Consider the following 56,560-nt stretch of genomic DNA (forward strand, 5'->3'; position numbering starts at 1 on the left):
GGCGGCGGCGGCATAGCCCGCGCCCAGGGCGGCCTTGAGGGCGGTGCGGCGGGTGGGGCCCGCTTGATCGGCACGGCCGCCCAGCAGGGCTTCGGCGTCGCGGGTCATGTCTTGTTCGAGCATGGGTCGTCTCCTGACGGGTGGTGGAAAGTCAAGCTGACTCGTTGGCGGGCCTGAAGTTCTGGTCAATCGGGCCCGACGCAGCGCAACCCAGAAACACCGCGGAACCGGCTGTGCCAGGCCACTGGTGTTGCCCCCTGGGGGGTCGCGCGAAGCGCGGCGAGGGATTCGTGGTCAATGCGCCTTGTCCCAGTTGGGGCCGACGCCGATCTCGGCCAGCAGCGGCACCCGCAGTTCGGCCACGCCGGCCATCAGGCGCGGCACTTCGCTGCGCACCCAATCGACCTCGTCCGCGGGCACCTCGAACACCAGTTCGTCGTGCACCTGCATGATCATCTTGGTGCGGCGCTCCTGGTCGTCCAGCGCGGCCTGCACGGCCACCATGCTCATCTTGATGAGGTCGGCCGCGGTGCCCTGCATGGGCGCGTTGATGGCCTGCCGCTCGGCCGCCTTCTTGCGCGGGCCGTTGCCGCCGTTGATTTCCGGCAGGTACAGGCGGCGGCCGAAGGCGGTTTCCACGTAGCCCTTCTTCTGTGCGGAGGCCACCGTCTGCTCCATGTAGCGCTTGACGCCCTCGAAGCGCTCGAAGTAGCGCTGGATGTAGTTCTTCGCCGCCGTGTTGTCGATGCCCAGGGCCTTGGCCAGGCCGAAGGCGCTCATGCCGTAGATGAGGCCGAAGTTGATCACCTTGGCGTAGCGGCGCTGCTCGCTGCTGACCTGCTCCAGTTCCACGCCGAACACCTCGGCCGCGGTGGCGCGGTGCACGTCCTGGCCTTCCTGGAAGGCGCGCAGCAGGGCCGCGTCCTCGCTGATGTGGGCCATGATGCGCAGCTCGATCTGCGAGTAGTCGGCGCTGGCGATCACGCTGCCCGGCGGCGCCACGAAGGCCTCGCGCACGCGCCGGCCCTCGGGCGTGCGAATGGGGATGTTCTGCAGGTTCGGGTCGTTGCTGGACAGGCGCCCCGTCACGGCCACGGCCTGCGCGTAGTGCGTGTGCACGCGGCCGGTGCGCGGGTTGGCCATCTGCGCCAGCTTGTCGGTGTAGGTGCCCTTGAGCTTGGACAGGCCGCGGTGCTCCAGGATCTTGGCCGGCAGCGGGTAGTCCTCGGCGAGCTTTTCCAGCACCTCCTCGTCGGTGCTGCGCGCGCCGGTGGCGGTCTTCTTGATGACGGGCAGGCCCAGCTTGTCGAAGAAGATCTCGCCGAGCTGCTTGGGGCTGCCCAGGTTGAAGGGCTGGCCGGCGATGGCATACGCCTCCTGCTCCAGCGCCACGATGCGCTGGCCCAGTTCGTGACTCTGCGCGGCCAGCGTGGGCGCGTCGATCAGCACGCCGTTGCGCTCCACCCGGTACAGCGTTTCGCTGCTGGCCATCTCCAGCTCGTAGATGAACCTCAGCTTCTCATCGGCCTGCAGGCGCGGCCACAGCACGCGGTGCACGTCCAGGGTCTGGTCGCTGTCCTCGCAGGAATACTCGGCGGCCTTAGCCACGTCCACCTGGGCGAAGGGAATCTGGTGCGCGCCCTTGCCGCAGATGTCCTCGTAGCTGATGCCCTTGCGGCCGGTGTGGCGCTCGGCCAGGCTTTCCAGGCCGTGCGGCTTGTGCACCTCCAGCACGTAGCTTTGCAGCATGGTGTCGTGCTCGTAGCCGCGCACCTCGATGCCGTGGTTGGCGAAGACGTGGCGGTCGTACTTGACGTGCTGGCCCAGCTTGGGCCGCATGGGGTCCTCCAGCCAGGGCTTGAGCCGGGCGAGCACCTCGTCGAAGGGCAGTTGCTCGGGCGCGTCAGGGCCGGCGTGGCGCAGCGGGATGTAGGCCGCCTCGCCCGGCGTCACGCTGAAGGAGATGCCGACGATCTCGGCCACCATTTCGTCCAGCGAAGTGGTTTCCGTGTCCAGGGCGGTCAGCTCGGCCGCCTGCAGGCGCGCCAGCCAAGTGTCGAACAGGTCCCAGCTCAGGATGGTGTCGTACCTCAGCGCGGGGCGCGCTGCACCGGACGTGGGCGCGGGCGGGTCATCGAACAGGCCTTCGGTGGCACCGGGCGCCACGGCGGTCGAGCCCGGCGCCACCGGCGCCTCCTGGCCCGCCGCCGCCTTGGCGGCGAGCGACTTGAAGCCGTACTTGTCGTAGAAGGCCTGCAGGGCCTGGTGGTCGGGCTCGCCCAGGCGAACCGCGTCCAGCGCGGGCAGGCCGGGCACGAAGCCGTTCAGGTCGCAGTCGGTCTTGATGGTCAGCAACTGGCGCCCCGTGGGCAGCCAGTCCAGGGCCTTGCGCAGGTTCTCGCCGGCCACGCCCTTGATCTCGCCAGCGCGCGCCACCAGCGCGTCCAGCGAGCCGTACTCCATCAGCCACTTGGCGGCGGTCTTGGGACCCACCTTGTCCACGCCCGGCACGTTGTCCACCGCGTCGCCCACCAGGGTCTGGTAGTCGACCATCAGGTGCGCCGGCACCCCGAACTCGGCCTGCACGCCCGCGAGGTCGCGGCGCTTGCCGCTCATGGTGTCGATGATGGCGATGCGCTCGTTGACGAGCTGGGCCAGGTCCTTGTCGCCGCTGCTGACGATGACGTCGAATCCCTGCGCCGCCGCCGTGTGGGCGAGGGTGCCGATCACGTCGTCGGCCTCCACGCCGGGCACGTCCAGCACGGGAAAGCCCAGCAGGCGCACCACCTCGTGGATGGGCGGGATCTGCGCGCGCAGGTCCTCGGGCATGGGGCTGCGGTGGGCCTTGTACTCGGCGTAGATCGCGTCGCGGAAGGTCGGGCCCGAGGCGTCGAAGACACAGGCGGCGAACAGCGCGGGCACTTCCTTGCGAAGGCTCTGCACCATGTTGATCATGCCCCGGATGGCCCCGGTGGCGGGGCTCGTCGGGTCGCCGGGCACGGCCCGCAGGTCGGGCATGGCGTGGTAGGCGCGGTAGAGGTAGCTCGATCCGTCGATCAGCAGCAGGGTTCGGGTGGCGTCCTGGGTCATCCCGACATTGTGGGGGAAGGCCGCGCCGGCGGCGGGCCCATGCCACGCGGGACCACCCCGGTGCCTACAATGCGCGGATGGCCTCCACCCCTTCCCTTCTGCGCGCGGTCCTGCTCGCCGCGCTGGCCGCGCCGGCCCTGGCGCAGCAGCCCGCACCGGCCGAGTCCGTGCCGCTGCAGCGCGCCCCGGGCGACCGCATCGAGCGCATTACCCACGAGGACGCGCTCACCCGCATCGACGAGCTGCGCGTGGACGGCCAGACCCAATCCATCCAGGTGCAGCCCAAGAACGGCGCGCCGGCCTATGAAATCCAGCCGCGCGGCGCCGCCAACACCCCCGGCGAAACCGCGGGCCGCCCCTCGGGCAACAGCGGCCGCAGCAGCTGGCGCCTCTTCAACTTCTGACATGGCCGTCTATACCGAGGTCCCGTTCGCCGAAGCCGCCGCCCTCATCGAACGACTGAACCTGGGCACCCTCACCGAGCTGCGCGGCATCCAGGGCGGCATCGAGAACACCAACTACTTCGTCACCAGCGAACGCGACGGCCAGACGATCGAGCACGTGCTCACCGTGTTCGAGCGCCTGAGCGCCGAGCAGTTGCCGTTCTACCTGCACCTGATGAAGCACTTGGCCACGCACGGTATCCCCGTGCCCGAGCCGGCGGCCGACGCCCAGGGCGAGATCCTGCATCGCGTGCAGGGCAAGCCCGCCGCCGTGGTCGACAAGCTGCGCGGCGCCAGCGAGCTGGCGCCCACGGCCGTGCACTGCGCCGCCGTGGGCGCGCTGCTGGCCCGCCTGCACCTGGTCGGCCGCGACTTCGAGCGCCGCCAGCCCAACCTGCGCGGCCTGCCCTGGTGGAACGAGACCGTGCCCGTGGTGCTGCCCTTCATCGACGGCGCCCAGGCCGCCCTGCTGCAGTCCGAGCTGGCCTACCAGAACCATGTGGCGCAGAGCAGCGCCTACCTGGCCCTGCCGCGCGGCCCCATCCACGCCGACCTGTTCCGCGACAACGCGATGTTCGAGGACGGCGCGGTCAGCGGCGTCTTCGACTTCTACTTCGCCGGCGTGGACACCTGGCTGTTCGACATCGCCGTGTGCCTGAACGACTGGTGCGTGCGCCACGGCGGCGACACCGACGGCCAGCCCGAGCCCGCGCTGGAGCAGGCTTTCCTCTCGGCCTACGAAAGCGTGCGTCCGCTGACGCCAGCCGAGCGCCGCCTGCTGCCCGCCATGCAGCGCGCGGGCGCGCTGCGCTTCTGGCTGTCGCGCCTGTGGGACCTGCACCTGCCGCGCGAGGCCGCCATGCTGCAGGCGCACGACCCGGGCCACTTCCAGCGCGTGCTGCGCGCCCGCCTGCCGAACGCGCCCGCGGCGAGCGCGGCGCCGGAGGCCTTGGCCGCATGAAGCTCCAGGTCAACAAGGCCAGCCTGGGCTGGTTGTGGGTCAAGCTCGGCATGCGCACCTTCCTGCGCCAGCCGCTGGCGATGTCGGGCCTGTTCTTCATGTTCATGGCCCTGGTCTCGGTGCTGTCCATCGTGCCCATCCTGGGCACGGCGGTGGCAGCGGCGCTGGTGCCTGCGGCCACGCTGGGCCTGATGGCCGCCACGCGCGAGGCCGAGCAAGGCCGCTTCCCCATGCCTTCGCTGCTGCTCACGGCCTTTCGGGGCGGCACCGAGCGCCGGCGCGGCATGCTGCTGCTGGGCGCCATGTATGCGGTGGCGCTGTTCCTGGTGATGGGCGTCGGCGCGCTGTTCACGGACGGTGCCCCCACCCCCTTGCCCGAGGGCACCGCCGAGGTCACGCCCGAAATGGTGGGCGCCGCCGTCGGCCGCCCCGGCCTGTGGGCGGCCCTGCTGGCCTACCTGCCCGTGCTGATGGCCTTCTGGCACGCGCCGGCGCTGGTGTTCTGGCACGGCGTGCCGCCGGCCAAGAGCCTGTTCTTCAGCCTGGTGGCCTGCTGGAGCAACAGGGGCGCGATGCTGCTCTTCGTCGCCGGCTGGACGGTGGTGTTCATGCTCACCGGCCTGCTCCTGGGCATGCTGGGCTCCATCGTCGGAGGGCCCGAGGTGATGCAGGTGGTGGTCTACCCCATCGTGCTGTTCATGGCCTCGATGTTCCACACCTCGCTGTGGTTCACGGTGCGCGACAGCTTCGCTTTCGACGCGCCCGAGCCGGACGCTTCCCGCTCGGCCTGAGCCCCGCCGCGGGCGCCCCCAAAAGAAAAGCCCGCACCGGCCAACGGTGCGGGCTGTGTTCTGGCGCGAGCGCCGGATCAGGTGCCGATCACGCCGCCATCGTCCTTGGTGATGACGACGGTGGCCGAGCGCGGCAGCGCCGCCCCGCCCTCGGGCCAGTGGCTGTTGCCGCCCTCGCCCGGGTGCTGGATGTTGATGAACAGCGTCTTGCTGTCGGGCGTGAAGCTCAGGCCCGTCACCTCGCACTCCACGGGGCCGACGAAGAAGCGGCGGATTTCCTTGGTGCGCGGATCGGCGCACAGCATCTGGTTGTTGCCCTGGTTGGCGTAGTTGCCGGTGTTGCTGTAGTTGCCGTCGGTCTGGATCCACAGGCGGCCATCGCGGTCGAAGCCCAGGCCGTCGGGGCTGTTGAAGGTGTTGTCGCTGGTCACGTTGGCCGAGCCCTTGTTCAAGGGATTGGCCTGGGCGATGGTGGGGTTGCCGGCCAGCACGAACAGGTCCCACTCGAACGTCAGGGCCGTCGGGTCGCCGCCGGTCTCGCGCCAGCGGATGATCTGGCCGTAGACGTTGGCCGTGCGCGGGTTGGCGTCGTCGGTCGTCGAACGGCCGGAGTTGTTCGTCAGCGTGACGTAGACCTCCTGGGTCTGCGGATGCACCGCCACCCACTCGGGGCGGTCCATGGGCGTGGCCCCCATGGCGTCGGCCGCCAGGCGCGTATTGACCAGGATCTCGGCTTGCGTGGCGTAGGCGGCCAGGGCCGGGTTGGCCGTGGTCATGGGCATCCACTCGCCGGTGCCCATCATGTCGTTCGCCACGGCGCCAGCGTTGAACTTGGCCACATACAGCGTGCCGGTGTCGAGCAGGTCGCGGTTGTTGGCGGTGTCGCCTTCGATGTAGTGGCCGGCGGTCACGAACTTGTAGATGTAGTCGTTGGCCTGGTCATCGCCCATGTAGACCACCACGCGGCCGTCGGCGGCAATGGCGTAGGCGGCGTTCTCGTGCTTGATGCGGCCCAGCGAGGTGCGCTTCTTGGGCATGGAGGCCGGGTCAAAGGGGTCGATCTCGACGATCCAGCCAAAGCGGTTGGCCTCGTTGGGCTCCTTCTGCCAGTCGAAGCGGTCGTGGTACTGCTCGTACTTGCGCGAGGTGCCGGCGCCGGCCAGGCCGTAGCGCAGCTGGTTGGCGTTGCGCGTCATGCCGGGGACCGCGGTGTTGGTGGTGCCGAAGTACTGGTTGAAGTTCTCTTCACAGGTCAGGTAGGTGCCCCAGGGGGTGAAGCCGTTGCCGCAGTTGTTCAGCGTGCCGAGCGCCACGGTGCCGGTGGCGTCGGCCGTGGTCTGCAGCAGCGCGTGGCCGGCGGCGGCACCGGTCAGCTGCATCGGCGTATCGCCCGTGATGCGGCGGTTGTAGGTGGAGTCCAGCACGATGTTCCACACGCCGGCGGTGCGGCGGATGTGCACCACGCTCACGCCGTGCGCGTTGAGGTCCTTGTTGGCGTCGTCCAGGCTGTTGACCACGCCGTCGGTGAACAGGTACTGCGGGTTGGTGTACTCGTGGTTCATCACCAGCAGGCCTTCGTCGCTGCGGCCGGCCAGGGCGAAGTAGTGGATGCCGTCGTGGTTGTCGCCCATCTGGCGCGCCTGCGCGGCGGCGTCTTCGCTGGCGTCGCCGGCCCAGGTCGAACCCGCGCCGCTGGAGAACAGCGGCGTGCCCCAGGGCGCCAGCACCGAGGCCGTGTAGCCCGGGGCGACGTGCACGCTGTCGTCGGTGCCGATGGCGATGCCGGTGAAGCCCAGCAGGTCGGGGTCGGCCGCGGGCGGCGCGGGCGTCGGGTCGGCGTCGCCGCCGCCGCCGCAGCCCGCGAGGCCAGCGGAAAGGAAGGCCACGGCAGCGGCCCCCACACCGGTCTTGAACAGGAAGCCGCGGCGGTTGACCGCGCGGTTCACCACGTTCTGGAAGTGCTCGTTCTGGCTGGTGTTGGTGGGCAGGTCTTCGCTATCGAAGTCGAGGGTCATGGAATGTCCTGTGGGGTTGGGAAATGCGACAGGCGGAAAGGCTACGCAGGCCTCGTGAAAACCTCGTGAATCTGATGGCATGGCACTCGAGCGGACCGCGGGCGGTGCTCAGAGTGCCAGCGACGGGCTCCAGCCCTCGGGCAGCGCGTGCGGCCAGCCCACGGTCTGCAGGAAGATCCCTTCCACCTGGCCGGCGATGTGCCGCCAGTCCAGCGCCGCCACCTGCGCGCGCGCCTGCGACGCGGCCGTGCGCACCAGCGCCGGGTCGCGCGCCAGCAGCGCGGCCTGGCGCGCGAAGGCGGCTTCGTCGTCCACCGGCAGCAGCCAGCCGTTGTGCCCGCCGCGCACCCAGTCGCCCGCCGCCGCGGTGTCGAAGGCCAGCACCGGCAGGCCACTGGCCAGGGCCTCGATGGTGACGTTGCCGAAGGTCTCGGTCAGGCTCGCGAAGGCGAACAGGTCGGCGCTGGCGTAGTGCGCGGCCAGGTCCTCGTCGCGCCGCATGCCAGCGAACAGGGCCTCGGGGCAGCGCTGGCGCAGGGCCGCGCGCTGCGGGCCGTCGCCCACGAAGACGAGCTTCACGTCGGGGTTCTGCGCGCGCATGGCCTCGTAGGCCTGCAGCACCACGCCCAGGTTCTTCTCGGCCGCCAGACGGCCGACGGCCACCATCACCAGGGTGCCGTCGCCGGCGCCCCAGCTGGCGCGCAGCGCGGCACTGCGCCGCGCGGGGTTGAACCGCTGCGTGTCGACGCCGCGCGCCACCACGCTGACGTTGCGAAAACCGATGGCCTGCAACTCCGCGCGCAGGCTCTGCGTGGGCACCATGGTGCAGCGCGTGAGGTTGTGGAACTTGCGCAGGTAGGCCACGATGGGCGTTTTGAGCCAGCCCACGCCGTAGTGCTGGCTGTAGGCGTGGAAGTTGGTGCGGAAGTCGGACGTGACCGGCAGGCGCAAGCGGCGCGCCGCCTGCAGGGCCGACCAGCCCAGCGGGCCTTCCGTGGCGATGTGCACCAGATCGGGCCGCCTCAAGGTCCAGGCGCGCACCAGCGCACCCTTGCCGGGCAGGCCGAGCTTGAGTTCGGGGTAGCGTGGGATCGGCATGCCACGCATGAGCACCTCATGAAACCCCGGGTCGCTGCGCGCGGCGTCCTCGCGCGTCTGGCGCGGGCGGATGAGCTGCACCTCGTGGTTGCGCGCGCGCAAGCCCTGCACCAGGCGCGACAGCGTGAGCGACACGCCGTTGATCTCGGGCGGCCAGGTCTCCGTCACCACGGCGAGCCGCAGGGACGGGCGGGCCGCCGGGAAGGCCTCCACCAGGATCGTTTCGGCGCTCGTGTCGGACATGGGGGGCATGGTGCGGCGGCTTCGCGGCAGATTGATGACACCGCGACAGCGGCGTGACGCGTGCGTGCCCGCGCGGTGACACACCGGCGATGTCACCGCGCCGTCACGCGCGGCAACCACCATGCGGCCGCTTTTCCCCTTCTTTCACCCGCTTCCTCATTGCCGACGGAGACCGCCTTGAACGACTTCTTCAAGACCCTGGAGATCCAGCGCTGGGACGACCACCGCTACTACCACCACAGCCGCATCAACCAGTCGCTGCATTTGGTGAGCGCGATCAGCTTCGTGGTCGCGTACGTGATGCTGTGGTTCGATCCCGTGATTTCCGCGCTGATCGCCTGGCTGGTCTCCATGACCTCGCGCCAGGCCGGCCATTTCTTTTTCGAGCCCAAGGGCTACGACCACGTGAACCAGGCCACGCACGAGCACAAGGAAGAGATCAAGGTGGGCTACAACCTGCAGCGCAAGGTGGTGCTCATGAGCCTGTGGGCGCTGGTGCCGGTGCTGGTCTGGATCGACCCGACGGTGATGGGCCTGTTCGAGGCGCACCAGGACCACTGGGGCTATACGCGCCACGTGGGCACGCTGTGGCTGGGGCTGGGCATCGGTGGCCTGCTGTTCCGCACCATCCACCTGTTCTTCCTGCAGGACATCCAGACGGGCCTGGTGTGGGCCACCAAGATCCTCACCGACCCGTTCCACGACATCAAGCTGTACCACAAGGCGCCGCTGTACCTGATGAAGGGCCAGCTCATCGACCCGGGCGTCGGGCGCCGCTGACTTCCTGTGAGGGGCGGGTGTTCGCTGCCTTGCGCCCGAACGCCTCGCACGGGCCCGGGGCCGCTGAGCGCTCAACCCTTCTGGCGCAACATCGCCGACAGGGTTTCCCTGCGCAGCTGCTTGCCGATCGCCTGGGCGTCCACGCCCGCGGGCAGCGTCCACCAGCCGGCGGCTTGCATGTCCCGGCCCGCCGCCACGCAACGCCGCACCACCTCATCGAAGGCCGCGTCGTCGAAGTTCAGCGCGAAGATGAACCGCCCCGTGCCCACCCAGCTCAAGGCCAGGCCATGCCAGCGCAGGTAGTACTGGAACATCCAGTGGTAGCGGCCCGGCTGCGTGTAGTCCAAGGTCCACACGCTGTGCAGATTCGCCGCGCGCACCGGCAGTCCGGCGTCGGCCATGGTGGCGTTGAAGCGCTCGCGGCGCGCGTTCCAGCGTTCGTCGCTGCCGGCGTACATCGCTCGCAGCTCGGGCGTTTCCAGGCGACGCAGGAAGGCGTGCATGCCGCCCATCACGTGCGGGTGCGCGTTGAACGTGCCGCGCGCGAAGCACAGGTCGGCGGGGCGCTCGGCGCGGAAGCGCTTCATCAGATCGGCGCGGCCGCAGACCACGCCCACCGGATAACCACCCGCGACCGACTTACCGTAGGTCACCAGGTCGGCCTTCACGCCGAAGTACGCCTGAGCGCCGCCGGGCGCCAGGCGAAAGCCCAGGAACACCTCGTCAAAGATCAGCACGATGCCGCGTTCGGTGCAGACCTCGCGCAGCCGCTGGAGCCAACGCGTGTAAGCCTCGCGGTCATAGCCCGCGTGGCGCAGGCCGGTCATCAGCGTGGAGTCGCCCGGCGCGTTGCGGTTCGGGTGCAGGGCCTGCAAGGGGTTGATGAGCACGCAGGCGATGTCGCGGCGCGTGCGCAGCACCCGCAGGCTCTTGTCGTCCATGTCCTTGAGCGTGTAGGTTTCGCGCGGCGGCATGGGGTTGCCGGGGCCGGGCTGCACGTCCTCCCACCAGCCGTGGTAAGCGCCGCAGAAGCGCACCAGGTGCGTCTTGCGCGTGTGGTAGCGCGCCAGGCGAACGGCCTGCATCACGGCCTCGGTGCCGCTCATGTGGAAGGACACCTGGTCCTGGCCCGAGATCGCCTTCAGGCGCGCGATGTTGTCCGCCACCACCGGGTGGTAGGCGCCCAGCACCGGGCCCAGTTCGAGGCCGATGGTCGCACCCTCTTCCATGCAGGCCTTGTAGAAGTCCACGCCGAAGACGTTGACGCCGTAGGAGCCCGTGAGGTCGAGGAAGCGGTTGCCATCGAGGTCCTCCACCTCCAGGCCATCGGCCGATCGCACGAAGGCGCCGACCTTCAGGCGCTCGCGCAGGTAGGGGCTGAAGGGAAAGGGCACGCGGTAGGCGCCGGTGAGCTGCAGGTCGGCCAGTCCCTCGCGCGCGTCGGCGGTCAGGGCGAGCGAGCGTTCGTAGCGCTGGGCGTAGCCCGCGCACAGGGCGTCGAAGGCCGCGCGGCGCCGCGCGGCCAGCGCGTCGTCGGCGCCGTCGGCCTGGAAGAAGCGGCGCTCGTCGAAGGCGTAGCCCGGCAACCAGCCCGCCAGGCGCTTGGCCCAGCGCGAGTGGCCCGCCAGCGAGCGGTGCTTGGCGCGCGAGAGCTCGAGGCGCTGTTTCAGGTACGGCAAGGCCAGCAGGAGCGAACCGGCTGGCAAGGCATAAGGCAGAAGGGACATGGCGTTCGGGGCGTCGTGGTGTTCCCGCTCTTGTATGGCCCCCGGATGACCCAACGATGAAAGCCCTGCGACAGAATCCCCACGGCCTTGTGCAACGCCAGCTGCGCCGCCTCGCGCTCAGCGAAGACCTGAACTTCCTGCTCACCAACCGCGTGCCGCGCCTGGCGCTCACGCGCTTCATGGGCTGGTTCAGCCGGATCCGACAGCCCCTGGTGCGCGACGCGTCCATGGCGGTGTGGAAGGCCTTCACCGACCTCGACCTGAGCGACGCGAAGAAGCCGCGCTTCGACAGCCTGCACGACTGCTTCACGCGCGAGCTGCGCGAGGGTGCGCGGCCCGTCGACACCACCCCGTCGGTGCTGGTCAGCCCCTGCGACGCCATCGTCGGCGCCAGCGGGCGCATTGGCGAAGACCCCTGCGCCCAGGTGTTCCAGGCCAAGGGCTTTCCGTACGCGCTCACCGACCTGCTCGGCGATTCGCCGCGCGCGCAGGCGGCCATCGCCACCCTGCGCGGCGGCCAGTTCGTGACGCTGCGCCTGACCTCGGCCATGTACCACCGCTTCCACGCCCCCGAGGCGCTCACGCTGGAGCACGTGACGCACTTCAGCGGCGACACCTGGAACGTGAACCCCATCGCCCTCAAGCGCGTGGAGCGCCTGTTCTGCCGCAACGAGCGCGCGGCGCTGTTCACCCGCCTGGCCGACGGCACGCCGCTGCTGCTGGTGCCCGTGGCCGCCATCCTGGTGGCCAGCCTGCGCCTGCGCGCCCTGCCGCTGCCGCTCAACACGCGCTACCGCGGCCCCGACGAGCTGCCCTGCGACACGGCCTATGCGCGCGGCGAGGAGATGGGCCACTTCGAACACGGCTCCACCATCGTCGTGCTGGCGCCGCCGGGCTTCACGCTCGCGCCCGGGGTCGCGCCGGGCGCGTCCATCTGCATGGGCCGGCCGCTGCTGGCGCGGCCAGCCTGAGCGCCCCCAGCCCCTGTCATGCGCCCGTCACGCCAGCCACGGACGATGGCGCGCAACCCAGCCAGCCAGCACGACGCGGTTGGCACGACGAAGAACGATGGCGGGGTGATCGGCGCCTGAAGCCGCTCGCCATCGCACCCTGCGGGCCCTCCGGTCATCTGACCGGAGGGCCTTTTTTTGGCCAGCCCCGGGCTCAGCGCAGCAGCGCCTCGGCCATCGCCCGGTAGGTGTCCAGCGGCGGCACCTCGCGCGCCGGCCGCTTGGCCGCGTCGTCCCAGCGGCGCAGGCGCAGCGCGTCCTGCGCGTGGGCCAGGCGGTCGAAGGCCTCGCAGCCCGCGGCGTCCAGCGGACCGCCCTGCAGCGCCAGGCTGCGGCGCGAATCGTCCGACAGGGCCCGAAGGTAGCGCGGATCGGCGCACAGGCGCCGCTTGGCCATCACGTGCAGCCCGACCGGCCCGCTCACGGCGGGGCCGAACAGGCGCCCCAGCGCGTCGGCGGCGATCGCTTCGTGGCGGTCGTCGACGCCGGCGGCGCTGGGCGTGCCCGCCACGCCATGGATCAGGTGGCCGACGTCGTGCAACAGCGCGGCGACCACCAGGGCCTCGCCCGCGCCGCCGCGGCGCGCCAGATCGGCGGTCTGAAGGGCGTGCTCCAGATGGGTCACGGGTTCGCCGGTGTAGCGCTCGTGGCCGCGCGCGGCCAACAGCGCCCAGAGTGAGTCGAAGGAGGGGTTCATGCGGGTGGAACTGTCAACGGGCTTTCATTGTGTGCAATCAACATGACGCCCCGACGTCCATTCGAAGCATCCCCTTCGCCTTTCCCGTGACCGACAAGCGTTTCGACCTGATCGTGGTGGGCAGCGGCATCGCCGGCCTCGCCCATGCCTGGATGGGGCTGCGCCGCGGCCTGCGCGTGGCGCTGATCGAGCGCGACCACCGCTGCGTGGGCGCCTCCATCCGCAACTTCGGCTTCGTCACCGTGACCGGCCAGCGCGCCGGCGACACCTGGCGGCGCGCGCGGCGCTCGCGCGACCTCTGGGCCGAGCTGGCGCCCCAGGCGGGCATCCCGGTGGTGCACCAGGGCCTGTGGGTGGTGGCCCAGCGCGCGCGGGCGCTGGACGTGCTGGCCGAGTTCGCCGGCACCGAGATGGGCGAGGCCTGTGAACTGCACCGCGGCGAGGCCTGGGGCGGGCGCATGCCTTCGCTCAAGTCCCGCGGTGCAGCGGGCGCGCTGTACAGCCCACACGAGCTGCGCGTCGAGTCGCGCGAGGCCATCCCCGCCCTCGCGCGCTGGCTGCAGGGGCAGGGCGTGTGCTTCTTCTGGGGGCAGGAGGTTCTGGGCATCGAGGGGTCCACGGTGCACGGCGCGCAAGGCCAGTGGACGGCCGAGCGCATCGTGGTCTGTCCCGGCACCGAACTCAATGGCGTAGCGCGGCGCCTGCTGCCCGACCACGCACTGGGGCTCACGCGTCTGCAGATGCTGCGCGTGCGCCCACCGGCCGGCTGGCGGCTGGGCGCGGCGGTGATGAGCGACCTCAGCCTGGTGCGCTACCACGGCTACGCCGACCTCGCCAGTTCGGCGCCACTGCGGGAGCAACTGCGCGCCGAATGCAGCCAAAGCCTGGACGACGGCATCCACCTGATCGCCGTGCAGAGCGCCGACGGAACACTGGTGGTGGGCGATTCCCACCACCCGCACGCCACGCCCGAGCCCTTCGCCAGCGAGGCGGTGGACGATCGCATCCTGGGCCACCTGCACGAGGTGGTCGGGCTGGGCCGCTGTGAGGTGGTGGAGCGCTGGACCGGTGTCTACCCGACGGGCCACGGCGCCGACGCGCTCATCCACGCGCCGGCCGACCACCTTCGCCTGGTGCTGGTGACCAGCGGCACCGGCGCCAGCACCTCGTTCGGCATCGCCGAGGACGTGTTCGCGGGCTGGTAGGGGAACCGGCCCAACGCCGGGCCGGGCCAGGCATCGGCCAGCCCAGCGCGAACGCCCGAGCAACCAGGCCGCCTCGACGGCCTGGTTGCTGGCCTATTCGATGGGCGTGAGCTTGGCCACGCTCAGCGCCAGCCACTTGGTGCCGTGGCGCGGGAAGTTCACCTGCGCGCGCGCGTCATCGCCCGCGCCCTCCACCGCGAGCACCTTGCCCTCGCCGAACTTGTTGTGGAACACCGCCATGCCGCTCTTGATCGGCGTGCCGCGATCGGGTTCGGGCGCGGGCGCGCTGGCGGCCTTCCAGGCCGGCGACCACGCCGGCTGCGGCACCGGGGTGCCCAGCGCGCGGTGGCCACCCCAGCCCGCGCTGCCCGTGCCGCCCCAGCCCGAAGGCTGCGGCGGCGTCAGCCACTTCAGGCAGTGCTCGGGCAATTCATCGAAGAAACGGCTCTTGAGGTTGTAGCGCGTCTGGCCGTGCAGCAGCCGCGTCTGCGAATGGCTCAGGTACAGGCGCTGGCGCGCGCGCGTGATCGCCACGTACATCAGGCGGCGCTCCTCTTCCAGGCCGTCGCGGTCGCTCATGGCGTTCTCGTGCGGGAACAGGCCTTCCTCCAGGCCGACGATGAAGACGCAGTCGAACTCCAGACCCTTGGCCGCGTGCACGGTCATGAGCTGCACCGCGTCCTGTCCGGCCTGGGCCTGGTTGTCGCCCGATTCGAGCGCGGCGTGCGACAGGAAGGCGGCGAGCGGGCTCAGGGTCTCGCCGGTGTCGGCGTCGGGGGCCAGGGGCTCGTCGAGCACGGGGGCGTTCAGGTCCAGGCCCTGGCTGGCCGGGCTTTGCGTCAGCGCCACGGCCTCGCGGCCGAAGCCTTCCTGCATCACGAAGCTCTCGGCCGCGTTGACCAGTTCCTCCAGGTTCTCCACGCGCTCCTGGCCTTCGCGCTCCTGGCGGTAGTGCTCCACCAGGCCGCTGTGCTCCAGCACCAGCTCGACGATGCCCTTGAGGTGGCTGCCCTCGCTGCGCTCGCGCATCACGTCGATCTTGGCGACGAAGCCCGCGATGGCCGTGCCCGCGCGCCCGGTGACCGCGCTCACCGCGTCGTGCAGCGAACAGCCGGCCGCGCGCGCCACGTCCTGCAGCTGCTCCACGCTGCGCGCGCCGATGCCGCGCGGCGGGAAGTTGAGCACGCGCAGGAAGCTGGTGTCGTCGCGCGGGTTCTCGATCAGGCGCAGGTAGGCCAGGGCGTGCTTGATCTCGGCACGCTCGAAGAAGCGCAGGCCGCCATACACGCGGTAGGGCAGGCCGGCGTTGAACAGCGCGGTCTCGATCACGCGGCTCTGCGCGTTGCTGCGGTAGAGGATGGCGATCTCGCTGCGCGGCGTTTCCTCGCGCACCAGGGACTTGATCTCGTCGACCACCCACTGCGCCTCGATGAAATCGCTGGGCGACTCGTTGATGCGCACCGGCTCGCCCGCGCCCGCGTCGGTGCGCAGGTTCTTGCCGAGGCGGCGCTGGTTGTGGCCGATGAGGTGGTTCGCGGCGTCCAGGATGTTGCTGACGCTGCGGTAGTTCTGCTCAAGCTTGATCTGGTGCTGCACGCGGTACTCGCGCACGAAGTCGGCCATGTTGCCCACGCGCGCGCCGCGGAAGGCGTAGATGCTCTGGTCGTCATCGCCCACAGCGAACACCGCGTTGCCCACGGCCACGTCCAGGCCTTCCATGGGGGGGGGCGAGAACAGCTTGATCCAGGCGTACTGCAGCCTGTTGGTGTCCTGGAACTCGTCGATCAGGATGTGGCGGAAGCGCCGCTGGTAGTGCGCGCGGATGGCGTCCTGGTCGCGCAGCAGCTCGTAGCTTCGCAGCATCAGCTCGCCGAAATCGACCACGCCTTCGCGCTGGCATTGCTCCTCGTACAGCGCGTAGAGCTCGACCTTCTTGCGCGTCTCTTCGTCGCGCGCGGGCACGTCGCGCGGGCGCTGGCCGTCTTCCTTGCAACCGGCGATGAAGTACTGCAGCTGCTTGGGCGGGAAGCGCTCGTCGTCGACATTGAACTGCTTGCACAGGCGCTTGATGGCCGAGAGCTGGTCCTGGGTGTCCAGGATCTGGAAGGTGGCCGGCAGGCCCGCGAGCTGGTGGTGCGCGCGCAGCAAGCGGTTGCACAGGCCGTGGAAGGTGCCGATCCACATGCCGCGCACGTTCACCGGCAGCAGGGCCGACAGGCGCGTGACCATTTCCTTCGCCGCCTTGTTGGTGAAGGTCACGGCCAGCACACCGCCCGGCCCCACCTGGCCCGTTTGCAGCAGCCAGGCGATGCGCGTGGTGAGCACGCGCGTTTTGCCCGAACCGGCGCCCGCGAGGATGAGCGCGTGTTCGGCGGGCAGGGTGACGGCGGCGGCCTGCTCGGCATTGAGGCCGGCGACCAGCGGCGAGGGATTCGGGGCGGTGTCCAGGAGCATCGAGGGATTGTAGAAAGCGCCCGCGCGGTGGCCGGTCCATACGTGGGGGCATATGGACCCCATACCGGGCGGGGGACGGGCCATCGGTCTAGAATCGCGCACCGGGCCCAAGATTCTTGCGCCCGGTTTCTTTTTGCCCGCCGCGGCAAGAGAACCGGCCAGGCCAAGCGCTCATCTGTTCGACAACAGCTTTCTGGAGCTTGGTTTCAATGGAAATTTTCGACTACGACAACATCCTGCTGCTGCCGCGCAAGTGCCGCGTGGAAAGCCGCTCGGAGTGCGACGCCGGCGTGGAGCTCGGCGGGCGGCGTTTCCGCCTGCCGGTGGTGCCCGCCAACATGAAGACGGTGGTCAACGAGTCCATCTGCACCTGGCTGGCGCAGAACGGCTACTTCTACGTCATGCACCGCTTCGACCTGGACAACGTGGCCTTCGTGCGCGAGATGCAGGCCAAGGGCAGCTTCGCCTCCATCTCGCTGGGCGTGAAGGCGCCAGACTACGCCACGGTGGACACCCTGGTGGCCCAGGGCCTGTGCCCCGAGTACATCACCATCGACATCGCGCACGGCCACGCCGACAGCGTGAAGAAGATGATCGGCTACCTGAAGGAAAAGCTGCCCAAGGCCTTCGTGATCGCGGGCAACGTGGGCACGCCGGAGGCGGTGATCGACCTGGAGAACTGGGGCGCCGACGCGACCAAGGTGGGCATCGGCCCCGGCAAGGTCTGCATCACCAAGCTCAAGACCGGCTTCGGCACCGGCGGCTGGCAGCTCAGCGCGCTCAAGTGGTGCGCGCGCGTGGCCACCAAGCCCATCATCGCGGACGGCGGCATCCGCTGCCACGGCGACATCGCCAAGAGCGTGCGCTTCGGCGCCAGCATGGTGATGATCGGCTCGCTGTTCGCCGGACACGAGGAATCACCGGGCCAGACGGTGGAAGTCGACGGCGTGCTCTACAAGGAGTACTACGGCTCGGCCAGCGACTTCAACAAGGGCGAGTACAAGCACGTGGAAGGCAAGCGCATCCTGGAGCCGATCAAGGGCCCGCTCGCGCACACGCTGATCGAGATGGAGCAGGACGTGCAAAGCTCCATCAGCTACGCCGGCGGCACCAAGCTGCTGGACATCCGCAAGGTGAACTACGTCATCCTGGGCGGGGACAACGCGGGCGAGCACCTCTTGATGTAGTTCGTGCCCCACCCCCGCCGCGCTTCGCGCGTCCCCCTCGACGGAGTGGCGCCCGCGGCCCGGCAAAGCCGGTTCCGCGGCAGCTCGGGGGCGATGCGCCTCACACGCCCAGCAAGTGGCGCGCGAGCGTGTGCAGGCGGTGGTCTGGCGCGACCAGCGCGTCCAGCGCGCTGAAGTGGTTCAGGCCGGGCAGTGCCTCGCACACCGGCACCACCTCGGCGCCCCAGGCCTCGCGGATGAGGTGGTTCTGGCGGTGGTACTCGCCGCTTTCCTGGCCACCGACCACGGCCACCAGCTCGCCGCGCCCCTGCCGCAGCCCGGGCGAGGGCAGGCGCGCCGGGCTGGCCTTGCGCACCTGGTCCGGCGTGAGCTTCAGCGAGGACTGCAAGGACGGCGCCAGGCGCAGCGGCTCCAGATCGAACAGGCCGGACACCGACAGCGCATTGCGCACCAGTGCGGCGGGCAGGTCGGCGCCCACCTGGGGCCAGCGGCAGGCCAGCATCATGGCCGCCAGCTGACCGCCCGCCGAATGCCCCGCCACCGTGATACGGCTCGGGTCACCCCCGTGCACCGCGATGTGGCGGTGCGTCCAGGCGAGGGCCTGCGCCATCTGCAGCGTGATGCCCGGGACGGTGGTGGCCGGGCACAGCGCGTAGTTCGGCATCACCACGCACACGCCCAGGCGCTGGAACAGTGGCGCCAGGAAGGAGTGGTCGGACTTGTCCAGGGCGCGCCAGTAGCCGCCGTGGATGAAGAACAGCACCGGCGCGGCGCCGCCGGCGCCCCCCTGGGCCGGAAAGACGTCCAGCTGTTCGGCGGGCCCGTGCCCATAGCGCAGATCGATCAGCGCCCCACCCCGCTCGCGCACCTGCTTCGAGTCCCGGGCCCAGCGCTCGAAGTACGCCGGGTGCTCGGGCACCCGGGCGCGGTTGTTGTATTCGCGGTCCAGCCAGGCCGGGTCTCGGGGGAAGGGCGATTGCATGGCGGGCGATTGTGTCATGGGGGCTTGGGGTATTCCCTCTGGGGACGCTGGCGCCGGCACCGCCTGGGGTATGCTGCGCGAATTCCGTATACAGAATTCGCACCACACGCCCGCCCCCATGACCGCGCAGTTGTTCAGGATCGAATCGACGCCCGATCTGGCCGACCAGGTCTACCGGGCCTTGCTCGACGCGATCAGCTCGGGCGCGCTGCGGCCGGGCCAGCGCATCCGCCAGGAAGAGCTGGCCGAGCGCTTCGCGGTGTCGCGCCAGCCGGTGATGCAGGCCCTGCGCCTGCTGCGCAAGGACGGTTTCGTGCAGGACGCGCCCCAGACCAGCGGCGACCCCGGCCGCGTGCGCGGCCTGCAGGTGACGCCGTTGGACGGGCGCTGGATCGCCCAGGTCTACCAGGTGCGCGTGGCGCTGGACCGCCTGGCCGTGCGACTGGCCGCCCAGCAGCGCACCGTCATCGACCCGGCCGTGCTCAAGGCCGGGCGCGCCGCCGAGCGCCGTGACGACGTGAAGGCCCTGATCGACACCGACCTGGCCTTCCACACCGCCATCTACCGCGCCGCCGGCAACCCGCTGATTGAGCAGAGCGCGCTGCTGCACTGGCAGCACATCCGCCGCGCCATGGGCCTGGCGCTGCAGCTGGAGCACCTGCGCGAGCCCGTGTGGGACGAACACGAGGCCATTGCCCGCGCCATCGCCCAGGGCGACGCGGACGGGGCCGAATCGCTCATCGCCGAACACGCCGAAAATGCCTGCGGCACCCTGGCCGAGCAGATCGCCCACGCCTCGGCCGAACCCGCCGAGGACGACACCGTTCAACTCCGTGGTCCCCAGCTATCTCGATAGCCGGTCCACTTGCGCGGTCCTCGGCGCGAGCCGGGGACCGCGATTTTTTTTGCCCGAACACCGCCTCCGCGCCCTGCCCTGAAGGGACACGCACCGTGACCGACTCCCCCGCCGCCCCGGCAACCACTCCCTCCCACGCCGTCGCCATGCTCGGCATCGGCCTGATGGGCTTCCCCATGGGCCGGCGCCTGTGCGAAGCCGGCTGCGCCGTGGGCGCCTGGAACCGCTCGCGCACCAAGGCCGAGCGTCTCGCGCCCTTGGGTGCGCGCGTGGCCGACACGGCCGCCGACGCCGTGCGAGGCGCCGACATCGTCATCACCATGCTCGAAAACGGCGAGGTGGTGGAGGACGTGCTGTTCCGCCAGGGCGTGGCCGAGGCCCTGCCCCGTGGCAGCCTGGTGATCGACATGTCGTCGATCCAGCCGCGCCAGGCGCGCGACCACGCGGCCCGCCTGGCCGCGCTGGGCGTGCACCACCTGGACGCGCCGGTCTCGGGCGGCACCGTGGGCGCCGAGGCCGGCACCCTGGCCATCATGGCCGGCGGCAAACCGGCCGACGTGGAGCGCGCGCGCGCCGTGCTGGAGGTGCTGGGCCGCGTCACGCACGTGGGCCCGCACGGCTCGGGCCAGCTCGCCAAGCTGGCCAACCAGATGATCGTGGGCATCACCATCGGCGCCGTGGCCGAGGCGCTGCTGCTGTGCGAGAAGGGCGGCGCCGACATGGCCAAGGTGCGCCAGGCCATCACCGGCGGTTTCGCCGACAGCCGCATCCTGCAGGTGCACGGCCAGCGCATGGTGGAGCGCGACTTCGGCAAGCGCGCCGCGATGGCGGTGCAGCTGAAGGACATGCGCAACGCGCTCGGCACGGCGAAAGAGATCGGCTTCGAGGCGCCCATCACCGCGCTGTTCGAGCGCCTGTTCGCCGAGGCGGCGGACCACGGCCTGTCCGACCTCGACCACTCCGCGCTGTTCGTGGAACTCGCCAGCCGCAACGGAATGGCCTGACAAAAGATTCGCTAGAATGCGCGATTCGTGGGGACGTAGCTCAGCTGGGAGAGCGTCGCGTTCGCAATGCGAAGGTCGGGAGTTCGATCCTCCTCGTCTCCACCACAAAACTGAAAAAGGCCTTGCTCCGCAAGGCCTTTTTTCTTGTCAGGGTGGCAGCCCGCGCTGCGCCGCGTTTTCCGCCTCGATCGCGCGCTGGAAGTGGGCCAGGCCCAATTCGTTGAGCACCTTCTTGAAGCGCCCGGCCACCTCGGGCGCCAGTTGCGCGAGACGCGCGCACACCCGCCGCGCCGAGGCGTCGAGCGCGTCGTCGGCCACCACCTGCCACACCAGGCCCCAGGCCTGGGCCTGCGCGGCGCCGATCGGCTCGCCAAGCAGCATCAACCCCTTGGCGCGCGCCAGCCCCACGGCCGCGGGCAGCGTGGCCGTGAGACCGCCGGTGACGAACACGCCCAGCGAGGCCTCGGGCAGCTTGAACCGCGCGCCCTCGGCGGCGATCACCACGTCGGCGTCGAGCGCCCACTCCAGGCCCGCACCAACAGCCCAGCCCTGCACGGCGGCCACCACCGGCTTGGGCAGGGACACCAGGGCCTGCGCCACGGCCTGCACCAGCCTCAGGTCGTCCTCCGTCGGCGGCGCGCCCATGTCGCGCCCCGCGCAGAACGCCGGTCCGGCGCCCCGCAGCAGCAGCACGCGCACCGTGTCGTCGCGCTCGGCCAGCGCGATCGCCGCCAGCAGCGCGCGCGCGAGGTCGTTGTCGATGGCGTTGCGTTTCTCGGGGCGGTTGAGCGTGAGCGCCATGACGCCGTCGTGGACCTCGACCAGGAGCGTGGCTGGGTTCATGCGGGCTCGACTCCAAAGTGGTGAAGCACATTGCGCAGCAAGGCACCGAACGCCTCATCGGCCCCCAGCACCCAGCTGGCCCCCACGGCCCCGGCATTGAACACGCGGCCGCCCTGGGGGCGCTCCCAGTAGACCATCTCGGCGGACAGGCCGTCGAGCGACTGCGTGGCGCCCTCGAAGAAGTCGAGGTAGGCGTCCAGCCGGCCCGGCACGCGGCGCACGCCTTCGGCGAGCACCTGCAGGCCGGGATGATCGCGCGGCAGCTCGGCGCCCCGCGGGATGTGGTGGGTCATGCGGCGCAGCGTGGCGATGCTCAGGTCCCACTCGTGGCCGATGGCGCGTGGCAGGGCGCCGCCGGGCCCGTGGCCGAAGCTGTCGCCGGCGCGCAGGCCGGTCTCGTGCGGCCGGTGGAACAGGAAGTGGCCGGCGTCGCGCACGCGGTAGACACCAAAATCCGCGGCGTCGGCGAAGGCCCAGCCCGCGGTTTCCAGGCCGATCAGATCGCTGCACGAGCGGTCGTTGAAGCGCCAGAGCCCGCCGCGCTCGCCGTCCTGGCTGTGGTATTGCTCGCCGTGCACGCCGCCGGGCGCCGCGTGTTTGTCCAGCGCCGCCTCGTGGTCGTCGGCGGGCGTCAGCGTTTTGCGCTGCTCCATCACCGTGGCGTCTTCGTCGAAGCTCACGCGCCAGTACAGGGAGTTGCCCGACAGCACCACCGCGCTGCCGCCCCCGCGCAGGTAGGCGTCCAGCCCCTCGAAGGCCGGCGCCGACCAGTACTCGCTGTGGCCGTTGATGACCACGCTGCGGTAGCGGCGCAGCAGGCCGGGGTCGCGGTGCAGGTCGAGGTCGCTCACCACGTCGTACGCGTAGCCCTGCGCGTCGAGCCAGCGGTGCAGGCAGCGCTCCAGGCGCGGGCCCTGGCTGAAGCCGCTGCCTTCGGGCGCGTAGAAGGCGTCGGGCGCGGCGTTGGGCCAGGGCAGGCGCAGGCCGGCGTAGTAGGTGGGCTGGCCCTTGCGGTGGGGCGTGTAGTGGTTGTACTCGGGGGCGTCGGGGTGGCTGTTGGGCAGCGGCGCGGCGCGGCGTGGCCAGTGCGCCGGGCCCGACACGTTGCGCGCGAACGGCGAGGCGGCGTAGGCGCGCCAGCTGTTGGTCGCGCACAGCACCAGCAGCGGCGCGGGCGCGGCATCGGCGGCTGGCCGCACGACGACGCTCACGTCGTAGCGCACGGGCCGGCCGTCCACTTCGCATTCGAAGCGGCCCACGTGGATGCCGGGCTTCGCCCCGCGCGGCACCGTCACGCGGTGCGATTCGGCCCAGCGGCAATCCACGAGGTCGTCGCTCGCCAAGCGAAGGCCGTGGCCACGCAGGCGGTCGCTGGCGGCGGCGTACTCGCCTTCGCGGCGCGAAAAGCGCGGCACCCGCGCGGGGTCGAAGGCCGGGCCGACGATCATCCAGGTGCCGTGGTTGATGAGGCGGCCGTGGCGGCCCTGCCCGCTGGCGTCGGCGATGCGCTCGCCGCGCTGCTCGCTCAAGGGCCAGCAGGCCAGCAGGCCGGGGCCTTGCGCGGCCTGCTGGCCGCGCTGCGCGCAGCGCTGGGCGATCTCGGCGGCGCCGAGCGCGCGGCCGTAGAGCGCCGGCATCACGAGGTCCGCGTCCAGAAAGTGCGTGGCCACGCCCCCCGCCGACGCTGCGCCCAGGCGCAGCGCAGCGCGGCCCGGCCGACCTGGGCCCGCCGCGCCCTGCGCCACCCGGCGGCCGTCGATCCACAGCGACAGGTGGCCCTGGTGCAGCACGGCCACCAGGTGCGCCCAACGGCGCGGCGCCAGGACCGGCCCGCTGAGCCGCGAACGCCCCAGCCGCAGCACGAGCGTGCCGTCGGCCTCGATGAACAGGCCGACGCCTTCGTCGGCGACCTCGTCGTCGCATTGCGCGATCACGGCCTGGCGCTCGCCGAAGCCCCAGGGCATGAGCCAGCACTCCAGGGTGAGCGCCTCGAGCGCGCCCTCGGGCAGACCGCGCTCGATGTGCACGTAGGAGCCGGGGTGGATGGCCTGGACCCGCGCCGGGTGCTCACCCCCGGCGTGCAGCACCGGGTCGCGCGAGGCGTCGTCGGCGTCGGGCCCCAGCGCACAGAAGGAAAAGCGGTAGGGCACCGAACTGCTCACGTGAAAGCCGATGGCCTCGCCGGCCGCCACGCTGACGGCGCTGGCATAGGCGTGCAGGCCGGGCAACGCGATGGCCCGGTGCGGCGGGATGCCCGCGCTCAAGCGAGGCCCCGCCCGCGCACCTCGTCGTGCAGGTCGGCCAACGCGCGCTCCAGCAACTCCACCAGCAGGTCGAGTTCGGCGTCGCTGGCGGTCAGCGGCGGCGTGATCATCTGGAAGTCGCCGAACTCGCCGCGGTTGGCGCGCCGGTTGTAGAGCGCAATGCCATGGCGCAGACCGTGCTCCGTGAGGCGCGCGGGGGCGTTGAAGTCCACCGGCAGCGCCCGGCGGCTGGCCTTGTCCGCCACCAGCTCGATCGCGCCCAGCAGCCCGAGGCCGCGCACGTCGCCCACCAGCGGGGAGCGCGCCGCCAGCGCATGCAGCCGGTCCTTCAGGTAGGCGCCCGCGGCCTGCGCGCGCGCCACCAGGTCCTGGCGCACCACCTCGTCAAGCACCGCGTTGGCCACGGCGCAGGACAGTGGGTTGGTGAAATAGGTGTGGCCGTGCACGAAGCCGCCACTCGCGGCGACCGCGTCGACGATGCGCTCGGGCGCGAGCACCGCGCCAAGCGGTGTGTAGCCCGCGGCCAGGCCCTTGGCCAGCGTGACCAGGTCGGGCCGCGCGTCGGGCCAGTGGTGCGCGGCCAGGAAGCGGCCGGTGCGGCCGGCGCCCGACATGATCTCGTCGAACACCAGCAGCACGCCGTGGCGGTCGCAGATCTCGCGCACGGCGCGGAAGTAGGCCGGCGAGGAGACCACCGCGCCGGTGGACAGGCCGCCGATGGGCTCCAGGATGAAGGCGAGCACGCTGTCGGCGCCTTCGCGCACGATGGTGTCTTCCAACGCTTGCGCGCAGGCCGCCTCGAAAGACTCGACGCTGTGGCCGTCCGGCACGCGGTAGGACAGCGGCGCCGCCACCTTGGGTTGGGCGCGCAGCATCGGGCCGTAGAGCGCGTGCGCGCTGGCGTCGCCGGTGACGGTGAGCGCGCCCAGCGTGGCGCCGTGGTAGCTGGGGTTGCGCGAGATCACTTTCCAGCGCCCGGGCTGGCCGCTGACCACCGCGTACTGGCGCGCGAGCTTGAGCGCCGACTCGTTGGCCTCCGAGCCCCCCGAGACGAAAAACGCGCGGTCCAGGCCCGGGCCCGCGAGCGCGCACACGCGGTCGGCCAGCGCAATGCTGTCTTCGCTCTCGAAGAAGCGCGGGTAGGCGAAGGTGACCTTGCGCGCCTGCGCCTGCATGGCCTGCAGCACCGCAGGGTTGCCATGGCCGATGTTGGTGACCACGGCGCCCGAGGTGGCGTCGAGGTAGCGGCGGCCATCCTCGTCCCACAGGAACACCCCTTCGGCGCGCGCCACGCGCGGCGGGCGCGGTGTGCCCTTGGGCGCGTAGAAGCCGAGAACCGATCCGCCCGCCGGCGTGTCGCCCACCCTGCGGCGGGCCGTCGCTGTCTGCATGTTCACCTCGGCGTCAGTCCGCGGTGAAGCCCGAGGCCTTGACCACCGGCGCCCATTGCGCGAGGTCGCTGGCCAGCAGCTGGCCGAGTTCGGCGGGGCTGCTGGGGTTGGCCTCCATGCCCAGCTTGAGCAGGCGTTCCTGGATGTCGGGCGTGGCGAGCACCTTGCGCGTCGCGGCATTGAGCCGCTCCACCAGCGCCGCTGGCGTGCCGGCCGGCGCCAGCAGCGCGGTCCACTCCAGCGTGTCGAAGCCGGCGATGCCGAGCTCCTTCAGCGTGGGCACGGTGGGCAACAGCTGCGCGCGCTTGGCGCCGTTCACCGCCAGCACGCGCAGCTTGCCGGCCTGGTGGTGCGGCGCGACGTCGAGGATGGGCAGGATGCCGGCCTGGATCTGGCCGCCCAGCAGGTCCTGCACCAGCGGCGCGGCGCCCTTGTAGGGAATGGCCTGCAGGTCGACCTTGTTGTCCTGGCCGAGCCGGTAGCCGAGGAAGTGCGACACGCTGCCGGCCGCGGGCACGCCGAAGTTGCCGGCCTGCGGGTTCTTGCGCGCCAGGTCCAGCCACTGGGCGATCGAGGTCGCGGGCACGCCGCTGGGCACCGACAGGGCCTCGAAGAAGCTGGTGAGCCGCACCACGGGCGCGAAGTCCTCGGCGGGCTTGTACTTCGCCCCCTTGGTGGTGAGCGGGAGCATCACCATCATGTGGCTGTTGGCGACCAGGATGGTGTTGCCATCGGGCGCCGACGCGCGCACGTATTCGGCCGCGATCTGCCCGCCCGCGCCGGGGCGGTTGTCCACGATGATGGCCGTGCCGAGCTCGTCCTTGAGCTTCTCCGCGACCATGCGCGCGAGCGCATCGGAGGAGCCACCGGCCGTGTAGCCGACGACCAGGCGCAGTGGCGCCTTGGCGGCCTGCGCGTGGCCGATCGCGGGCAGCGCGGCCAGCGCCGTCAGGGCGGAGCAAAGAAGGAACCGGGACAGTTTCATGGGCGGACCTGTGGGGTGGGAAATGGGTCCGCGCAGTATTTGGCAAAGGCCCGCGGCCGAGTAGTATGCCGACCCCGATAAGCTTGATACGCCACACGTATGACGGCCAAACTCGATCGCCTGCAGCTCATCACCACCTTCCTGGCCGTGGCCGAGCGGCGCAGCCTGTCGGCCGCCGCGCGCGCGCTGGGCACCACGCAGCCCACCGTGAGCCGGCGTCTGCGCGACCTGGAACAGCTGCTCAACGCGCGCCTGGCCACGCGCTCCACGCACCGCTTCGACCTCACGGCCGAAGGCGAGGAACTGCAGCGCCGCGCCGTGGCCTGGGCCGACGCCTGGAACGAGTGGGAAGACGCGCTGAAGGTCAGCGCCGGCCTGCCCAAGGGCAAGCTGTCGCTGATCGGACCACACGCCTACGGGCACGCCTTCCTGATGGACGCCGTCCGCCTGTTCCGCGAACGCTACCCGCAGGTGGAGGTGGAGCTGCGGCTCACCGACCGACCGGTGGACATCGTGGGCCAGGCCTGCGACTGCTGGATCCGCGTCGGCAGCAGCGCCGACCAGTCGCTGCACGTGCGACCCATCGGTCGCATGCGGCGCGTGCTCGTGGCCTCGACGGCCTTCGCGGCGCGGCACCGCGTCCGCACGCCGGAAGACCTGTCGTCCCTGCCCTTCGTGGGACTGATTCCCTACGTGATGGACCGCCTGCCCATGCACACGCAGGACCAGACCGAGCGCCGCACCGTGCCGATCCGCACCCCCTTCACCACCGACGGCCTGCTGGCCAGCTACCGCGCCATGCTCGAGGGCCTGGGCATCGCGGCGAGCGCGCGCTGGCTGTGCGGCCCGGACATCGCCAGCGGCCGGGTCAAGCGCATCTTGCCCAAGTGGGAGCTCGAGCCCATCGCCATCGAGGCGGTGTCCGTCGCCGGCCGCTTCCGGCCCGCCCGCATCAACGCCTTCATCGACGTGTTGTGCGAGGTGATGGCGGGCGTGGAAGGCTTCGATCCGGCCTGAGGCCGGGCGGGCCGCCGGCCTCTCAGCTGCCCATGTCGAGCAGCGCGTCCACGTTCAGCAGCGTGATGCCGCCGTAGCCGGTGCGGATCCAGCCCTGCGCGCGCATCCGGCTCAGCGCCTGGTTGCAGCGCGGCCGCGACAACGAGGCCATGCTGGCCAGCTCTTCCTGCGACAGGCGCAGCTGCGGCGATTCGCTGGGGTTGTGCAGCGGGTGCAGCAGGCCGCACAGGGCGCGCGCCACCTGGGCGTCGGCGTCGAGCAGGCTGTGGTCCGCGTGCTTGCCCATGAACCAGTGCAGGCGCTCGTTGATCTGGCGCAGCAGGAACTCGTTGAACGCGGGCTGCGTGTCGCGCAGCGCCAGGAAGGTGTCCAGCGGCATCAGCGCAACGCGGCTGTCGCGCAGGGCCACCACGTCCGCGTTGCGGGGCTTCTGGCGGATCAGCGTGCCTTCGCCGAACCAGCTGCCGCCGAGCTGCCCGCCCAGCGAGACGCTGCGGCCATCGGCGCTCGACACCGACCATTTGAAGAGCCCGTCGATCACGCCGTACCAGTGGCCGGGCAGATCGCCGCGGCGCCCGAGCGACTCGCCCAGGGGCACCACCACCTCGATCAGGTCGCCGCGCACCCCGGCCTGCACGGCCGGCGGCAGCGCGCGGAACCACGGCGACTGGGCCAGCAGGCCGTCGAGCGTGGGCGAAGGGGCTTTGGAGCGGCGCGAATTCAAGGGAAAACCCTTGGCTGAACTGTCATCGGGTGAACTGTGAGGATACCCGCGGCTGCCCAGAATGGCCCCATGCAAGCAGACCCCCACCCCGACGGCTACGGCCAACTCCTGTGGACCCCTTCGGCCGAACAGGTCGCCGCCAGCCGGCTGGCGCACTACCAGGCCTGGCTGGCCGAGCATCAGGGCGTGCGCACCACCGATTACCACGGGCTCTGGCGCTGGTCGGTGAATCACATCGAGGACTTCTGGGCCTCCATCTGGCGCTACTTCGACGTGGTGGGCGAAGGCCCGCTCACGCCGGTGCTCGGCCAGCGCGAGATGCCGGGCGCGACCTGGTTCCCGAACACCCGCCTGAACTACGCCGAGAACATCTTCCGCCAGGCCAGCACCGAACGCCCCGCCCTGCTCGCGCGCAGCGAGGACGCGCCCTGGCGCGAGGTGTCCTGGGCCGAACTGGAGCGCGACACCGCGGCGCTGGCCGCGCGCCTGCGCGCACTGGGCGTCGGCCCCGGCGACCGCGTGGCCAGCTACATGCCCAACCGCACCGAGACCGTGGTGGCCTTCCTGGCCTGCGCAAGCATCGGCGCCATCTGGTCCAGCTGCGCCCCGGACATGGGTCCCACCGTGGTGCTGGACCGCCTGCGCCAGATCGAACCGACGCTGCTCTTCGCCACCGACAGCTACAGCTACAACGGCAAACGGCACGACCGCGTGCCGCAGGTGGACGAACTGCTCGCCGCCCTGCCCAGCGTGCGCCACGTGGTGCAGGTGCCCGGCCCGCTGCAGGCGCAGCGCGGCGCGCCGGCCTGGCGCGACCGCCTGGCCTGGGCCGACTGCATCGCCACGCCGGCGCCGCCGCGCTACGAACGCCTGCCCTTCGACCACCCGCTGTGGATCGTCTACTCCTCGGGCACCACCGGCCTGCCCAAGGCCATGGTGCACAGCCACGGTGGCATCGTGCTCACCCACCTGAAGACCTGCGCGCTGCAGCACGACCTGCGGCCCGGCGACCGCCTGCTGTTCCTGGGCAGCACCGGCTGGATCGTCTGGAACTTCCAGGTCGGTGCCCTGTTCACCGGCGCGAGCATCGTGCTCTACGACGGCAACCCCAACTGGCCGGACCCGGGCGCGCTGTGGCGCTTCATCGACGAGCGCCAGGTGTCCCTGCTCGGCTGCGGCGCGGCCTACCTCATCGCCGCCAAGAAGGACGGCCTGCGCCCGCGCGACATCGGCCCGCTCAAGCACCTGCGCGCCATCAACGTCACCGGCTCGCCGCTGCCGGTGGACGCGTACCACTGGGCCTACGAGGCAATCAAGCCCGACCTGTGGCTGGCCTCGATCAGCGGCGGCACCGACATCGCCTCGGGCTTCGTGGCCTGCGCGCCCTCGCTGCCGGTGCACGCGGGCGAGATCCAATGCGCCGAACTGGGCGTGGCGGCCCATGCCTTCAACGACGCGGGCCAGCCCGTGGTGGACGAGGTGGGCGAACTGGTGATCACCCAGCCCATGCCCTCGATGCCGGTGCGCTTCTGGAACGACGCGGACGACCGCCGCTACCGCGAGAGCTACTTCGAGACCTTCCCCGGGGTCTGGCGGCACGGCGACTGGATCCGCTTCACGCCGCGCCACACCTCGGTCATCTACGGCCGATCGGACAGCACCATCAACCGCTTCGGCATCCGCATGGGCACGGCCGAGATCTACCGCGTGGTGGAGGAACTGCCCGAGGTGCGCGACAGCCTGGTGGTGGACCTGGAGTACCTGGGTCGCCCGTCCTTCATGCCGCTGTTCGTGGTGCTGCAGCCCGGCCTCACGCTGGACGACGCCCTGCGCCAGCGCATCACGGAACAGATCCGCCGCAAGGCCTCGTCGCGTCACGTGCCCAACGAGGTGGTGCAGGTCGACGACATCCCGCGCACGCTGAGCGGCAAGAAGATGGAGGTGCCGGTGCGCAAGCTGCTGCTGGGCGCCGCGCCCGACAAGGTGGCCAGCCCCGACGCGATGCAGAACCCGGCCAGCCTCGACTTCTTCGTGGCCTACGCCAACCGACTGGAGCACACCCCATGAACCTGGACACCGAACTGGACCGGCTGCGCGAGGCCTACGCGGCGCGCCACCCCGAAAGCCTGGCCCGCTACCAGGCCGCCACCGAGGTCATGCCCGGCGGCAACACCCGCTCGGTGCTGTTCTACGACCCCTTCCCCCTGGCCATCGCACGCGGCGAGGGCGCGCGCCTGTGGGACGCGGACGGCCACGAATACACCGATTTCCTCGGCGAGTTCACCGCCGGCCTGTACGGCCACAGCCACCCCGTGATCCGCGCCGCCATCGATGCCGCGCTGGACGGCGGCATCAACCTCACCGGCCACAACCTGCTCGAAGCCGAACTCGCGCGCCTGGTGACGCAGCGCTTCCCCTCGCTGGAGCGCCTGCGCTTCACCAACTCGGGCACCGAGGCCAACCTGCTGGCCATCACCGCCGCCCGGCACTTCACCGGCCGGCGCCAGGTGATGGTGTTCAAGGGCGCGTACCACGGCGGCGTGCTCACCTTCGCGGCCGGGCCTTCGCCGGTGAACGTGCCCTTCCCCTTCGTGATCGGCACCTACAACGACAGCGCCGGCGCCGCGGCCCTGGTGAAGGAGCACGCGGCCGATCTCGCCGCCATCGTGGTCGAGCCCCTGCAGGGCGCGGGCGGCTGCATCGTCGGCGAGCCCGGCTTCCTGCACGAACTGCGCCGACTGGCCAGCGAGGCCGGCGCCCTGCTCGTCTTCGACGAGGTCATGACCTCGCGCCTGGCGCCCGGCGGCCGGCAGGCCCAGCTGGGCATCCGGCCCGACCTGACCACCCTGGGCAAGTACATCGGCGGCGGCATGTCCTTCGGCGCCTTCGGCGGCCGCGCGGACGTGATGGCGATGTTCGACCCGCGCGCGCCGGGCCACCTGGGCCACGCGGGCACCTTCAACAACAACGTGCTGAGCATGTCGGCCGGCATCGCGGGCCTGAGCCGCGTCTACACGCCCGAGGCGGCCCTGGCCCTCAACGCGCGCGGCGACGCGCTGCGCGAGCGCCTCAACGCCAGCTGCCGGGCGCACGGCCTGGCGCTGCAGTTCACCGGCCTGGGCTCGCTCATGAACCTGCACGGCACAGGCGCCGCGATCCGCTGCGTGGACGACGTCCCCGCCGGCGAGCGTTTCGTCAAGGACCTGTTCTTCTTCCACATGCTCGAACAGGGCTTCTACCTGGCGCGGCGCGGCTTCACCGTGCTGTCGCTGCCGCTCACCGACGCGGACCTGGAGCGCTTCCACGCGGCGGTCGAGGCCTTCCTTCAGCGCTATGGGCCGGTGCTGCCGCGCTGAGCGCGCGCCGGTGCAGGGCCCGGTCCCTGTCGCGCGCGGGGCGGCCGTCGCGCGTGATGCATAGCTTTCTTCAATACCTGGCTGGAGAAATTTGAATGGCGTGGATGGCCCCCTGAGACCATCCGCGTCACGGAACGGTCACGCGGGCTCGAAAGACTCGCGCCATGACCCATCCCGTCCTTCGGGCGCAAGACCTGCGCCGCACCTACGGCACCCGCGCGGCCCTGCGCGGCGTGTCCTTCGACGTCCGCCGCGGTGAGCGCGTGGCCCTGCTCGGCGCCTCGGGCTCCGGCAAGTCCACGCTGATCCGCTGCCTGAGCGGGCTGGAGACCACCGACCCCGGCACCGGCCGCATCGAGGTCTTCGGCCAGGCGCTGCAGGAGGGCGGCCGCAACAGCCCGCGGATCCGCGCCCTGCGCCGGCGCATCGGCGTCATCTTCCAGCAGTTCAACCTGGTGGGCCGCCTGGGCGTGATGAACAACGTGCTCACCGGCCTGGCCGCCGACGCGCCGCTGTGGCGCGGCCTGCTCGGCCGCTACACGCTGGCGCAGCGGGCCCGCGCGCTCGACGCGCTGGACACCATCGGCCTGGCGCCCCAGGCCTTCCAGCGCGCGTCCACGCTGTCCGGCGGCCAGCAGCAGCGCGCCGCCATCGCCCGCGTGCTGGTGCAGGGCGCCGAACTGGTGCTGGCCGACGAACCGGTGGCCTCGCTGGACCCGCAATCCACCCTGCGCGTGATGGAGCAGCTCGCCACCCTCAACCGCGACGCCGGGCTCACGCTGATCGTCAGCCTGCACCAGGTCAGCCTGGCGCGCCGCTACTGCCACCGCGTGCTGGCGCTGCGCGACGGCGAACTGGTCTACGACGGCCCCAGCGCAGCCCTCACCCCCAGCTTCCTGCAGCAGCTGTACGGCACCGCGGCCGACGAGCTGCTGCACGACGGCCCCGGCTTCTCGGCCGCGGCCGCCGAAGCGCCGCCGCTCGCGCTGGCCGCCTGAACCGGTCCCCGCGCGGCCCTTCCGTTTCCCTTCGCCAAAGCCACCACCATGTTCAAACACAAAGCCCTCTTCGCCTTCGCCGCCACCCTGATCGCCAGCAGCGCCACGCTGCACGCGCAGGAGATCAACTTCGGCATCATCGCCACCGACACCGCCTCGACCCAGCGCGAGCGCTGGGAGCCTTTCTTCCGCGACATGGAGAAGAAGACCGGCCTGACGGTCAAATCCTTCTACGCGCCCGACTACGCCGGCGTCATCGAGGCCATGCGCTTCAACAAGGTGCAGGTGGCCTGGTTCGGCAACAAGTCGGCCATGGAGGCGGTGGACCGCGCCAACGGCGAGGTGTTCGCGCAGGTCATGTTCGCCGACGGCAGCTTCGGCTACAAGGCGCTGCTCATCACGCACAAGGACAGCCCGTACCGGTCACTCGACGACGTCTTCAAGCACTCGAAGTCCATCAACTTCGGCATCGGCGACCCGAACTCCACCTCCGGCTTCCTGGTGCCCACCTTCTATGTGTTCGCCCAGAACAAGGTGGACTACCGCACCCGCTTCAAGACCATCCGCAACGCCAGCCACGGCGCCAACATCCAGGCCGTGCTGGCCAAACAGGTGGACGTGGCCACCAACAACACCGAAGAGATCGAAAAGCTGCGCGCCAACAAGCCCGAGCTGCTCGCGCAGCTGCGCGTGATCTGGGAAAGCCCGCTGATCGCCAGCGACCCCTTCGTCTGGCGCAAGGACCTCGACCCGGCCGTCAAGGCCAAGCTGGCGAACTTCGTCGTCAACTACGCCAAGTCCGACGAGCAGGAGAAGGCGATCCTCAAGAACATCTACAACTACGGCGGCTTCCGCGCCTCGACCAACGCGCAGCTGATCCCCACCCGCCAGCTGGAGCTGTACAAGGACCGCAACAAGGTCGAGAACGACGCCGCGCTGGACGCCGGCGCCAAGGCCAAGGCCCTGGCCGAGATCGACGCCAAGCTCGCTCAGCTGCAGCCGTGAGCGCCGCGCACCCCATCAACGCCAGCGCCGCCTCGCTCGCGCAGTTGCGCCAGCGCGCCGCCGCCGAGCGGCCCGGCCCGGGCACCTGGGCCGCCTGGGCGGCGGTGGCGGTGCTGCTCGGCTGGTCGTGGCGGGGCGCCGAGATCCAGCCCTTCGCCCTGGTCGACAACGCCGGCAACATCGCCACCTACGCGCGCGACTTCTTCCCGCCGGACTTCCACGATTGGCGCATCTATGCCCGCGAGATGCTGGTCACCCTGCACATCGCCGTCTGGGGCACGGTGCTGGCGGTGCTGGCCGCCGTGCCGGCCGGCCTGCTCTGCGCTTCGAACATCGCGCCGGCCTGGGTGCACCAGCCCATGCGCCGCCTCATGGACGCCTGCCGCGCGATCAACGAGATGGTGTTCGCCATGCTGTTCATCGTCGCCGTGGGCCTGGGTCCCTTCGCCGGCGTGCTGGCGCTGGCGGTGCACACCACGGGCACGCTGGCCAAGCTGTTCTCGGAGGCGGTGGAGGCCATCGACCCGCGCCCGGTGGAGGGCATCCGCGCCACCGGCGCGCACAAGCTGGTGGAGGTCGTTCACGGCGTGATCCCCCAGGTGCTGCCGCTGTGGATGGGCTTCACGCTCTACCGTTTCGAATCGAACGTGCGCTCGGCCTCGGTGGTCGGCATGGTCGGCGCCGGCGGCATCGGCGTGGTGCTGTACGAGGTGATCCGCAGCTTCCAGTACGCGCAGACCGGCGCGGTGCTGCTGATCCTGGTGGTGACGGTGTCCCTCATCGACCTGGCCTCGGCGCGGCTGCGCCAGCGCTTCATCTGACGCGCTAGAGGAAACGGGCGATCTGCTGCACGTCTTCCTCGAACAGCTGCCCGACCTCCGACATCACGACCCGCCCGTCCCGACCGCGCACGCAGGTGACGGGTATGGCCTTGCCCGGGCGGGGCATCACGCGCTCGATGGCGGGCGTGTAGTGCGCGGTGGGGAAGGTATAGCCCCGCCGCGCCATGTACTGGCGCGCGTCCTCGATGCGCTTGTCGACCGCCAGGCCAAGCATCAAGAGGCCGCGTGGGCGCTGCGCGTCCCACAGCTTCTGGATGAAGGGGTTGGTGGCGCCGCAGAAGGGGCACCAGCTGGCCCACCAGTAGACGAGCACCACCTGCCCTTGCGCCGCCGAGGCCTTGAAGGCGCTGCCATCGAACAGCGGGGCGTCGGGCAGCGCCAGGGCGGTGCCGACGGCCGGTGGCGGCACCTCGTCCGCTGCCTGCGCCAGGGGCGCGCGGGCCAGGGAGGCGGCGCCCAGCGCCTGGAGAAGGGTTCGTCTGTCCATGGCTTCAGTCCTTGCCGCGCGGCGCGCGCTGTGGCCTGGCGGGCGCCTGCGCGCGCAGCGCCTCCCGCAGGCGTTCGATGGAGGCCGCCTTGGCCGCGTCCGGCGGTCCCTGGCGGGTCACGAAGTAGGTGCTCCAGCCCGCGCTGGTCTTGAGCAGCGGCGCCACGCAGAAGTCCCGCTCGGCCAGGTGGCGCGTGGCGTACAGCGGCAGCACGGCCACGCCGAGCCGGGCGCGCACCAGCTCCAGCGCGGTGGAGAGCAGTTGCACCTCGTAGCCGATGGCCAGGCCTTCGTGCGCGGCGAGCTGGTCCTGCAGCAGCAGGTTCCATTGGCCGCCGGTGCGGCCCACCAGCACCAGGTCGGTGTGGTGCAGGTCGCTCCAGCCCAGTCCGCCGGCCCGCTCGGCCTGTTCGTCCAGTGCGCCGCCGCGCGCGCACACCACGGCGATGCGGTCCTCGAACAGCAGCGTGGAGCGCAGCTCGCCCGACAGGCGCAGCGGCGAATCGATGGAGCCGACGGCGACGTCGGCCTCGCCCTGCAGGAGCATGTCGCCCAGCATGCCCACGGGGCGGTCGAAGAGCGCGATCTTCAGCTGCGGGTCACTGGCCTGCAGGCAGGCAATGGCCGGCGGCAGCAGCGCCGCCGACGAGAGCGAACCGGCCGCCACGCGCAGCACGACGCGCTGCGCCGCCCCGCCCAGCCGCAGGTCCTTCAGGGCGCGGTCGATCTCCAGGTCCGCGCGCTGGCCGGCGCGCTGCAGGTGCTCGCCGGCCTCGGTCAGGCTGATGACCCGCCCGCGCTGCACCAGGGGCATGCCGATCTCTTCCTCCAGTTCGCGGATGAGCGAACTCACGGCCGACTGCGTGATGAAGAGCTTCTCGGCCGCGCGCGTGAAGCTGCCGGTCTGGCCGATGAGGGCCAGGGCCTTGAGCTGGCGAAGGGTGGGCATGGCCGATTATGGTGGCCGCGTCCGCCCGCGGCGGGCGCGCCGCCTCAGGCCAGGGCGCGCTCGGCCACGCGGCTGGTCGCCAGCTCGATCAGGCAGGGGCCATCGAGCACCTTCGCGGTATCGGGGTCCGACGCGGGCCAGGGCCGCTCCTCGCCGCTCGCCAGGTCCAGCCAGCGCCGCACCCGAAGGTCCTGCGTGTCCAGCCAGTCGGGCAGCTGCATGAGCGCGGCGCCCCCCAGGGGCAGCACCAGCAGCAGTTGGGACCGGTCCATCCGCGCGGCGCCGACCAGGAACTGCGGGTCGCGCACCCAGCGCGGTGTGTCCATCGCGGGCAGCTCGCTCAGCGCGCCGTGCAGGTTGCGCAGCGCCTGGCCTTCGCGCTTGGGGTTGAAGCGGCGGTCCACCAGGCCGGCGCGCGGGAAGTAGCCGCGGTCGACGTCGCTGAGCGTGTCGAGGAACACGTCGGCCTGCGGGCAGCCGCGGCTGGTGAAGGCCGCGCCGAGCGCGCGCACGCCGTTGGCCTGCGCATCGGTCCGCGCCTGGGCCGGGCTGTCGGACGCCAGCCGCACGTGCACCTGCGCGCGCAGGCCGTGGCGCGCCGCGAAGGCGGCGGCGCCGGTGATGCCTTCGTCGACGTCGGTGTCGGCCGCGACGCGGAACACCAGGCCGTCGAAGCCCTGGCCCCGCGTGGCCTCGAGCAGCGCCTCCGCGGCCGGATCGGCCGGGCCCGCAAAGCCGTGGTCCACCAGCAGCTTGATCTGTTTGCCGTCGCGCGACTGGCCCGAGGCGCTCCAGAAGCGCGAGAGGTGCAGCGGCACACCGACCCGCGCGCGCAGCGCGCCGAGCCGCCCGCCGAGGTCCGGCGCCAGCGGCCATTTCACGATGAGCTCCAGCGCCCGCAGCAGGCCCTGGTGTTGGCGCAGCAGCTCGATCTGCTCGTCCGTGGGCCAGCCAAACAGGAAGACCGTGAAGCGGCTGCCCAGCGCGGCCAGGGCCCGCATGCGCGCGCGCGAGGCCGGGTCGGCCAGGTCGTCCAGCGGCACGCGCAGCGCGCGAATGCCCATCTCCCAGAGCGCGAGGATGGGGTAGTCGTTGCGCGCCTGCTTGCGGCGGAACTCGTCGAGCATGCTGCTGTAGGGGATCTGGTGCAGCTCGCCCCAGTGGTAGCGCAGGTCCAGGCCCAGGCCGGGTTCGCGCCCGGCGGCGGCGGGCGGCAGCTGGGGCCAGTCGCGCTGCACCTGGGGCGCGGCGCCCTCGGGCCGGTCCTGAGTACGGATGAACTGCGGCACCAGCCGGTCCGGGTACACGTCGACCACCAGCACGCCGAGCTTGGACACGTCGTTGCGGCCGTTCTCGTGCTCGCTCGGCTGGCCCACGGCGAACAGCTCCGAGTAGTCGCCGCGCACGAAGGCGGTGGACGGCAGCGAGAAGATCGGCGTGCCCGCGTGCTCGTTGAAGAAGAAGTTGTGCACGTGGCCGGTGAACACGGCCGCCAGCCGGTGCCGCGCCACCAGCGACAGCAGCCAGGAGCGGCCGGGCTCGTCGATGTTGTCGTAGTGGCCGTGCTCGTCGGCACGGGCGATGAAGGGCGGGTAGTGCACGAAGAGCAGCGTGCGCCGACCGGCGTGGGCCTGCAGGTCTTGCTCCAGCCAGCGGGCCTGCCGCGCCTCGGCGTCCAGGCCCGAGTTGATGAGCGAGGTGTTGATCACCACGAAGTGGCAGTCGCCCCGGTCGAAGGCGTAGAAGTGCTCGCCGAAGTGGCGCTGGTAGAGCTCGACGTAGGGCTCGCAGATCTCGCCGGCGGGCACGTAGTCCGCGCGCTTGTCGCCCACGTCGTGGTTGCCGGGCACCAGGTGCAGGGGCGCCTTGAGCCGGCCCACCGCCGCCTTGAAGCGCGCCACCGCGTCGGGGTAGGACACGGCCTCGGGCACGGGGTGGATCATGTCGCCCACGTGCACCGTGAAGTCCGGCGCCAGGGCATTGAGCACCTCGACGGTGTGCGCGAGGCGCGCGTTGGTGAGCCGGTGCGACTCGTAGGGCGAGATCAGGTCTTCGTCGGAGGGGTTGACGTGGCTGTCGGCGATGACCGCGAAACGGAAGAGGCGTTCGGACATGCGGACCTTCTCAGCTGGCGGCCGCGCCCGAGTACTTGACGGCGGCCTGCCACAGCTTCTGCTCGCTGGCCATGGTGGCGGCGTAGTCGCGCGCGTCGCGGTAGGCCACGTCCACGCCCACCGCGCCGAGCTGCTCGGCCACGGCCGGCGTGGCCAGCACGCGCTTCATCGCGCCGCTCCACTGGGACAGCACCGCCGCCGGCGTGCCGCTGGGCATCATGAAGCCCAGGTTGGTGCCGCTGGGGATACCGCGCACGCCGAGCTCGTCCAGCGTCGGCACATCGGGCAGGGAGGCCGAGCGCTTCGAGCCGGTCTGCGCCAGCGGCACGATCTTGCCGGCCTTGATGTGGCTCAGCGTGGGACCGATGGCGTCGATGCCGATGTCCAGCTCGCCGCTGAGCACCGAGGTAATGGCCGCCGGGCTGCCCCGGAAAGGCACGTGCACGATAAAGAGCTTGCGCTGGGCCTTGAGGCTCTCGAAAGCCAGGTGCGCGGTGGTGCCGCTGCCGGGCGAGGCGTAGTTCAGGCGGCCCGGTGTGGCCGCGATGCGGCGCAGCAGCGCGTTCAGGTCGCGCGTGCCCAGGGCGGGCGAGCCGTAGATGACGCTTTGCGCCACGCCGAACTGCGCCACGGGCACCAGTTCCTTGTCGGCGTCGTAGGGCAGCCGGGCGTACAGGTAGGGCGCGATGCCGAGGTTGGCCGAGGTGGACAGCAGCACTGTGTAGCCGTCGGCGGACGCGCGCGCCACCTGGCCGGTGGCGATGGTGGCGGAGGCGCCGGGCTTGTTGATGATGGCCAGTGGCTTGAGGCCCTCGTCGGCCAGGGCGTTGGTGACGACGCGCGTGGCGACGTCCATGGCACCCCCGCCGGGAAAGCCCACCAGCACCTGGATGGCGCGCGCGGGATAGGCCTCCTGGGCCCAGGAGGGCCGCCCGCCCATGAGGGCGGCGGCGCCGATGGCGTGGATCAGTTGTCGTCTTTGCATGGGGCGGTCTCGTTGAAGTCCGGCCCATTGTGGGCAACGAGGCCGCGCGACTGAAGCGCAAATTTCTAATGCGCGGATAAGCAGAACTTCTGCCGCCCGCCGCTCAGGCCCGCCGGCGCAGCACGGCCGCCAGGTCGGGCGTGCGCGGGTCGAGCTGCAGGTTGCGCTCCACGCTGGTGATGTGCTGCTCCATCAGGCGCGAGGCCGCGCGCCCGTCGCGCCGGGCGAGGGCCTCGACGATGTCCACGTGCTCGGCCTGCGAGTGCTCGGCCGAATGCCCGGACTGGTACATCAGCGCGATCAGCTGCGAACGCGACAGCAGGTCCGCGATCATCTCCGCCAGCACCTCGTTGCCCAGCAGGCGCGCCAGCACCACGTGAAAGTCCGCCAGCAGGCGTGTGCGCCCCGGCACGTCCGATCGCACCACGGCCTGGCGCTCTTCTTTCAGGTGCATGCGCAACTCGGCGATCTGCGCGTCGCTGACCTGGGCGGCCAGCTGGCGGACCATGCCGCCTTCGACCAGGCGGCGCACCTGGAACACCTGGCGGGCCTCGTCGATGCTGGGCATGGCCACGAAGGCCCCGCGCGCCGGCTCCAGCGTCACCAGCCGGTCGCGGCTGAGCTGGTTGAGCGCCTGCCGAACGATGGTTCGCGACACCGAGAACACGTCGGCGATCTGCTGCTCGACCAGGCGCGTGCCGGGCATCAGCCGGCGTTCGACGATGGCGCCGGTGATGGACTCCGTGATCTGGTCGGTGGCGCTGGCCTCGGTGCGCGGGGCGCGTTTCGCCTCGGCGGGCCTGGGGTTCGCGGCGGGCTTCTTGGCCATGGGTTCGGTCCCTTGAACTGGGCGGTGGGGCGGTGGGGCGGTGGGGCGGACGGGCGACGGGTCAAGCGGGCCTCAGGGCGCGCGTTGCCACCAGCCGTCCTGGAGCTGCGCCTGAAGCCAGGCGATGAAGGACTTGACCTTCTGCGGCACGAGCTTGGGCGAAGGAAACACGGCGTGCATCTCCTGCGACGGCAGGGCGTGGCCCTCCAGCAGCGGAACCACACGGCCCGCCGCCACCGAATCGCGCGCCACGTACCACGGCAGGACCGCGAGCCCGAAGCCCGCCTCGCACGCGGCCAGTACCGCGCTCAGGTTGTTCGAGCGCAGCGGCCCCTTGACGGGCACGGACTCGTCCTCTCCCGAGGCGCCGTGGAACAGCCAGCGCGCATCGCCCTGCACGCTGCTGTAGATGAGGCAGTCGTGCGCGGCAAGCTCGCCCGGCGAGCGCGGCCGGCCGCGCCGCGACAGGTAGGCCGGGGCGGCGCCCAGCATCCAGGGATTGGTGCCCAGGTAGCTCGCTCCGAGCGTGGAATCCGCGAGGCGGCCCATGCGGACCGCCAGGTCCACCCCCTGCTCCACGAGGTTGACGTAGCGGTCATCGAAGCTGAGGTCGATCTGCAGCATCGGCTGCTCGCGCATGTAGCGCAGCACCAGCGGCGCCATCACGCGCCGCCCGAAGGCCACCGAGGCGCTGATGCGCAGCGTGCCCGTCGCCGCCTTCTGCAGCAGCGCGGCAATGTTCTCTGCCTCTTCCACGTCGCGCGTGATCAGCTTGCAGCGCTCGTAGTAGAGGCTGCCCGCCTCGGTCGGCGTGACGCCGCGCGTGCTTCGGTGCAGCAGCCGAACACCCAGGCGCCCCTCGGCCTCGGCCACGGCCTTGGTGGCGGTGGGCTGGGTGGTGCCCAGCGCCGCCGCCGCCTTGCTGAAGCTGCCGGTCTCGACGACGCGCACGAAGATCTGCATGCCTGCAACTTTGTCCATACCGAAATGTATACACGCCAAGGGCCGCATTCCCACCCGGAATAAGACATATCCCCTGGCTGGAATTCCCAGCCGGCCCGCGCCGCACCACCATCGCGTCCGTCCCAACCAAGGAGCCGGATATGGCGAAGATGAAGGCCGCGATGGCCGCGGTGCTGGTGCTGGAGAAGGAAGGCGTGACCCAGGCCTTCGGCGTGCCGGGGGCCGCCATCAACCCGCTGTACGCGCAGCTGCACGAGCGACAGACCATCGCCCACGTGCTGGCCCGCCACGTCGAGGGCGCCTCGCACATGGCCGAGGGCTACACCCGCGCCAGGGCCGGCAACATCGGCGTGTGCATCGGCACCTCGGGGCCGGCCGGCACCGACATGCTCACCGGCCTGTACTCGGCCCAGGCCGACTCCATCCCCATCCTCTGCATCACCGGGCAGGCGCCGCGCGCCCGGCTGCACAAGGAAGACTTCCAGGCGGTGGACATCGCCGCCATCGCCAAGCCGCTCACCAAATGGGCCACCACCGTGATGGAGCCGGCCCAGGTGCCGCGCGCCTTCCAGCAGGCCTTCCACCTGATGCGCTCGGGCCGCCCCGGCCCGGTGCTGATCGACCTGCCCCTGGACGTGCAGATGGCGGAGATCGAGTTCGACATCGACACCTACGAGCCCCTGCCCGTGTACAAGCCCACCGCCACGCGCCGCCAGATCGAGAAGGCGCTCGACATGCTGGACGCTGCACAGCGGCCGCTGATCGTGGCCGGCGGCGGCGTCATCAACGCCGAAGCCTCGGACCTGCTGGTGCGCTTCGCCGAACTCTCGGGCATTCCGGTGATCCCCACGCTGATGGCCTGGGGCGCGATACCCGACGACCACCCGCTGATGGCCGGCATGTGCGGCCTGCAGACCAGCCACCGCTACGGCAACGCCAACCTGCTGGCCAGCGACTTCGTGATCGGCATCGGCAACCGCTGGGCCAACCGCCACACCGGCAGCCCCGAGGTGTATTGCAAGGGCCGCCAGTTCATCCACATCGACATCGAGCCCACGCAGATCGGGCGCGTGTTCGCGCCCGACTACGGCATCGTCTCCGACGCCCGCGCCGCGCTGGAACTGCTCATCCAGGTGGCCGAGGAGCGGCGCGCCGGCGGCCGGCTGCGCGAGCGCGGCGCCTGGGCGGCGCAATGCCACAGCCGCAAGGCCGATCCCCAGTACCTGCGCAAGACCCACTTCGACGACGTGCCCCTGAAGCCGCAACGCGTCTACCAGTGCATGAACCGGGCGTTTGGCCAGGACGTGACCTACGTCTCCACCATCGGCCTGTCGCAGATCGCCGCCGCGCAGTTCCTGCACGTCTACGGGCCGCGCCGCTGGATCAACTGCGGCCAGGCCGGACCGCTGGGCTGGACCGTGCCGGCCGCGCTCGGCGTGCGCGCGGCCGACCCCCAGCGCAAGCTCGTCGCGCTCTCGGGCGACTACGACTTCCAGTTCATGATCGAAGAGCTGGCCGTGGGCGCGCAGTTCAAGCTGCCCTACCTGCACATCGTCGTCAACAACAGCTACCTCGGCCTGATCCGCCAGGCGCAGCGCGGCTTCGGCATGGACTACTGCGTGCAGCTGGCCTTCGACAACGTCAACATGCCCGCCGGCGAAGTGGCCCGCGGCTACGGTGTCGACCACGTGAAGGTGGTGGAAGGCCTGGGCTGCAAGGCAATCCGCGTGCACCGGCCCGACGAGATCGCGCCCGCCATCGCGCAGGCCGAGGCCTGGATGGCGGAGTTCGAGGTGCCCGTCGTGGTCGAGGTGATCCTCGAGCGCGTGACCAACATCGCGATGGGCACCGAGATCGACAACGTGAGCGAGTTCGAAGCGCTCGCGCAGGACCGCGCCGACTCGCCGACGGCGATCGCCGCCACCTGGTCCGACTGAGCCGCCCTCCCCACCACCCCAAGGAAAGACCCGACATGCCCCGGTTCGCGGCCAACCTGACCATGCTCTTCGACGAGGTGCCCTTCCTCGACCGCTTCGCGCTGGCGCGCGACGCGGGCTTCGAGGCCGTGGAGTTCCTCTTTCCCTACGACCACGCGCCGCAGGAGATCCGCCGCCGCCTGGACGACAACGGGCTGCGGCTCGTGCTGCACAACCTGCCCGCCGGCGACTGGGCGGCCGGCGAACGCGGCATCGCCTGCCTGCCCGGGCGCGGCGACGAGTTCCGCGCCGGCGTGGACCTGGCGATCGACTACGCCCAGGCCCTGGGCGTGCGGCAGCTGAACTGCCTGGTGGGCCAGGTCGCGGCGGGCGCGGACCCGGCGAGGTTGCGCGGCAACCTGCTCACGAACCTGGGCTTCGCCGCCGAGCGGCTGCGCCGGGCGGGCCTCAAGCTGCTGCTCGAACCGATCAACAGCCACGACATACCGGGCTTCTACCTGAGCCGCAGCGACCAGACGCTGGACCTGCTCGACGAGCTGGGCGCCGACAACGCCTTTCTGCAGTACGACATCTACCACATGCAGCGCATGGAAGGCGAGCTCGCGGCCACGCTGGAGAAGCGGCTGCCGCGCATCGCCCACATCCAGCTCGCCGACAACCCGGGCCGCCACGAACCGGGCACCGGCGAAATCAACTACCCCTTCCTGTTCGCCCTCCTCGACCGCCTCGGCTACGCCGGATGGATCGGCTGCGAATACAAGCCCGCCGGCCGCACCGAAGCGGGCCTGGGCTGGCTCGACCGCCTGACGGCATCCGCACCCACCACCTGAAAGACCACGAATGAGCACACCCCCCTTGAAAATCGGCTTCATCGGCCTCGGCGTCATGGGCCGCCCCATGGCCGGCCACCTGCTGAGCGCCGGCCACGCCCTCTATGTGTTCGCGCGCGGCAAGGTGCCGGCCGAGATCGCGGACAGCCGGGCCACGCAATGCACCCACGCGCGCGGCGTGGCCGAGCGGGCCGACATCGTCATCACCATGCTGCCTGACACGCCGGACGTGGCCTCGGTGCTGTTCGGCCCGGACGGCCTCGCCGAAGGCCTGACGCCGGGCAAGGTGGTGGTCGACATGTCCTCCATCTCGCCCGTGGACACCCAGGCCTTCGCCCGGCGCATCGAGGCGCTGGGCTGCGACTACCTGGACGCGCCCGTGTCCGGCGGCGAGGTGGGCGCCCGCCGCGCCACCCTGTCCATCATGTGCGGCGGCAAGCCCGAGGTCTTCGAGCGCCTGAAGCCGGTGCTCCAGGCCATGGGCCAGAACATCACGCGCGTGGGCGGCAGCGGCGATGGGCAAACCTGCAAGGTGGCCAACCAGATCGTCGTGGCGCTCACCATCCAGGCCGTGGCCGAGGGCCTGCTGTTCGCGGCGCGCGCCGGCGCGGACCCGGCAAAGGTGAGGGAGGCGCTGCTGGGCGGCCTGGCCACCTCGCGCGTCCTGGAGGTCCTGGGCGATCGCATGGTCCAGCGCAACGTCGAGCCCGGTTTTCGCATCGCCCTGCACCAGAAGGACCTGAACCTGGCGCTGGGCGCCGCCCGCTCGCTCGGGCTGGCGCTGCCGGGCACGGCCACCGCCCAGCAGCTCTTCAGCGCCTGCGTGGCGCAGGGCGGCGCGGCCTGGGACCATTCCGGCCTGGTCCGCGCACTCGAACGGCTGTCGGGGGTCGAGATCGGTCGGACGGCCGGCGACCCCGTCCCATCGGCCTGACACGGGTTTATCCGAAGGTGAATGGCACACAGAACTGTATACACTTTTTGCCATTCGGTCGCCGCGGGTTCCCTTGACGGGGATCGCGACCCTTGCTCCTCACAGAGCCCGCTGTGGTGGGGGGAAGAACCGGTCAGCCCTGGCCGCCTTCCCCCTTGGATCCGTTCCGCCAGGACGCTCGCCACCGCTGAGGCTTGAGGAGACGACCCCATGTCCACCCCCGCTGTCCACCCCGTGGACGAAAAACTCCCCGTCGGCCAGACGGCCGCGCTCGGCCTGCAGCACGTGCTGGTGATGTACGCCGGCGCGGTGGCGGTCCCGCTGATCGTGGGCCGGGCGCTCAAGCTCTCGCCCGAGCAGGTCGCCATGCTGATTTCCGCCGACCTCTTCGTCTGCGGCCTGGTCACGCTGATCCAGAGCCTGGGCGTGACGCGCTGGTTCGGCATCAAGCTGCCCGTGATGATGGGCGTGACCTTCGCCGCGGTCGGGCCCATGGTGGCCTTCGCCAACGCCATGCCGGGCGTGGACGGCGCCCGCGCGATCTTCGGCGCCATCATCGGCGCCGGTGTCATCTCGATGCTCATCGCGCCGATGGTGAGCAAGCTGCTGCGCTTCTTCCCGCCCGTCGTGACCGGCACCATCATCGCCATCATCGGCATCAGCCTGATGCGCGTGGGCGTGGGCTGGGCCATGGGCGGCCCGGCGCCCCTGGCGCAAAGCGTGGACGTGCCCAAGCTCGTGGCCATGGTCGACGGCGCCAAGGCGGTCCAGGCCGCGGCGGTGGCCAGCGGCGCGAGCGCGCCCGCCCTCGTTCTGCCGGGGCCGATCCCGATGGTGAACAACCCGAACTATGGCTCGCTGAGCCACATGGCCGTCGCCGCGGCCGTGCTGCTGGTGATCCTCCTGCTGGTGAAGTACACCCGGGGATTCATCGCCAACATCTCGGTGCTGCTGGGCATCGTCGCGGGCTGCGCGATCGCGGCGTCCATGGGCGCGATGAACTTCGACAAGGTGGCCAAGGCCGACTGGTTCGCGGTGGTCACGCCCCTCGCCTTCGGCATGCCGACCTTCGACGCCGTGATGATCCTGACCATGGCCCTGGTCATGATCGTCGTGATGATCGAATCGACGGGCATGTTCCTGGCCCTGTCGGACATGACGGGCAAGAAGATCGACCAGAAGGACCTGGCGGCCGGCCTGCGCACCGACGGCCTGGGCACACTGATCGGCGGCCTCTTCAACACCTTCCCCTACACCAGCTTCAGCCAGAACGTCGGCCTGGTGGGCGTGACCGGCATCCGCAGCCGCTGGGTCTGCGTGGCGGGTGGCGCCATCATGGTGGTGCTGGGCCTGCTGCCCAAGATGGCGGCCTTCGTCGAGTCCATCCCGACCTTCGTGCTGGGCGGCGCGGGCCTGGTGATGTTCGGCATGGTGGCGGCCTCGGGCATCCGCATCCTGTCGACGGTGGACTACCAGGGCAACCGCAACAACCTCTACATCGTCGCGCTGTCCATCGGCTTCGGCCTGATCCCCCTGGTGGCGCCGCGCTGGTCGCAGCAGATGGCCCATGGCCTGCACCCCCTGCTCGAGTCGGGCATCCTGCTGACGGCGGTGGCCGCGGTGGTGCTCAACCTGTTCTTCAACGGCACGAACGGCGACGTCCGCGCCGCCATCAACGCCGCGAAAACGGCGGAAGCGCACTGAGCCCGATTCACCAGCGCGCCCGCGCCAGGTGCGCGGCGCGCGCGCCGAATTCGTAGAAGGCCTCGCGCGCGGCGCGCAGCGGCGCGGCGCGTGGCGGCGTCACGGGCAGGGCCATGTCGGCCTCGCCCAGCTGCCCCAGCACCAGGCGCGCGAATTCGCGGCCGAACACCGTGCCCGGCGCGATGCCCCGGCCGTTGTAGCCGCTGAAGGACCAGGTGTCGCGCGCGAGGCGGTGCAGACGCGGCAGCGCGTCGCCCGTCATGCCGATCTGGCCGTACCACTCGTGCTCCACCTCGGCACCGCGCAAGGCCGGGAAGAGGCGCGCGAGCGCGCGCCGGCCCCAGCCGGTGTGGATGGCGCGGCCCGCGCCGCGCAGGGCGCCCACGCTGCCGAAGACCAGCCGCCCCGCGGCGTCCAGCCGGAACGAGGAGAGCACCATGGCCGTGTCCCAGGCGCCCTGGCGCTGCGGCAGGATGGCGGCGCGTTCGCGCTCGCCCAGCGGACGCGTCGCTAGGTTGAAGTACGGGAAGCGCACCAGCTCGCCGTCGAGCGCGGGCCAGGGACCATCGGGTGCGCTGTAGGCGTTGCTGGCCACCAGCACCCAGCGCGCGTGCACCGTGGCGCCCTGCGCGGTGCTCAAGCACCAGCGCGCGCCCTCGTCCCGCAGCGAGGCCAGCGGCGAGCGCGTGTGCAGCGAGGCGCCGGCCGCGAGCGCGGCGCGCGCCAGGCCGCGCGCGTAGGCCAGGGGCTGCAGGGTGCCGGCGCGCCGGTCGAGCAAGGCGCCGCGGTAGGCGTGGGTGCCGGTGAGCCGCGCGGCGGCGGGTGCGTCCAGCAGCTCCACCGGTGCCCCGAGCGCCCCCCACTGGCGCGCGCGTTCGCCCAGTTCGCGCCAGCCCGAAGCCCCCACCGCGCAGTGCAGCGTGCCCTGGCGCAACGCCTCGCAGGCGATGCCGTGGCGCGCGATCAGATCGAACACCACCGAAGGCCCTTCGCCCAGGCGCTGCAGCAGGCGCGGGCCGTACACGGGGCCCAGGCGCTCGGGCAGCGCCTTGGGCATGACCCACAGGCCCGCATTCACCAGGCCCACGTTGCGGCCCGATCCGCCGTGGCCGATGTCCATGGCCTCCAGCACCAGCGCCGAAGCCCCGCCCTCGGCCAGGTGCAGCGCGGCCGACAAACCGGTGTAGCCGGCGCCGACGATGGCCACGTCCACCGAGCGGTGCCCCAGCAGGGGCGGTGCCTCGGGCGCGGGCGGTGCCGAGGCCGCCCACAGGCCATGCGCGCGCGGGTCGCGCTCAGCCACAGGAGCCCACGTAGCCGCAGGCCGTGCAGTGGTCGCAGCCGTCCTTGCGGATCATGGCGTGGGCGCCGCACTCGGGGCACTTGCGGCCGGCCATCTGGCCCGGCACCGACAGCGCCACCGCCGAGGGCGCGGCGGCGGGCGTGGCGACGGACGCCGCGCCCACGACGCCCCGGCGGCGCTCCAGGATGTTCTGCACCGCGAAGGCCAGCGCCGCCACCTCGGAGTCGTGCCACATGGGGATCACCGCGCCGTCCTCGCGTGTGCGCGTGCCCAGGCGCACGGGGCCGCGGTCCCAGGCCACCTTGCGCATGTCGCGCAGCGCGCGCTCCAGGAAGCCGCCGCGCGCGGCCAGCGACAGCAGCCGCATGCTGGCGGTGATCCACTGCTGCGACTCGGCGCGCTGGCCCACCGGCATGAAAAACTCGATGGCGCGCGACTGCGTGCCCGGCCCCTCGGCCGCCGGCACGGGCAGGAAGGACACCACGATGTAGGTGGTGTGGTGGCCCTCCTGCGTCCAGTACTCGATCTTCTCGGCCACGGCGTCGAGCGCGCCCAGCGGGCGCTGCTCGATCACGCTGCGCATGGGGTCGCCGGGCGACGGCGCCACGGACGCCTCGGCCTCGACCGCGCCCGGCACGGACAGCACGGCGCCCAGGATGTCGTTGGGCCGGTAGGTGGCCAGGCCCTTCAAGCCGCCGCTCCAGGCCTTGAGGTACAGGTCCTTGAAGTCATCGAAGGGGTAGTCCGCGGGGACGTTGACGGTCTTCGAGATCGAGGTGTCGATGAAGGGCTGGACCGCGGCCATCATGCCCAGGTGACCATCCACGCCCATCTCCAGCGCCGACACGAAGTACGGCGGCAAGGCCTGCGTCTCGCCCCCGAGCGCGCGCCACAGGCGCCAGGCGTGGTCGCTGACCTCGTGCTCGCGCGTGCCGCCGTCGGCCTCGCGCTTCTTGCGCGTGTAGGTCCAGGAGAAGGCGGGCTCGATGCCGTTGGAGGCGTTGTCGGCAAAGGCCAGGCTCACCGTGCCGGTGGGTGCAATGGACAGCAGGTGGCTGTTGCGGATGCCGTGCGCGCGGATGCCCTGCTGGATATCGGCCGGCAGGCGGCTGGCGAAGGTGCCGCTGGCCAGGTAGCTGTTCACGTCCAGCTTGGGAAAGGCTCCCTTCTCCTTGGCCAGCTCCACCGAGGCGCGGTAGGCCGCGTCGCGCATGCGCTCGGCGATGCGCGCGGCCATGGCCACGCCGGGCTCGCTGTCGTAGCGCAGCTTGAGCAGGATGAGCGCGTCGCCCAGGCCGGTGAAGCCCACGCCGATGCGCCGCTTGGCCTGCGCCTCGGCGCGTTGCTCAGGCAGTGGCCAATAGGTGAGGTCGAGCACGTTGTCCAGCGCGCGCACCTGCAGGGCCACGGTGCGCTCGAAGGCATCGAAGTCGAAGACCGGGTCGCCACCCACGCCGAAGGGGTGGCGCACGAAGCCCGTGAGGATGACGGGGCCAAGGTCGCAGCAGCCGTAGGGCGGCAGGGGCTGCTCACCGCAGTTGTGCACCACCAGCCCGTTGGCGTCGAAGGCGTGCACGTCGTCCACCGTCGCGTCGTATACCACCTCCTCGCCATCCGCCTGGAGCGATTCGACCGTGGCCACGAAGCGTTCGCGGTTGGGCGTGCGCCGATAGGCGCCCAGCGCCTGCTCCAGACGGGCCGCCTTGTCGGTGTCCCGAAAGCCGATGCGCTCGGCAAACACCAGCAGGTTGTCGCCGCTGATCACCAGCTCATGTTGTGCCGCCGTGGCGTACTCGGCCGCGCCGCCGCGGCCGTCCGGCAGGCGGCGCAGGCCGGCAGGCCGCCGCTCGCGGTACACCGTGGAGGCCATGCCCAGGCGCAGCAGCATGCGCTGAACCGCCTGCAGCAGCGTCTCGCTGCTTTGTGACAGGCGCACGCTCACCCCCTTGTCCTGTGAGCCGAGCACGCTGCCGTCCGCGTCGAACAGGCCGCCGAGCAGACCTTCGCTGAAATCGGAGGAGCGCCGCTCCATGGCCGCCGTGATGGATTTCTGGCCCGGGGCCATGCCCAGCGAAAAGGCCAGGTCGCGCAGGGGAACGCTGGACAGGCGCGCTTCGCCCCGGCCAGCGATGGGCCGCTGGAATCCGCCGAAATCGGCCCGGTGGGCGAGCGTGGCCGCGGCGGCCTCGGCCGCCTGAACGATGCCAGCGGCACCTGTGGCCGCGAAGGACAGGGTGTCCTGCCCGACGACGCGCAGCTCGGGCGCCCAGACCGACAGGGTGGCCTTGTCGGCCTTGAGCGTGCCGTCGCCGATCAACAGGCCCAGCAGGTAGCCTTCTTCGCGCGTGCCGGCACCGGCCCAACCCCGCCAGGCGCGGTGGTTGTGGAGCACGATCTCGTCGCCGGTCTGGAGCTGGGCCGCCTCGGTCCAGTCCAGCGCCATGCCGTAGCGCGTGCGGCGCGCCACACGGCGCACGCGGTGGTCAGCGGTCAGGCGCAGCGCATGGCCCTCGCGCGTGCGCAGGCGCCACACGGGCTTGCGCCCGGTGGCGAAGAAACCCGCACCGCTCACCGCGTAGCTGCGGCCATCGACCAGGGCATGAAAGTCCCTGCCCACGAGCTCGCCCACGGTGCGCGGCCCGTCTTCGGTCATGACCCAGGTATCGGCCGTCACGCACGGGTTGGTCGCCTCGATGTTCTCGATCGCGCGCAGGTTGTTGTCGCGCCCGATGGCATCGATGAACAGGATGCCGGGCTCGGCGAAGTCGTAGGCGGAGCGCATGATCACGTCCCACAGCTCGCGGGCGCGCACGGTCTCATAGACCCACAGGCCGTCGTCGCGCTGGCGTGCGCCGCGGGCGAGCTGGTCGGGGCCGGGCTGCGCGCGGTGCACCAGGTCCCAGGGCGCGTCGGCCAGCACCGCGTCCATGAAGGCGTCGGGCACGGCCACCGAGACGTTGAAGTTGTTCCAGCGCCCGGGCGTGCGCTTGGCGGTGATGAATTCGCGCACGTCGGGGTGGTCGATGCGCAGCACCCCCATCTGCGCGCCGCGCCGCGCGCCCGCGCTTTCCACCGTGGCGCAGGACTGGTCGAAGACGTTGATGTAGCTGCACGGCCCGGAGGCGACCGAGGCCGTGACCTTCACGCGCGCGCCGCGCGGGCGGATGCGCGAGAAGTCGTAGCCCACGCCGCCACCGCGGCGCATGGTCTCGGCGGATTCGCGCAGCGCCTCGTAGATGCCCGGGTAGCCGGCCTCGTCGCGGCCCTGGATGGAGTCGCCCACCGGCTGCACGAAGCAGTTGATGAGCGTGGCCTGCAGCTCGGTGCCGGCCGCGCTCATGATGCGCCCGGCGCCGATGCCGCCTTGGCGCAGGTGCGCCAGGAAGCGCGCCTCGAACCCGGCGCGCAGCTCGGGCGCTTCCACGCTGGCCAGGGCGCGCGCCACGCGGGCGAACAGCTGCTCGCGCGTGCTTTCGCCATCCTTGAGGTATTTTTCGCGCAGCACCTCTTCGCTGATGGGCTGGGGGTCCAGCTGGGGCAACAGCTCGCGCGCGGCGGGTTCTCTGTTCATGGTGTGGGTGTCCTCGGGCGTGGGCACACGCCCCATGGCTGCGTGAAGCCGCAGGGTACCCGCTTCCACGGCGCGGCGCACGTCGGCCCGATCGGCAGCCACCCGGGCCCCGCCGCCGCGCCGGCCCGGGCGCTCATTGCACCAGCGGCGAGCCCGCGCCGTCGAGCGCGATGCCACGCAGCGTCGCCTCGCCCACCAGGATCTGCATGTACTGGCGCCAGGCCACGGCGCGCGCCTGCAGCGCCAACTCGTCGGCGATGCGATCGGCGATGGCCTCGAAGGGCGGCAGCGTGCCATTGCGCCGACCCAGCACCTCGACGATGTGCAGGCCATGGCGCGAGTGCACCAGGCGCGGGTGCACGCCCATGCCCCAGGCGCTGTCGCGCAGGTGAAAGAGCTCGTTGGCCAGCTCGGGCGCGCAATCCTCGGGGGCGATCCAGCCCAGGTCGCCACCCTGGGCACCGCTCGGGCAGTTGGACAGCTCGCGCGCGAGGGCCTCGAACCGGCCGGGCTCGGCGTCCTTGCGCGTGAGTTCCAGCAGCGCGGCCTCGGCGCGCTGGGCCAGGCGGTGCACGTCCACCCCCGGCGTGACGGCGAACAGGATGTGGCGCACGTGGCGGGCCTGGCCCACCAGGTAGCGTTGGCGGTGCGCCTCGTAGTGGCGCCGGCAGGACTCGGCGTCGGGCACAGGGACCGTCACCTCATCGTCGAGCATGGCTTCGATGGCGGCGCGCTGGTCCGCGTTGAGTGGCGGCGCAGTGTGCACATCCTGCGCGGGCAGACGGCCCCGCCGCACCGCGGCCTGGCGCAGCAGCTCGGTGTGGGCGCGCTCGCGCAACTCGTCGGGCGCCAGGCGTTCGCCCGGGCCGACCAGCCGGACGCCGTTGACGCTGGGGGTTTCGGTGCTGGCCGCCGCCGGGGCGCCGGCGTTCGCGGCGCAGCCGCAGTGTCCGCTGCCGCAGCCGCTGGGTTCGTGTCCGGTCATGGCTCAGCGCTCCTGTCGGGTAGGCAATCCGAGGCGCCGGCTGCGCACCACCTGGTAGGGACGCAGCAGGTAGGCCACGGTGGCGAAGCCGCTCCACACGTGCACCAGGCGCGAGAACGGGAACAGCAGGAAGATGGTCATGCCGAGCACCAGGTGCACCTTGTAGGGCCAGGCCAGGTTCAGCAGGCCGCTCGCGTCGGGGCGCAAGGTGACGATGCGCTGCGCCCAGTCGGACAGCACCAGCATCACGCTGCCGTCGCTGTGGCCGAGGGAGAACGGCAGCGTGATCAAGCCCAGCACCAGCTGAACCCACAGGATGACCAGGATGAACAGGTCGGTGCGGTGGCTGGTGAGGCGGATGCGCGGATCGAAGATGCGCCGGTGCAGCAGCAGCGTGAGTCCCACGAAGCAGACCGCGCCAGCCACGCCGCCGGCCACCACCGCCAGCATCTGCTTGTGCGCCGGCGAGATGAAGGGTTCGTAGACCCAGTGCGGCGTGAGCAGGCCCACGGCGTGGCCAAAGAACAGGAACAGGATGCCGGCGTGGAAGAGGTTGCTGCCCCAGCGCAGCTGCCCGGCGCGCAGCAGTTGCGAGGAATCGCTCTTCCACGTGTACTGGTCGCGGTCGAAGCGCGCCAGGCTGCCCATGAGAAAAACCGACAGGCAGATGTAGGGATAGACGCTGAACAGGATGTTGTGCAAGGTGTTCACGGCTGCACTCCTTGGGTGGCGGACCGCACGAAACGAACGGCTTGCGCCGCGCCGGGGCGGGCCTGGCCGGCGGTGGAGCAGCCGTCGAAGACCGGCGGCTCTTCCCAGGTCTGGTCGAGCGGCTCGTCCTCGGGCACGGCCACCGGCTCGGCGCGCTCGCCCGCGAGCTCGAGCACGGCGGCCAGCACGCTGGCGTAGGGGCTGCCTTTCTTGAGCAAGGCGCTGAAGAGGGCGCGCAGGATATGGGCCGTCTCGGCCAGCAGCTCGCGCGCCTGCGCCGGCGGCTGGGTGGACGCGTACTCGAGCAATACGCTCAGGTGGTCGGGCAGCTCGTCCTCGCGCAGCAGCAGGCCGGCCTGCTCGTAGGTGCGGATCAGATCGATCATGGCCGGTCCGCGGTCGCGCGAATCGCCGTGCACGTGTTCGAACAGGTGCAGCGAGGTGCTGCGGCCACGGTCGAACAGCTCCACGAATTCGGCCTCCACCGCCAGCGCGGGGCGGCGCGCCAGGCGCGCCAGCAGCAGCTCAAGCTCGCCGCGGCGCGCCACGGCGAGCGCGCCCTCGCCGGCCAGCGCCTGGGCCATGTCGGCGGCGTGGGCGCGCAAGGCCTCGTCGGGGTAACTCAGCAAGCGGGCCAGAACGCGCAAGGTGCGCGGGGCCGCGGGTGCGGGCGCGAAAGGGTTCTTCATGTCAGATCTCCGCCTGGATGGGAATCGTGCGGCGCTTCTCGCTGCCGAACAGGCTGGTCTCGGTCACGCCCTCGCTGCAGCCGTTGCCGAAGCTGAAGCCGCAGCCGCCCTTGACGTTGAAGGCGTTCTCCGCGTACTCGCGGTGCGTGCTGGGGATGACGAAACGGTCCTCGTAGTTGGCGATGGCCATCACGCGGTACATGGCCTCCACCTGCGCCACTGTGAGACTCACCTGGTCGAGCACGCTCTGGTTGAGCACCCCCTCCACGTGCTTGCTGCGCTGGTAGGCGCGCAGGGCCAGCAGCCGCTCGAGCGCGCGCGCCACGGGTTGCGTGTCGCCGGCCGTGAGCAGGTTGGCCAGGTACTTGAGGGGAATGCGCAGCTGCGAGACGTCGGGGATCTCCCCGTTGATGCCCAGCTGGCCCGCGTTGGCGGCGGCCGTGATGGGCGACAGCGGCGGCACGTACCAGACCATGGGCAGGGTGCGGTACTCGGGGTGCAGCGGCAGGGCCACCTGCCAGCGCACGGCCATCTGGTACACCGGGCTGTGGCGCGCCGCCTCCAGCCAGGCCTCGGGAATGCCGTCGGCGCGCGCCTGCTCGATCACGGCCGGGTCGTTCGGGTCGAGAAAGATGTCGAGCTGCGAGCGGTAGAGATCGATCTCCTGCTCGGCGCTGGCCGCTTCGGCGATGCGGTCGGCGTCGTAAAGCAGAACGCCGAGGTAGCGGATGCGGCCCACGCAGGTCTCGCTGCACACCGTGGGCTGGCCGGCCTCGATGCGCGGATAGCAGAAGGTGCACTTCTCGGCCTTGCCGCTCTTCCAGTTGTAGTAAATCTTCTTGTACGGGCAGCCGCTCACGCACATGCGCCAGCCGCGGCACTTGTCCTGGTCGATCAGCACGATGCCGTCTTCCTCGCGCTTGTAGATCGAGCCCGAGGGGCAAGAGGCGACACAGGCGGGATTCAGGCAGTGCTCGCACAGGCGCGGCAGGTACATCATGAAGGTGTTCTCGAACTCGCCCACCATGGCCTTCTGCGCGTCGAGGAAGCCGTCGAAGTTGGGGTCCTTGCTGCGCTTGGCGAACTCGCCGCCGAGGATCTCTTCCCAGTTGGGGCCCCACTCGATCTTCTCCATGCGCTGGCCGGTGATGAGCGAGCGCGGCCGCGCCGTCGGCGCGTGCCGCATCTCGGGCGCGGACTGCAGGTGGTCGTAGTCGAAGGTGTAGGGCTCGTAGTAGTCGTCGATCTGCGGCAGGTTCGGGTTGGCGAAGATCTTCATCAGCAGCGACCACCGGCCGCCCTGGCGCGGCTCGAGGCCGCCGTCGGCGCGGCGCACCCAGCCGCCCTTCCAGCGGTCCTGGTTCTCCCATTCCTTGGGGTAGCCGATGCCGGGCTTGGTCTCCACGTTGTTGAACCAGGCGTACTCGACGCCGGGCCGCGTGGTCCAGACGTTCTTGCAAGTGACGGAGCAGGTGTGGCAGCCGATGCACTTGTCCAGGTTCAGCACCATGCCGATCTGTGCGCGCACTTTCATGCTTGTTCTCCTGGGGCGGGGGATTCGTGGGTGTCGACGCCGAACAGCGTCACCAGGGCCGAGCAGGCCTCGATGGCGCGCACGGCGTGCTCTTCGTCGGGAGGTATGTGGCACAGGTCGCCCGCGCCCAGCACGAGCCGGCGACCCATGGCATCGAACTCGAGGCGGCCTTCCAGGCACTGGATGACCATGCGGTCGCGCACGCGATGCGGCGCGAGCACCTGGCCGGCCGTGAGCACCAGCCGGAAGATCTGCAGGCCACGGTCGCGCACCAGGGTGCGCGACGAGGACGCGGCGAGCGCCGGGCCCAGAGGGCCGGCGGCGATCACCTCGGCGGCGGCGGCGTGGGGCAAAGCCATGTGGTGCTCCCGCCGCGTTCAGGGGTTCTCGCCCTGGGCCTGATAGGCGCGGGCCAGGTGATCGTCGCGCGGCGTGTCGAGCCAGTCCACCCGGCGCATCTTGCGCACCACCACGAACTCGTCGCGGTTGGTGCCGATGGTGCCGTAGTAGTTGAAGCCGTAGCTCAACTGCGCGTAACCACCGATCATGTGCGTGGGCTTGAGCACGATGCGCGTGACCGAGTTGTGGATGCCGCCGCGCACGCCGGTGATCTCCGAGCCCGGCGTGTTGATGATCTTCTCCTGCGAGTGGTACATCATCACCATGCCGGGGTTGACGCGCTGGCTGACCACCGCGCGCGCGGCCACCGCGCCATTCACGTTGAACAGCTCGACCCAGTCGTTGTCCACGATGCCGGCGCGTTGCGCGTCGGTCTCGCTGAGCCAGATCACCGTGCCCCCGCGGTTGAGCGTGAGCATGATCAGGTTGTCGCTGTAGGTGCTGTGGATGCCCCACTTCTGGTGCGGCGTGATGAAGTTCAGCACGATCTCGGTGTGGCCGTTGGGCTGGCGGCCCTGCACCGCGTCGGTGGTCTTGAGGTCCACTGGCGGGCGGTAGCTGCTGAAGCCCTCGCCGAAGGCGATCATCCAGGGGTGGTCCTGGTAGAACTGCTGGCGCCCGGTGAGCGTGCGCCAGGGGATCAGTTCGTGAACGTTGGTGTAGCCCGCGTTGTAGGACACGGTCTCGCTCTCGATGCCGCTCCAGGTCGGCGAGCTGATGATCTTGCGCGGCTGCGCCTGGATGTCGCGGAAACGGATCTTCTCGTCCTCGCGGTACAGCGCCAGGTGCCGGTGATCCCGCCCGGTGGCCTTGCCCAGCGCCTCCCAGGCCTTGACGGCCACGTGGCCGTTGGTCTCGGGCGCGAGCTGAAGGATCACCTCGCAGGCGTCGATGTCGCTGACGATGCGCGGCAGGCCGTGCGTGGCCCCCGGCTCGTTGGTGGAGCCGTTGAGCTGGCCGAGCTGCGTGACCTCCTGCTCGGTTTTCCAGCCGATCCCCTTGCCGCCATTGCCCAGCTGGTTCATGAGCGGCCCCAGCGCGGTGAAGCGCTTGAACACGTTGGGGTAGTCGCGCTCGACCACGGCGATCTGCGGCGCGGTCTTGCCGGGAACGAGATCGCACTCGCCCTTCTTCCACTCTTTCACCTCGAAGGGCTGGGCCAGCTCGGCTGGGCTGTCGTGCATCAGCGGCGTGAGCACCACCTCCTTCTCCACGCCGAGGTGGCCCACGCAGACCTCGCTGAAGGCTTTGGCGAAGCCCTTGTAGATCTCCCAGTCGCTGCGGCTTTGCCACACCGGGTCCACCGCGGCCGACAGCGGGTGGATGAAGGGGTGCATGTCGCTGGTGTTGAGGTCGTTCTTCTCGTACCAGCTCGCGGTGGGCAGCACGACGTCGCTGTACAGGCAGGTGGTGCTCATGCGGAAGTCGAGCGTGACCAGCAGGTCGAGCTTGCCCTCGGGGGCGGTGTCGTGCCAGCGCACCTCGGTGGGCTTCGCGTCGTCCGGGCCCAGGTCGGCGCCCTGCACGCCGTGCTGCGTGCCCAGCAGGTGGCGGCAGAAGTACTCGTGGCCCTTGCCGCTGGAGCCCAGCAGGTTGGAGCGCCACACGAAGAGGCAACGCGGCCAGTTCTGCGGCGCGTCCGGGTCCTCGCAGCTCATCTCCAGCGTG

At 70.9% G+C, this 56,560-nt stretch carries 46 protein-coding genes and 1 tRNA gene (2 of these 47 only partly in view); 20 read left to right on the top strand and 27 right to left on the bottom strand.

Features of this window, described 5'->3' with window-relative positions; translation table 11 throughout:
• Positions 1 to 123, bottom strand: partial view of a dienelactone hydrolase family protein gene (locus BHU06_RS08750; RefSeq protein WP_070398802.1) — the 5' end (the start) only. The gene continues 777 nt to the left of window position 1, outside the view; the window shows 123 of its 900 coding nt (coding positions 1-123); the start codon lies at positions 121 to 123; its stop codon lies off the left edge, out of view.
• Positions 124 to 294: 171 nt separating this feature from the next.
• On the bottom strand, positions 295 to 3,090 hold the full coding sequence (gene polA, locus BHU06_RS08755; RefSeq protein ID WP_070398803.1) for a DNA polymerase I: 2,796 nt from the start codon (positions 3,088 to 3,090) through the stop codon (positions 295 to 297).
• Positions 3,091 to 3,167: 77 nt separating this feature from the next.
• Between polA and BHU06_RS08760 the strand changes: the two genes are divergently transcribed.
• From BHU06_RS08760 to BHU06_RS08770, 3 genes are read left to right on the top strand one after another with little or no spacing between them, the layout of a single operon-like run.
• Positions 3,168 to 3,494 (top strand): hypothetical protein, encoded by a 327-nt coding sequence (locus BHU06_RS08760; protein ID WP_070398804.1) that lies wholly within the window; start codon positions 3,168 to 3,170, stop codon positions 3,492 to 3,494.
• Position 3,495: 1 nt separating this feature from the next.
• Positions 3,496 to 4,494, top strand: a complete 999-nt coding sequence (locus BHU06_RS08765; RefSeq protein WP_070398805.1) for a homoserine kinase — start codon at positions 3,496 to 3,498, stop codon at positions 4,492 to 4,494.
• The gene (locus tag BHU06_RS08770; RefSeq protein WP_070398806.1) at positions 4,491 to 5,285 is read left to right on the top strand and encodes a BPSS1780 family membrane protein; all 795 of its coding nucleotides are present in this window, start codon (positions 4,491 to 4,493) and stop codon (positions 5,283 to 5,285) included. The genes BHU06_RS08765 and BHU06_RS08770 overlap by 4 nt, the downstream gene beginning before the upstream one ends.
• 77 nt (positions 5,286 to 5,362) lie before the next feature.
• Here the strand turns inward: BHU06_RS08770 and BHU06_RS08775 are convergent, their stop codons facing one another.
• Both BHU06_RS08775 and BHU06_RS08780 read right to left on the bottom strand, forming a co-directional pair.
• The gene (locus BHU06_RS08775; RefSeq protein ID WP_070398807.1) at positions 5,363 to 7,300 is read right to left on the bottom strand and encodes a PhoX family phosphatase; all 1,938 of its coding nucleotides are present in this window, start codon (positions 7,298 to 7,300) and stop codon (positions 5,363 to 5,365) included.
• 108 nt (positions 7,301 to 7,408) lie between these two features.
• Positions 7,409 to 8,650 (bottom strand): glycosyltransferase family 1 protein, encoded by a 1,242-nt coding sequence (locus tag BHU06_RS08780; protein WP_254668141.1) that lies wholly within the window; start codon positions 8,648 to 8,650, stop codon positions 7,409 to 7,411.
• Between the two features lie 168 nt (positions 8,651 to 8,818).
• On the opposite strand from BHU06_RS08780, the gene BHU06_RS08785 reads away from it, so the two are divergent.
• Complete coding sequence (locus tag BHU06_RS08785; protein WP_070398808.1) at positions 8,819 to 9,421, top strand: hypothetical protein; 603 nt, start codon at positions 8,819 to 8,821, stop codon at positions 9,419 to 9,421.
• A 71-nt stretch (positions 9,422 to 9,492) separates the two neighbouring features.
• On the opposite strand, the gene BHU06_RS08790 is transcribed toward BHU06_RS08785, so the two are convergent.
• Positions 9,493 to 11,148, bottom strand: coding sequence for an aminotransferase class III-fold pyridoxal phosphate-dependent enzyme (locus BHU06_RS08790; RefSeq protein WP_070398809.1), 1,656 nt, complete (start codon positions 11,146 to 11,148; stop codon positions 9,493 to 9,495).
• 56 nt (positions 11,149 to 11,204) lie between these two features.
• On the opposite strand from BHU06_RS08790, the gene asd reads away from it, so the two are divergent.
• Positions 11,205 to 12,119, top strand: coding sequence for an archaetidylserine decarboxylase (gene asd, locus BHU06_RS08795; protein ID WP_070398810.1), 915 nt, complete (start codon positions 11,205 to 11,207; stop codon positions 12,117 to 12,119).
• A 193-nt stretch (positions 12,120 to 12,312) separates the two neighbouring features.
• Here asd and BHU06_RS08800 read toward each other — a convergent pair whose 3' ends face one another.
• A complete protein-coding gene (locus tag BHU06_RS08800) occupies positions 12,313 to 12,855 on the bottom strand; it encodes an HD domain-containing protein (protein ID WP_070398811.1) in 543 nt (180 codons plus the stop codon).
• 86 nt (positions 12,856 to 12,941) lie between these two features.
• Between BHU06_RS08800 and BHU06_RS08805 the strand changes: the two genes are divergently transcribed.
• Positions 12,942 to 14,060, top strand: coding sequence for a TIGR03364 family FAD-dependent oxidoreductase (locus BHU06_RS08805; protein WP_083293129.1), 1,119 nt, complete (start codon positions 12,942 to 12,944; stop codon positions 14,058 to 14,060).
• Between the two features lie 93 nt (positions 14,061 to 14,153).
• Here BHU06_RS08805 and BHU06_RS08810 read toward each other — a convergent pair whose 3' ends face one another.
• Entirely contained in the window at positions 14,154 to 16,514 is a 2,361-nt protein-coding gene (locus BHU06_RS08810; RefSeq protein WP_070398812.1) for a 3'-5' exonuclease, read from the bottom strand.
• 209 nt (positions 16,515 to 16,723) lie between these two features.
• Here BHU06_RS08810 and BHU06_RS08815 point away from each other — a divergent pair, with 209 nt between their 5' ends.
• Complete coding sequence (locus BHU06_RS08815) at positions 16,724 to 17,701, top strand: GMP reductase (protein ID WP_070398813.1); 978 nt, start codon at positions 16,724 to 16,726, stop codon at positions 17,699 to 17,701.
• Positions 17,702 to 17,801: 100 nt separating this feature from the next.
• Here BHU06_RS08815 and BHU06_RS08820 read toward each other — a convergent pair whose 3' ends face one another.
• The gene (locus tag BHU06_RS08820; RefSeq protein ID WP_070398814.1) at positions 17,802 to 18,683 is read right to left on the bottom strand and encodes an alpha/beta hydrolase; all 882 of its coding nucleotides are present in this window, start codon (positions 18,681 to 18,683) and stop codon (positions 17,802 to 17,804) included.
• Positions 18,684 to 18,801: 118 nt separating this feature from the next.
• On the opposite strand from BHU06_RS08820, the gene BHU06_RS08825 reads away from it, so the two are divergent.
• From BHU06_RS08825 to BHU06_RS08835, 3 genes are all read left to right on the top strand, one after another.
• Positions 18,802 to 19,539: a GntR family transcriptional regulator gene (locus BHU06_RS08825; RefSeq protein ID WP_070398815.1), complete on the top strand. Its 738-nt coding sequence runs from the start codon at positions 18,802 to 18,804 to the stop codon at positions 19,537 to 19,539.
• Positions 19,540 to 19,685: 146 nt separating this feature from the next.
• Positions 19,686 to 20,543, top strand: coding sequence for an NAD(P)-dependent oxidoreductase (locus BHU06_RS08830; RefSeq protein WP_070398816.1), 858 nt, complete (start codon positions 19,686 to 19,688; stop codon positions 20,541 to 20,543).
• Positions 20,544 to 20,572: 29 nt separating this feature from the next.
• A tRNA-Ala gene (locus tag BHU06_RS08835) sits at positions 20,573 to 20,648 on the top strand.
• 42 nt (positions 20,649 to 20,690) lie between these two features.
• Here BHU06_RS08835 and BHU06_RS08840 read toward each other — a convergent pair.
• The 4 genes from BHU06_RS08840 to BHU06_RS08855 are packed head-to-tail and all read right to left on the bottom strand — an operon-like array spanning position 20,691 to position 26,026.
• The gene (locus BHU06_RS08840) at positions 20,691 to 21,386 is read right to left on the bottom strand and encodes an enoyl-CoA hydratase/isomerase family protein (protein WP_070398817.1); all 696 of its coding nucleotides are present in this window, start codon (positions 21,384 to 21,386) and stop codon (positions 20,691 to 20,693) included.
• Complete coding sequence (locus tag BHU06_RS08845) at positions 21,383 to 23,650, bottom strand: LamG domain-containing protein (protein ID WP_070398818.1); 2,268 nt, start codon at positions 23,648 to 23,650, stop codon at positions 21,383 to 21,385. The genes BHU06_RS08840 and BHU06_RS08845 overlap by 4 nt, the downstream gene beginning before the upstream one ends.
• Positions 23,647 to 25,041 (bottom strand): aspartate aminotransferase family protein, encoded by a 1,395-nt coding sequence (locus BHU06_RS08850; RefSeq protein WP_083293131.1) that lies wholly within the window; start codon positions 25,039 to 25,041, stop codon positions 23,647 to 23,649. The genes BHU06_RS08845 and BHU06_RS08850 overlap by 4 nt, the downstream gene beginning before the upstream one ends.
• Before the next feature lie 13 nt (positions 25,042 to 25,054).
• The gene (locus BHU06_RS08855) at positions 25,055 to 26,026 is read right to left on the bottom strand and encodes a Bug family tripartite tricarboxylate transporter substrate binding protein (RefSeq protein WP_070398820.1); all 972 of its coding nucleotides are present in this window, start codon (positions 26,024 to 26,026) and stop codon (positions 25,055 to 25,057) included.
• A 99-nt stretch (positions 26,027 to 26,125) separates the two neighbouring features.
• Here BHU06_RS08855 and BHU06_RS08860 point away from each other — a divergent pair, with 99 nt between their 5' ends.
• On the top strand, positions 26,126 to 27,043 hold the full coding sequence (locus tag BHU06_RS08860; protein WP_070398821.1) for a LysR family transcriptional regulator: 918 nt from the start codon (positions 26,126 to 26,128) through the stop codon (positions 27,041 to 27,043).
• A gap of 22 nt (positions 27,044 to 27,065) precedes the next feature.
• On the opposite strand, the gene BHU06_RS08865 is transcribed toward BHU06_RS08860, so the two are convergent.
• Complete coding sequence (locus tag BHU06_RS08865; protein WP_070398822.1) at positions 27,066 to 27,767, bottom strand: Crp/Fnr family transcriptional regulator; 702 nt, start codon at positions 27,765 to 27,767, stop codon at positions 27,066 to 27,068.
• Between the two features lie 69 nt (positions 27,768 to 27,836).
• Here BHU06_RS08865 and BHU06_RS08870 point away from each other — a divergent pair, with 69 nt between their 5' ends.
• From BHU06_RS08870 to phnE, 5 genes are all read left to right on the top strand, one after another.
• On the top strand, positions 27,837 to 29,834 hold the full coding sequence (locus tag BHU06_RS08870) for an acetoacetate--CoA ligase (protein WP_070398823.1): 1,998 nt from the start codon (positions 27,837 to 27,839) through the stop codon (positions 29,832 to 29,834).
• Positions 29,831 to 31,123, top strand: a complete 1,293-nt coding sequence (locus tag BHU06_RS08875) for an aspartate aminotransferase family protein (protein WP_070398824.1) — start codon at positions 29,831 to 29,833, stop codon at positions 31,121 to 31,123. Before BHU06_RS08870 ends, BHU06_RS08875 begins: the two co-directional genes overlap by 4 nt.
• A 164-nt stretch (positions 31,124 to 31,287) precedes the next feature.
• Entirely contained in the window at positions 31,288 to 32,121 is an 834-nt protein-coding gene (phnC, locus tag BHU06_RS08880) for a phosphonate ABC transporter ATP-binding protein (RefSeq protein WP_070398825.1), read from the top strand.
• A 48-nt stretch (positions 32,122 to 32,169) separates the two neighbouring features.
• Positions 32,170 to 33,126, top strand: coding sequence for a phosphonate ABC transporter substrate-binding protein (gene phnD / locus BHU06_RS08885; RefSeq protein WP_070398826.1), 957 nt, complete (start codon positions 32,170 to 32,172; stop codon positions 33,124 to 33,126).
• Between the two features lie 44 nt (positions 33,127 to 33,170).
• Positions 33,171 to 33,947 (top strand): phosphonate ABC transporter, permease protein PhnE, encoded by a 777-nt coding sequence (gene phnE, locus BHU06_RS08890; protein WP_070399203.1) that lies wholly within the window; start codon positions 33,171 to 33,173, stop codon positions 33,945 to 33,947.
• A gap of 4 nt (positions 33,948 to 33,951) precedes the next feature.
• On the opposite strand, the gene BHU06_RS08895 is transcribed toward phnE, so the two are convergent.
• From BHU06_RS08895 to BHU06_RS08920, 6 genes are all read right to left on the bottom strand, one after another.
• Complete coding sequence (locus tag BHU06_RS08895) at positions 33,952 to 34,455, bottom strand: TlpA disulfide reductase family protein (RefSeq protein ID WP_070398827.1); 504 nt, start codon at positions 34,453 to 34,455, stop codon at positions 33,952 to 33,954.
• 4 nt (positions 34,456 to 34,459) lie between these two features.
• The gene (locus BHU06_RS08900; RefSeq protein WP_070398828.1) at positions 34,460 to 35,404 is read right to left on the bottom strand and encodes a LysR family transcriptional regulator; all 945 of its coding nucleotides are present in this window, start codon (positions 35,402 to 35,404) and stop codon (positions 34,460 to 34,462) included.
• 44 nt (positions 35,405 to 35,448) lie between these two features.
• Entirely contained in the window at positions 35,449 to 37,518 is a 2,070-nt protein-coding gene (locus tag BHU06_RS08905; RefSeq protein ID WP_070398829.1) for a metallophosphoesterase, read from the bottom strand.
• A gap of 10 nt (positions 37,519 to 37,528) precedes the next feature.
• Positions 37,529 to 38,503 carry a tripartite tricarboxylate transporter substrate binding protein gene (locus BHU06_RS08910; protein ID WP_070398830.1) on the bottom strand — a complete coding sequence of 325 codons (975 nt, stop codon included), beginning with the start codon at positions 38,501 to 38,503 and terminating at the stop codon, positions 37,529 to 37,531.
• 103 nt (positions 38,504 to 38,606) lie between these two features.
• Positions 38,607 to 39,332, bottom strand: coding sequence for a GntR family transcriptional regulator (locus tag BHU06_RS08915; RefSeq protein WP_070398831.1), 726 nt, complete (start codon positions 39,330 to 39,332; stop codon positions 38,607 to 38,609).
• Between the two features lie 72 nt (positions 39,333 to 39,404).
• Positions 39,405 to 40,313, bottom strand: coding sequence for a LysR family transcriptional regulator (locus BHU06_RS08920; protein WP_070398832.1), 909 nt, complete (start codon positions 40,311 to 40,313; stop codon positions 39,405 to 39,407).
• A 122-nt stretch (positions 40,314 to 40,435) separates the two neighbouring features.
• Here BHU06_RS08920 and gcl point away from each other — a divergent pair, with 122 nt between their 5' ends.
• The 4 genes from gcl (at position 40,436) to BHU06_RS08940 (ending at position 45,700) form a co-directional block, all read left to right on the top strand.
• The gene (gene gcl / locus BHU06_RS08925) at positions 40,436 to 42,232 is read left to right on the top strand and encodes a glyoxylate carboligase (protein WP_070398833.1); all 1,797 of its coding nucleotides are present in this window, start codon (positions 40,436 to 40,438) and stop codon (positions 42,230 to 42,232) included.
• 35 nt (positions 42,233 to 42,267) lie between these two features.
• The gene (hyi, locus tag BHU06_RS08930; RefSeq protein WP_070398834.1) at positions 42,268 to 43,062 is read left to right on the top strand and encodes a hydroxypyruvate isomerase; all 795 of its coding nucleotides are present in this window, start codon (positions 42,268 to 42,270) and stop codon (positions 43,060 to 43,062) included.
• A 10-nt stretch (positions 43,063 to 43,072) separates the two neighbouring features.
• Positions 43,073 to 43,996 (top strand): 2-hydroxy-3-oxopropionate reductase, encoded by a 924-nt coding sequence (locus tag BHU06_RS08935; RefSeq protein WP_070398835.1) that lies wholly within the window; start codon positions 43,073 to 43,075, stop codon positions 43,994 to 43,996.
• A gap of 210 nt (positions 43,997 to 44,206) precedes the next feature.
• The gene (locus BHU06_RS08940; RefSeq protein WP_070398836.1) at positions 44,207 to 45,700 is read left to right on the top strand and encodes a nucleobase:cation symporter-2 family protein; all 1,494 of its coding nucleotides are present in this window, start codon (positions 44,207 to 44,209) and stop codon (positions 45,698 to 45,700) included.
• Between the two features lie 7 nt (positions 45,701 to 45,707).
• Here the strand turns inward: BHU06_RS08940 and BHU06_RS08945 are convergent, their stop codons facing one another.
• The 8 genes from BHU06_RS08945 to BHU06_RS08980 form a co-directional block, all read right to left on the bottom strand.
• On the bottom strand, positions 45,708 to 47,003 hold the full coding sequence (locus BHU06_RS08945; protein WP_070398837.1) for an FAD-binding oxidoreductase: 1,296 nt from the start codon (positions 47,001 to 47,003) through the stop codon (positions 45,708 to 45,710).
• A complete protein-coding gene (locus tag BHU06_RS08950; RefSeq protein WP_070399204.1) occupies positions 46,996 to 50,574 on the bottom strand; it encodes an LAGLIDADG family homing endonuclease in 3,579 nt (1,192 codons plus the stop codon). The genes BHU06_RS08945 and BHU06_RS08950 overlap by 8 nt, the downstream gene beginning before the upstream one ends.
• Before the next feature lie 133 nt (positions 50,575 to 50,707).
• Positions 50,708 to 51,559, bottom strand: a complete 852-nt coding sequence (locus BHU06_RS08955) for a peptidylprolyl isomerase (protein WP_083293132.1) — start codon at positions 51,557 to 51,559, stop codon at positions 50,708 to 50,710.
• Positions 51,560 to 51,562: 3 nt separating this feature from the next.
• Positions 51,563 to 52,270 (bottom strand): respiratory nitrate reductase subunit gamma, encoded by a 708-nt coding sequence (gene narI, locus BHU06_RS08960; protein ID WP_070398838.1) that lies wholly within the window; start codon positions 52,268 to 52,270, stop codon positions 51,563 to 51,565.
• Entirely contained in the window at positions 52,267 to 52,959 is a 693-nt protein-coding gene (gene narJ, locus BHU06_RS08965) for a nitrate reductase molybdenum cofactor assembly chaperone (RefSeq protein WP_070398839.1), read from the bottom strand. The genes narI and narJ overlap by 4 nt, the downstream gene beginning before the upstream one ends.
• A 1-nt stretch (position 52,960) precedes the next feature.
• Positions 52,961 to 54,493 carry a nitrate reductase subunit beta gene (narH, locus tag BHU06_RS08970; RefSeq protein ID WP_070398840.1) on the bottom strand — a complete coding sequence of 511 codons (1,533 nt, stop codon included), beginning with the start codon at positions 54,491 to 54,493 and terminating at the stop codon, positions 52,961 to 52,963.
• Positions 54,490 to 54,852 (bottom strand): cupin domain-containing protein, encoded by a 363-nt coding sequence (locus BHU06_RS08975; protein ID WP_070398841.1) that lies wholly within the window; start codon positions 54,850 to 54,852, stop codon positions 54,490 to 54,492. The genes narH and BHU06_RS08975 overlap by 4 nt, the downstream gene beginning before the upstream one ends.
• A gap of 18 nt (positions 54,853 to 54,870) precedes the next feature.
• A protein-coding gene (locus BHU06_RS08980; protein WP_070398842.1) for a nitrate reductase subunit alpha crosses the window boundary here: on the bottom strand, positions 54,871 to 56,560 show its end. The gene runs 2,126 nt beyond the window's last position; 1,690 of the gene's 3,816 nt are visible here — the last part of the coding sequence; its start codon lies off the right edge, out of view; it ends in the stop codon at positions 54,871 to 54,873.

The organism is Hydrogenophaga sp. PML113 (assembly GCF_001777155.1).
Classification (GTDB): domain Bacteria; phylum Pseudomonadota; class Gammaproteobacteria; order Burkholderiales; family Burkholderiaceae_C; genus Hydrogenophaga; species Hydrogenophaga borbori.

What these genes read in the sequence shown, in the direction of transcription:
- BHU06_RS08810 (WP_070398812.1), bottom strand. Translation starts at nt 16,514, where the DNA reads ATGCTCCTGGACACCGCCCCGAATCCCTCGCCGCTGGTCGCCGGCCTC.
- BHU06_RS08870 (WP_070398823.1), top strand. Translation starts at nt 27,837, where the DNA reads ATGCAAGCAGACCCCCACCCCGACGGCTACGGCCAACTCCTGTGGACC.
- BHU06_RS08905 (WP_070398829.1), bottom strand. Translation starts at nt 37,518, where the DNA reads ATGTCCGAACGCCTCTTCCGTTTCGCGGTCATCGCCGACAGCCACGTC.
- BHU06_RS08940 (WP_070398836.1), top strand. Translation starts at nt 44,207, where the DNA reads ATGTCCACCCCCGCTGTCCACCCCGTGGACGAAAAACTCCCCGTCGGC.
- phnC (WP_070398825.1), top strand. Translation starts at nt 31,288, where the DNA reads ATGACCCATCCCGTCCTTCGGGCGCAAGACCTGCGCCGCACCTACGGC.
- phnD (WP_070398826.1), top strand. Translation starts at nt 32,170, where the DNA reads ATGTTCAAACACAAAGCCCTCTTCGCCTTCGCCGCCACCCTGATCGCC.
- asd (WP_070398810.1), top strand. Translation starts at nt 11,205, where the DNA reads ATGAAAGCCCTGCGACAGAATCCCCACGGCCTTGTGCAACGCCAGCTG.
- BHU06_RS08850 (WP_083293131.1), bottom strand. Translation starts at nt 25,041, where the DNA reads ATGCAGACAGCGACGGCCCGCCGCAGGGTGGGCGACACGCCGGCGGGC.
- BHU06_RS08830 (WP_070398816.1), top strand. Translation starts at nt 19,686, where the DNA reads ATGCTCGGCATCGGCCTGATGGGCTTCCCCATGGGCCGGCGCCTGTGC.
- BHU06_RS08860 (WP_070398821.1), top strand. Translation starts at nt 26,126, where the DNA reads ATGACGGCCAAACTCGATCGCCTGCAGCTCATCACCACCTTCCTGGCC.
- BHU06_RS08875 (WP_070398824.1), top strand. Translation starts at nt 29,831, where the DNA reads ATGAACCTGGACACCGAACTGGACCGGCTGCGCGAGGCCTACGCGGCG.
- BHU06_RS08910 (WP_070398830.1), bottom strand. Translation starts at nt 38,503, where the DNA reads ATGCAAAGACGACAACTGATCCACGCCATCGGCGCCGCCGCCCTCATG.
- BHU06_RS08915 (WP_070398831.1), bottom strand. Translation starts at nt 39,332, where the DNA reads ATGGCCAAGAAGCCCGCCGCGAACCCCAGGCCCGCCGAGGCGAAACGC.
- polA (WP_070398803.1), bottom strand. Translation starts at nt 3,090, where the DNA reads ATGACCCAGGACGCCACCCGAACCCTGCTGCTGATCGACGGATCGAGC.
- BHU06_RS08820 (WP_070398814.1), bottom strand. Translation starts at nt 18,683, where the DNA reads ATGCAATCGCCCTTCCCCCGAGACCCGGCCTGGCTGGACCGCGAATAC.
- BHU06_RS08935 (WP_070398835.1), top strand. Translation starts at nt 43,073, where the DNA reads ATGAGCACACCCCCCTTGAAAATCGGCTTCATCGGCCTCGGCGTCATG.
- narJ (WP_070398839.1), bottom strand. Translation starts at nt 52,959, where the DNA reads ATGAAGAACCCTTTCGCGCCCGCACCCGCGGCCCCGCGCACCTTGCGC.
- BHU06_RS08800 (WP_070398811.1), bottom strand. Translation starts at nt 12,855, where the DNA reads ATGAACCCCTCCTTCGACTCACTCTGGGCGCTGTTGGCCGCGCGCGGC.
- gcl (WP_070398833.1), top strand. Translation starts at nt 40,436, where the DNA reads ATGGCGAAGATGAAGGCCGCGATGGCCGCGGTGCTGGTGCTGGAGAAG.
- BHU06_RS08950 (WP_070399204.1), bottom strand. Translation starts at nt 50,574, where the DNA reads ATGAACAGAGAACCCGCCGCGCGCGAGCTGTTGCCCCAGCTGGACCCC.
- BHU06_RS08840 (WP_070398817.1), bottom strand. Translation starts at nt 21,386, where the DNA reads ATGAACCCAGCCACGCTCCTGGTCGAGGTCCACGACGGCGTCATGGCG.
- BHU06_RS08975 (WP_070398841.1), bottom strand. Translation starts at nt 54,852, where the DNA reads ATGGCTTTGCCCCACGCCGCCGCCGCCGAGGTGATCGCCGCCGGCCCT.
- BHU06_RS08920 (WP_070398832.1), bottom strand. Translation starts at nt 40,313, where the DNA reads ATGGACAAAGTTGCAGGCATGCAGATCTTCGTGCGCGTCGTCGAGACC.
- BHU06_RS08825 (WP_070398815.1), top strand. Translation starts at nt 18,802, where the DNA reads ATGACCGCGCAGTTGTTCAGGATCGAATCGACGCCCGATCTGGCCGAC.
- BHU06_RS08900 (WP_070398828.1), bottom strand. Translation starts at nt 35,404, where the DNA reads ATGCCCACCCTTCGCCAGCTCAAGGCCCTGGCCCTCATCGGCCAGACC.
- BHU06_RS08770 (WP_070398806.1), top strand. Translation starts at nt 4,491, where the DNA reads ATGAAGCTCCAGGTCAACAAGGCCAGCCTGGGCTGGTTGTGGGTCAAG.
- BHU06_RS08790 (WP_070398809.1), bottom strand. Translation starts at nt 11,148, where the DNA reads ATGTCCCTTCTGCCTTATGCCTTGCCAGCCGGTTCGCTCCTGCTGGCC.
- BHU06_RS08855 (WP_070398820.1), bottom strand. Translation starts at nt 26,026, where the DNA reads ATGAAACTGTCCCGGTTCCTTCTTTGCTCCGCCCTGACGGCGCTGGCC.
- BHU06_RS08895 (WP_070398827.1), bottom strand. Translation starts at nt 34,455, where the DNA reads ATGGACAGACGAACCCTTCTCCAGGCGCTGGGCGCCGCCTCCCTGGCC.
- hyi (WP_070398834.1), top strand. Translation starts at nt 42,268, where the DNA reads ATGCCCCGGTTCGCGGCCAACCTGACCATGCTCTTCGACGAGGTGCCC.
- BHU06_RS08955 (WP_083293132.1), bottom strand. Translation starts at nt 51,559, where the DNA reads ATGACCGGACACGAACCCAGCGGCTGCGGCAGCGGACACTGCGGCTGC.
- BHU06_RS08815 (WP_070398813.1), top strand. Translation starts at nt 16,724, where the DNA reads ATGGAAATTTTCGACTACGACAACATCCTGCTGCTGCCGCGCAAGTGC.
- narH (WP_070398840.1), bottom strand. Translation starts at nt 54,493, where the DNA reads ATGAAAGTGCGCGCACAGATCGGCATGGTGCTGAACCTGGACAAGTGC.
- BHU06_RS08775 (WP_070398807.1), bottom strand. Translation starts at nt 7,300, where the DNA reads ATGACCCTCGACTTCGATAGCGAAGACCTGCCCACCAACACCAGCCAG.
- BHU06_RS08760 (WP_070398804.1), top strand. Translation starts at nt 3,168, where the DNA reads ATGGCCTCCACCCCTTCCCTTCTGCGCGCGGTCCTGCTCGCCGCGCTG.
- BHU06_RS08780 (WP_254668141.1), bottom strand. Translation starts at nt 8,650, where the DNA reads ATGCCCCCCATGTCCGACACGAGCGCCGAAACGATCCTGGTGGAGGCC.
- BHU06_RS08765 (WP_070398805.1), top strand. Translation starts at nt 3,496, where the DNA reads ATGGCCGTCTATACCGAGGTCCCGTTCGCCGAAGCCGCCGCCCTCATC.